58 protein-coding genes (2 of these 58 cut by a window edge) are annotated in these 54,704 nt (G+C 73.5%); 29 read left to right on the top strand and 29 right to left on the bottom strand.

Features of this window, described 5'->3' with window-relative positions:
- Together H8838_RS19375 and H8838_RS19370 are read left to right on the top strand one after the other, a co-directional pair.
- Positions 1-291: the end of a PIG-L family deacetylase gene (locus tag H8838_RS19375; RefSeq protein ID WP_185994263.1), read on the top strand. The gene continues 822 nt to the left of window position 1, outside the view; only the last 291 of its 1,113 coding nucleotides appear in the window; its start codon lies beyond the left edge, outside the window; the stop codon is at positions 289-291.
- Positions 291-2,123: a sensor histidine kinase gene (locus tag H8838_RS19370; protein WP_185994264.1), complete on the top strand. Its 1,833-nt coding sequence runs from the start codon at positions 291-293 to the stop codon at positions 2,121-2,123. The genes H8838_RS19375 and H8838_RS19370 overlap by 1 nt, the downstream gene beginning before the upstream one ends.
- Here H8838_RS19370 and H8838_RS19365 read toward each other — a convergent pair.
- From H8838_RS19365 to H8838_RS19340, 6 genes are all read right to left on the bottom strand, one after another.
- Positions 2,120-3,262, bottom strand: a complete 1,143-nt coding sequence (locus H8838_RS19365) for a hypothetical protein (protein ID WP_185994265.1) — start codon at positions 3,260-3,262, stop codon at positions 2,120-2,122. The genes H8838_RS19370 and H8838_RS19365 overlap by 4 nt on opposite strands.
- 14 nt (positions 3,263-3,276) lie before the next feature.
- Positions 3,277-4,554, bottom strand: coding sequence for a glycosyltransferase (locus H8838_RS19360; protein ID WP_185994266.1), 1,278 nt, complete (start codon positions 4,552-4,554; stop codon positions 3,277-3,279).
- A gap of 3 nt (positions 4,555-4,557) precedes the next feature.
- Positions 4,558-5,466 carry an ATP-grasp domain-containing protein gene (locus tag H8838_RS19355; RefSeq protein ID WP_181313208.1) on the bottom strand — a complete coding sequence of 303 codons (909 nt, stop codon included), beginning with the start codon at positions 5,464-5,466 and terminating at the stop codon, positions 4,558-4,560.
- A gap of 147 nt (positions 5,467-5,613) precedes the next feature.
- Positions 5,614-6,657 (bottom strand): NAD(P)-dependent alcohol dehydrogenase, encoded by a 1,044-nt coding sequence (locus H8838_RS19350; RefSeq protein WP_185994267.1) that lies wholly within the window; start codon positions 6,655-6,657, stop codon positions 5,614-5,616.
- A 177-nt stretch (positions 6,658-6,834) separates the two neighbouring features.
- Complete coding sequence (locus tag H8838_RS19345) at positions 6,835-7,359, bottom strand: GNAT family N-acetyltransferase (RefSeq protein WP_224766271.1); 525 nt, start codon at positions 7,357-7,359, stop codon at positions 6,835-6,837.
- A gap of 21 nt (positions 7,360-7,380) precedes the next feature.
- Positions 7,381-8,169: a class I SAM-dependent methyltransferase gene (locus H8838_RS19340; RefSeq protein WP_181313206.1), complete on the bottom strand. Its 789-nt coding sequence runs from the start codon at positions 8,167-8,169 to the stop codon at positions 7,381-7,383.
- A 79-nt stretch (positions 8,170-8,248) separates the two neighbouring features.
- Here H8838_RS19340 and H8838_RS19335 point away from each other — a divergent pair, with 79 nt between their 5' ends.
- The 5 genes from H8838_RS19335 to H8838_RS19315 all read left to right on the top strand — a co-directional run bounded on the left by H8838_RS19335 (position 8,249) and on the right by H8838_RS19315 (position 12,976).
- Positions 8,249-8,644 carry an MmcQ/YjbR family DNA-binding protein gene (locus tag H8838_RS19335; RefSeq protein WP_181313205.1) on the top strand — a complete coding sequence of 132 codons (396 nt, stop codon included), beginning with the start codon at positions 8,249-8,251 and terminating at the stop codon, positions 8,642-8,644.
- Positions 8,645-8,684: 40 nt separating this feature from the next.
- Positions 8,685-9,452: a GAF and ANTAR domain-containing protein gene (locus H8838_RS19330; protein ID WP_185994268.1), complete on the top strand. Its 768-nt coding sequence runs from the start codon at positions 8,685-8,687 to the stop codon at positions 9,450-9,452.
- Positions 9,453-9,672: 220 nt separating this feature from the next.
- Positions 9,673-10,968 (top strand): sensor histidine kinase, encoded by a 1,296-nt coding sequence (locus H8838_RS19325; protein WP_185994269.1) that lies wholly within the window; start codon positions 9,673-9,675, stop codon positions 10,966-10,968.
- Entirely contained in the window at positions 10,965-12,053 is a 1,089-nt protein-coding gene (locus tag H8838_RS19320; RefSeq protein ID WP_185994270.1) for a hypothetical protein, read from the top strand. The genes H8838_RS19325 and H8838_RS19320 overlap by 4 nt, the downstream gene beginning before the upstream one ends.
- On the top strand, positions 12,047-12,976 hold the full coding sequence (locus H8838_RS19315) for a methylenetetrahydrofolate reductase (protein ID WP_224766270.1): 930 nt from the start codon (positions 12,047-12,049) through the stop codon (positions 12,974-12,976). The genes H8838_RS19320 and H8838_RS19315 overlap by 7 nt, the downstream gene beginning before the upstream one ends.
- Here H8838_RS19315 and H8838_RS19310 read toward each other — a convergent pair.
- Together H8838_RS19310 and H8838_RS19305 are read right to left on the bottom strand one after the other, a co-directional pair.
- The gene (locus H8838_RS19310) at positions 12,973-14,097 is read right to left on the bottom strand and encodes an AI-2E family transporter (protein ID WP_181313201.1); all 1,125 of its coding nucleotides are present in this window, start codon (positions 14,095-14,097) and stop codon (positions 12,973-12,975) included. The genes H8838_RS19315 and H8838_RS19310 overlap by 4 nt on opposite strands.
- Before the next feature lie 159 nt (positions 14,098-14,256).
- Complete coding sequence (locus H8838_RS19305) at positions 14,257-15,291, bottom strand: LLM class flavin-dependent oxidoreductase (protein ID WP_181313200.1); 1,035 nt, start codon at positions 15,289-15,291, stop codon at positions 14,257-14,259.
- Positions 15,292-15,558: 267 nt separating this feature from the next.
- Here H8838_RS19305 and H8838_RS19300 point away from each other — a divergent pair, with 267 nt between their 5' ends.
- Both H8838_RS19300 and H8838_RS19295 read left to right on the top strand, forming a co-directional pair.
- A complete protein-coding gene (locus tag H8838_RS19300) occupies positions 15,559-15,855 on the top strand; it encodes a hypothetical protein (protein ID WP_185994271.1) in 297 nt (98 codons plus the stop codon).
- 25 nt (positions 15,856-15,880) lie between these two features.
- On the top strand, positions 15,881-16,435 hold the full coding sequence (locus tag H8838_RS19295; protein ID WP_185994272.1) for a DsbA family protein: 555 nt from the start codon (positions 15,881-15,883) through the stop codon (positions 16,433-16,435).
- 67 nt (positions 16,436-16,502) lie between these two features.
- Here H8838_RS19295 and H8838_RS19290 read toward each other — a convergent pair whose 3' ends face one another.
- The gene (locus H8838_RS19290; protein WP_185994273.1) at positions 16,503-17,129 is read right to left on the bottom strand and encodes a TetR/AcrR family transcriptional regulator; all 627 of its coding nucleotides are present in this window, start codon (positions 17,127-17,129) and stop codon (positions 16,503-16,505) included.
- 57 nt (positions 17,130-17,186) lie between these two features.
- On the opposite strand from H8838_RS19290, the gene H8838_RS19285 reads away from it, so the two are divergent.
- Positions 17,187-18,884 carry an FAD-binding protein gene (locus H8838_RS19285; RefSeq protein WP_224766269.1) on the top strand — a complete coding sequence of 566 codons (1,698 nt, stop codon included), beginning with the start codon at positions 17,187-17,189 and terminating at the stop codon, positions 18,882-18,884.
- On the opposite strand, the gene H8838_RS19280 is transcribed toward H8838_RS19285, so the two are convergent.
- Both H8838_RS19280 and H8838_RS19275 read right to left on the bottom strand, forming a co-directional pair.
- Positions 18,857-19,732 carry an NAD-dependent epimerase/dehydratase family protein gene (locus H8838_RS19280; RefSeq protein ID WP_181313197.1) on the bottom strand — a complete coding sequence of 292 codons (876 nt, stop codon included), beginning with the start codon at positions 19,730-19,732 and terminating at the stop codon, positions 18,857-18,859. The genes H8838_RS19285 and H8838_RS19280 overlap by 28 nt on opposite strands.
- Before the next feature lie 69 nt (positions 19,733-19,801).
- The gene (locus tag H8838_RS19275) at positions 19,802-21,130 is read right to left on the bottom strand and encodes an HNH endonuclease signature motif containing protein (protein WP_185994274.1); all 1,329 of its coding nucleotides are present in this window, start codon (positions 21,128-21,130) and stop codon (positions 19,802-19,804) included.
- A gap of 100 nt (positions 21,131-21,230) precedes the next feature.
- On the opposite strand from H8838_RS19275, the gene H8838_RS19270 reads away from it, so the two are divergent.
- The gene (locus H8838_RS19270; protein ID WP_185994275.1) at positions 21,231-21,806 is read left to right on the top strand and encodes a GNAT family N-acetyltransferase; all 576 of its coding nucleotides are present in this window, start codon (positions 21,231-21,233) and stop codon (positions 21,804-21,806) included.
- Between the two features lie 65 nt (positions 21,807-21,871).
- On the opposite strand, the gene H8838_RS19265 is transcribed toward H8838_RS19270, so the two are convergent.
- The gene (locus H8838_RS19265; protein WP_185994276.1) at positions 21,872-23,227 is read right to left on the bottom strand and encodes a dihydrolipoyl dehydrogenase family protein; all 1,356 of its coding nucleotides are present in this window, start codon (positions 23,225-23,227) and stop codon (positions 21,872-21,874) included.
- Between the two features lie 113 nt (positions 23,228-23,340).
- Positions 23,341-23,898, bottom strand: coding sequence for a VOC family protein (locus H8838_RS19260; protein ID WP_185994277.1), 558 nt, complete (start codon positions 23,896-23,898; stop codon positions 23,341-23,343).
- Between the two features lie 67 nt (positions 23,899-23,965).
- Between H8838_RS19260 and H8838_RS19255 the strand changes: the two genes are divergently transcribed.
- The gene (locus tag H8838_RS19255; protein WP_185994278.1) at positions 23,966-24,805 is read left to right on the top strand and encodes an AraC family transcriptional regulator; all 840 of its coding nucleotides are present in this window, start codon (positions 23,966-23,968) and stop codon (positions 24,803-24,805) included.
- Between the two features lie 53 nt (positions 24,806-24,858).
- Here H8838_RS19255 and H8838_RS19250 read toward each other — a convergent pair whose 3' ends face one another.
- Entirely contained in the window at positions 24,859-26,610 is a 1,752-nt protein-coding gene (locus H8838_RS19250; RefSeq protein ID WP_185994279.1) for an alpha/beta-hydrolase family protein, read from the bottom strand.
- Positions 26,611-26,649: 39 nt separating this feature from the next.
- On the bottom strand, positions 26,650-27,189 hold the full coding sequence (locus H8838_RS19245) for an acyl-CoA thioesterase (protein WP_181313183.1): 540 nt from the start codon (positions 27,187-27,189) through the stop codon (positions 26,650-26,652).
- Between the two features lie 121 nt (positions 27,190-27,310).
- Here H8838_RS19245 and H8838_RS19240 point away from each other — a divergent pair, with 121 nt between their 5' ends.
- From H8838_RS19240 to H8838_RS19230, 3 genes are read left to right on the top strand one after another with little or no spacing between them, the layout of a single operon-like run.
- Complete coding sequence (locus H8838_RS19240; protein WP_181313224.1) at positions 27,311-27,670, top strand: YciI family protein; 360 nt, start codon at positions 27,311-27,313, stop codon at positions 27,668-27,670.
- An 11-nt stretch (positions 27,671-27,681) separates the two neighbouring features.
- On the top strand, positions 27,682-28,944 hold the full coding sequence (locus H8838_RS19235) for an RNA polymerase sigma factor (protein ID WP_224766268.1): 1,263 nt from the start codon (positions 27,682-27,684) through the stop codon (positions 28,942-28,944).
- Positions 28,945-28,992: 48 nt separating this feature from the next.
- Positions 28,993-29,577 (top strand): GNAT family N-acetyltransferase, encoded by a 585-nt coding sequence (locus H8838_RS19230; RefSeq protein ID WP_224766267.1) that lies wholly within the window; start codon positions 28,993-28,995, stop codon positions 29,575-29,577.
- Here H8838_RS19230 and H8838_RS19225 read toward each other — a convergent pair.
- Together H8838_RS19225 and H8838_RS19220 are read right to left on the bottom strand one after the other, a co-directional pair.
- Entirely contained in the window at positions 29,574-30,071 is a 498-nt protein-coding gene (locus H8838_RS19225; protein WP_185994280.1) for a DUF1648 domain-containing protein, read from the bottom strand. The genes H8838_RS19230 and H8838_RS19225 overlap by 4 nt on opposite strands.
- Before the next feature lie 73 nt (positions 30,072-30,144).
- Positions 30,145-31,470, bottom strand: a complete 1,326-nt coding sequence (locus H8838_RS19220) for an HNH endonuclease signature motif containing protein (RefSeq protein ID WP_185994281.1) — start codon at positions 31,468-31,470, stop codon at positions 30,145-30,147.
- Between the two features lie 213 nt (positions 31,471-31,683).
- Between H8838_RS19220 and H8838_RS19215 the strand changes: the two genes are divergently transcribed.
- From H8838_RS19215 to H8838_RS19195, 5 genes are all read left to right on the top strand, one after another.
- Positions 31,684-32,304: an ABC transporter ATP-binding protein gene (locus tag H8838_RS19215; protein WP_181313237.1), complete on the top strand. Its 621-nt coding sequence runs from the start codon at positions 31,684-31,686 to the stop codon at positions 32,302-32,304.
- Positions 32,301-33,806, top strand: coding sequence for a DUF6297 family protein (locus H8838_RS19210; protein ID WP_185994282.1), 1,506 nt, complete (start codon positions 32,301-32,303; stop codon positions 33,804-33,806). Before H8838_RS19215 ends, H8838_RS19210 begins: the two co-directional genes overlap by 4 nt.
- A 19-nt stretch (positions 33,807-33,825) precedes the next feature.
- Positions 33,826-35,211, top strand: a complete 1,386-nt coding sequence (locus H8838_RS19205; protein ID WP_224766266.1) for a cytochrome P450 — start codon at positions 33,826-33,828, stop codon at positions 35,209-35,211.
- A gap of 109 nt (positions 35,212-35,320) precedes the next feature.
- Positions 35,321-36,109, top strand: a complete 789-nt coding sequence (locus H8838_RS19200) for an MBL fold metallo-hydrolase (protein WP_185994283.1) — start codon at positions 35,321-35,323, stop codon at positions 36,107-36,109.
- Positions 36,106-37,731 (top strand): RecQ family ATP-dependent DNA helicase, encoded by a 1,626-nt coding sequence (locus H8838_RS19195; RefSeq protein ID WP_185994284.1) that lies wholly within the window; start codon positions 36,106-36,108, stop codon positions 37,729-37,731. The genes H8838_RS19200 and H8838_RS19195 overlap by 4 nt, the downstream gene beginning before the upstream one ends.
- Here the strand turns inward: H8838_RS19195 and H8838_RS19190 are convergent.
- The 3 genes from H8838_RS19190 to H8838_RS19180 all read right to left on the bottom strand — a co-directional run bounded on the left by H8838_RS19190 (position 37,728) and on the right by H8838_RS19180 (position 39,641).
- The gene (locus H8838_RS19190) at positions 37,728-38,252 is read right to left on the bottom strand and encodes a hypothetical protein (RefSeq protein ID WP_185994285.1); all 525 of its coding nucleotides are present in this window, start codon (positions 38,250-38,252) and stop codon (positions 37,728-37,730) included. The two genes, H8838_RS19195 and H8838_RS19190, sit on opposite strands and share 4 nt — an antisense overlap.
- A gap of 105 nt (positions 38,253-38,357) precedes the next feature.
- Entirely contained in the window at positions 38,358-39,179 is an 822-nt protein-coding gene (locus H8838_RS20250) for a tail fiber protein (protein ID WP_185994286.1), read from the bottom strand.
- A gap of 105 nt (positions 39,180-39,284) precedes the next feature.
- On the bottom strand, positions 39,285-39,641 hold the full coding sequence (locus tag H8838_RS19180; protein ID WP_181313242.1) for a hypothetical protein: 357 nt from the start codon (positions 39,639-39,641) through the stop codon (positions 39,285-39,287).
- A 155-nt stretch (positions 39,642-39,796) separates the two neighbouring features.
- Here H8838_RS19180 and H8838_RS19175 point away from each other — a divergent pair, with 155 nt between their 5' ends.
- Genes H8838_RS19175 through H8838_RS19165 form a run of 3 tightly spaced genes read left to right on the top strand, consistent with a single transcriptional unit; the run spans position 39,797 to position 41,103 of the window.
- Positions 39,797-40,321, top strand: coding sequence for a 2'-5' RNA ligase family protein (locus tag H8838_RS19175; RefSeq protein ID WP_185994287.1), 525 nt, complete (start codon positions 39,797-39,799; stop codon positions 40,319-40,321).
- A gap of 43 nt (positions 40,322-40,364) precedes the next feature.
- Positions 40,365-40,745 (top strand): hypothetical protein, encoded by a 381-nt coding sequence (locus H8838_RS19170; protein ID WP_185994288.1) that lies wholly within the window; start codon positions 40,365-40,367, stop codon positions 40,743-40,745.
- Positions 40,746-40,785: 40 nt separating this feature from the next.
- Positions 40,786-41,103 carry a hypothetical protein gene (locus H8838_RS19165; protein ID WP_185994289.1) on the top strand — a complete coding sequence of 106 codons (318 nt, stop codon included), beginning with the start codon at positions 40,786-40,788 and terminating at the stop codon, positions 41,101-41,103.
- Between the two features lie 9 nt (positions 41,104-41,112).
- Here H8838_RS19165 and H8838_RS19160 read toward each other — a convergent pair whose 3' ends face one another.
- On the bottom strand, positions 41,113-41,469 hold the full coding sequence (locus H8838_RS19160; RefSeq protein WP_185994290.1) for a VOC family protein: 357 nt from the start codon (positions 41,467-41,469) through the stop codon (positions 41,113-41,115).
- Positions 41,470-41,655: 186 nt separating this feature from the next.
- Here H8838_RS19160 and H8838_RS19155 point away from each other — a divergent pair, with 186 nt between their 5' ends.
- Complete coding sequence (locus H8838_RS19155; protein ID WP_185994291.1) at positions 41,656-42,405, top strand: hypothetical protein; 750 nt, start codon at positions 41,656-41,658, stop codon at positions 42,403-42,405.
- A gap of 82 nt (positions 42,406-42,487) precedes the next feature.
- On the opposite strand, the gene H8838_RS19150 is transcribed toward H8838_RS19155, so the two are convergent.
- Positions 42,488-42,697, bottom strand: a complete 210-nt coding sequence (locus H8838_RS19150; protein ID WP_185994292.1) for a hypothetical protein — start codon at positions 42,695-42,697, stop codon at positions 42,488-42,490.
- Between the two features lie 21 nt (positions 42,698-42,718).
- Here H8838_RS19150 and H8838_RS19145 point away from each other — a divergent pair, with 21 nt between their 5' ends.
- A complete protein-coding gene (locus H8838_RS19145) occupies positions 42,719-43,177 on the top strand; it encodes a DUF309 domain-containing protein (RefSeq protein WP_224766265.1) in 459 nt (152 codons plus the stop codon).
- Between the two features lie 17 nt (positions 43,178-43,194).
- On the opposite strand, the gene H8838_RS19140 is transcribed toward H8838_RS19145, so the two are convergent.
- The gene (locus H8838_RS19140; protein WP_185994293.1) at positions 43,195-44,109 is read right to left on the bottom strand and encodes an NAD-dependent epimerase/dehydratase family protein; all 915 of its coding nucleotides are present in this window, start codon (positions 44,107-44,109) and stop codon (positions 43,195-43,197) included.
- A gap of 74 nt (positions 44,110-44,183) precedes the next feature.
- Positions 44,184-45,512, bottom strand: a complete 1,329-nt coding sequence (locus tag H8838_RS19135) for a glycoside hydrolase family 6 protein (protein ID WP_185994294.1) — start codon at positions 45,510-45,512, stop codon at positions 44,184-44,186.
- A gap of 393 nt (positions 45,513-45,905) precedes the next feature.
- Between H8838_RS19135 and H8838_RS19130 the strand changes: the two genes are divergently transcribed.
- Positions 45,906-46,268 (top strand): STAS domain-containing protein, encoded by a 363-nt coding sequence (locus tag H8838_RS19130; RefSeq protein ID WP_185994295.1) that lies wholly within the window; start codon positions 45,906-45,908, stop codon positions 46,266-46,268.
- On the opposite strand, the gene H8838_RS19125 is transcribed toward H8838_RS19130, so the two are convergent.
- Complete coding sequence (locus tag H8838_RS19125; RefSeq protein ID WP_224766264.1) at positions 46,265-47,050, bottom strand: class I SAM-dependent methyltransferase; 786 nt, start codon at positions 47,048-47,050, stop codon at positions 46,265-46,267. The two genes, H8838_RS19130 and H8838_RS19125, sit on opposite strands and share 4 nt — an antisense overlap.
- Entirely contained in the window at positions 47,047-48,081 is a 1,035-nt protein-coding gene (locus H8838_RS19120; RefSeq protein WP_185994296.1) for a methylenetetrahydrofolate reductase C-terminal domain-containing protein, read from the bottom strand. Before H8838_RS19120 ends, H8838_RS19125 begins: the two co-directional genes overlap by 4 nt.
- 198 nt (positions 48,082-48,279) lie before the next feature.
- On the opposite strand from H8838_RS19120, the gene H8838_RS19115 reads away from it, so the two are divergent.
- The 3 genes from H8838_RS19115 (at position 48,280) to H8838_RS19105 (ending at position 52,294) form a co-directional block, all read left to right on the top strand.
- Positions 48,280-49,605 (top strand): HNH endonuclease signature motif containing protein, encoded by a 1,326-nt coding sequence (locus H8838_RS19115; RefSeq protein ID WP_185994297.1) that lies wholly within the window; start codon positions 48,280-48,282, stop codon positions 49,603-49,605.
- Positions 49,606-49,690: 85 nt separating this feature from the next.
- Entirely contained in the window at positions 49,691-50,623 is a 933-nt protein-coding gene (locus tag H8838_RS19110; RefSeq protein ID WP_181312919.1) for a helix-turn-helix domain-containing protein, read from the top strand.
- Between the two features lie 78 nt (positions 50,624-50,701).
- A complete protein-coding gene (locus H8838_RS19105; RefSeq protein ID WP_181312920.1) occupies positions 50,702-52,294 on the top strand; it encodes a S8 family peptidase in 1,593 nt (530 codons plus the stop codon).
- A gap of 54 nt (positions 52,295-52,348) precedes the next feature.
- On the opposite strand, the gene H8838_RS19100 is transcribed toward H8838_RS19105, so the two are convergent.
- The 3 genes in view from H8838_RS19100 to H8838_RS19090 are tightly spaced (at most 35 nt apart) and all read right to left on the bottom strand, a layout consistent with a single transcriptional unit that may run on beyond the window.
- On the bottom strand, positions 52,349-53,185 hold the full coding sequence (locus tag H8838_RS19100; RefSeq protein WP_185994298.1) for an NAD(P)H-binding protein: 837 nt from the start codon (positions 53,183-53,185) through the stop codon (positions 52,349-52,351).
- A 32-nt stretch (positions 53,186-53,217) separates the two neighbouring features.
- Positions 53,218-53,592: a PaaI family thioesterase gene (locus tag H8838_RS19095; protein ID WP_181312922.1), complete on the bottom strand. Its 375-nt coding sequence runs from the start codon at positions 53,590-53,592 to the stop codon at positions 53,218-53,220.
- Between the two features lie 35 nt (positions 53,593-53,627).
- Positions 53,628-54,704, bottom strand: the 3' portion of a protein-coding gene (locus tag H8838_RS19090) for a hypothetical protein (protein ID WP_185994299.1). The gene runs 549 nt beyond the window's last position; 1,077 of the gene's 1,626 nt are visible here — the last part of the coding sequence; the start codon falls outside the window, past its right edge; its stop codon occupies positions 53,628-53,630.

The following is a 54,704-nucleotide window of genomic DNA, read 5'->3' as shown; positions in this document are numbered from 1 at the left end:
GTCGACGTCGAGGGGTTCGTCGAGACCAAGCTGAAGATGCTGGCGGCGTTCGTCTCCCAGTCGCACCGGGAGTACATGCAGCCCGACGTCGTCCGGACGACCGCGCGCTACTGGGCACGGTTCAGCCCGGCCCGGGAGGTGGAGCCGTTGGAGACCGTGCGGGCCACCGACACCCTGGTCCCCGCCCACGCGGTCACCGGGCAGCCCGCGATGGACGGGCAGGGGGCCGACACCGGTCACGGCTACGAGGAGGACGCCGGCGCCGGGGGCGGCGACACCGGGCGGGAGTGATGCTCTCCGAGGCGGTGGAGCGGATGCGGGCACGCGGCTCCCACCTGTGGGAGTACGGCTTCACCCCCCAGGGAGCGGCCGTGCGGCAGCTCCCGATCACCGTGGTCTACCTGCTGACCGTCGCCCTGGTCCCGCTGGCGGTCACCCCGCGTCACCCGGTACTGCTGGTGGTGGGCGCGGCGCTGGTCGTCGCCATGCAGGTCGCCGCCGCGCTCGTGCCGTGGGCTCGGCTCGCACGGGGTTGGCGGTACCTCCTGGTCGTGCCACCCCTGCTGGCGGCCGCGCTGATCGACCTCGGGGCGGGGCAGGAGCGCGGCAGCCTGGACTTCCTGCTCTTCCTGCCGGCGATCAACCTGGCGCTGGCCCCCGGCCTCCTGGGTGTGGGCCTGGCGCTCGTCGGGTTCTCCCTGGTCCTGTTCGTGCCGGTGCTCCTGATCCCGGACCCGGACTTCCCGTTCGTCCGGGCCCTGCTCACGCTGCTCATCCTCACCGTCGTGGTGCTGGGGCTGCACGCCACCGCGGACACGGTGCGCCGGCAGGCCCGTGAGCTCGAGGAGGCTCGCGACGAGGTGGAGGCGGCCGCCCGCGACCTGCGCCGCTCCCGCGACCTGCTGCGCAGCGTCCTCGCCGCGGCGACGGAGCAGGCGATCGTCGCCACCGACGAGGACGGGGTGGTGCTGCTGGCGAACGCCGGCGCCGAGCGGTTGCTCGGGGTCCCTCAGGAGCAGCTGGTCGGCACCCGGCTCGGGGACCTGTCCGGCACGCTCCGCCGCCAGGACGCGCCGCCCGAGGGCGGAGGCGGTGGTCCCGGGCGCCCCCTGAGCCTGCCGCAGGAGGAGGTGGCGGTGGGGGAGACCGAGGTCGGCCAGCTCGTGCGGACCATGCCCGACGGCAGCGAGCGCCACCTCGAGTACGTCGCCACCCGCCGCCCGGGCCTGGAGACGGCCGACGACCCGCTCCCGCCCGGCTACCTCTTCGTCGTCACCGACACCACCGAGCGGCACGCCGAGGAGCGGGCGCGGGAGAGGCTCTTGAGCATGGTGAGCCACGAGCTGCGGACGCCGCTGGTCTCGATCCTGGGCTACCTCGACCTCCTGCAGCTGGAGGGCGACCGGCTCGACGAGGAGCAGCGTTCCTACCTGGAGGTGATCGCGCGCAACGCCCGACGGCTCCGAGCCCTGGTCGACGACCTGCTGCTGCGGGCCCGGGCTGCCTCGGGGCTGCCGATGACGCCCGAGCTGATCGACGTGGCGGACGTCCTGCACGCCTCGGTCGCCAGCGAGACACCGATGGCCCGGGGCGCCGAGGTCGCCCTGGAGGTCACCGGGGACGCCTCCGTGCCGCTCGTCTCCGACGCGGAGCGCCTGCGGCACGTGGTGGACAACCTGATCAGCAACGCGCTCAAGTACAGCGGCCCCGGCAGTCGGATCGAGGTCAGTGCCGAGCGCGCCCAGGGGCCCCAGGGGCAGCGGGCCGCCCGGATCCGGGTGGCGGACCAGGGGGCGGGGATCGCGCCGGACGAGCTGCCGCGGCTCACCGAGCCCTTCTTCCGGAGCTCGGACAGTCGCCGTCGCCAGGTCCCCGGCCTGGGGCTCGGCCTCTCGGTGGCCAAGTCGGTGGTCGAGCAGCACGGGGGGACGCTGAGCATCACCAGCCAGCTGGGCGAGGGGACCCAGGTCGAGGCCCTGCTCCCCGACCTTCCGCTCAGGCAACCCGAGCAGCCCGAGCAGCCTGAGCAACCCCAGCAACCCCAGCAGCCCGAGCAGCCCGAGCAGCCTGAGCAACCCCAGCAACCCCAGCAGCCCGAGCAGCCCGAGCAGCAGGGTGCCTAGTCGGAGCCGGCGTCCTCGGCCTCGGGGGCCCACACGGAGGCGAGCGCCGACCACGCGGCGTCCGACATCAGTCGCAGCGGGGTCACGTTGACGCTGGTGATCCCGTGGGTCTGGGCGGCGCGGACCGAGTCGACGAGCCGTGCTGGCGTGATTGCCTCCTCGACGTTGCCCCCGGGGCCCTTGACCCAGAGCCCGACGGAGATGGTGAAGCGCGACATGTCCAACCCTGCGGCCTCCAGCCCGGCGGTCACCTCCTCGATCTCCGCTGGGTCGCGGGTCTCGTAGACGTAGGCCCAGAGCACCAGCCGGTCGACCGCCTCGAGGAGCACGGAGTAGTCGTGACCGCTGCCCAGGGAGCCGACCGCCGGGTTCTCCCAGTCGAGCCGTACGTCCATCGCCAGCTCGATCTGGGCCCCGCGCCCGCCGTCGACCTCGTCCAGCGCGGCCCGCATCCGGCCCATCAGCCCGGCCAGCACCTCGGCCCGCCAGGCGGTCAGGGTCGCGCCGTCCTCGTCGATCTGCCCGTCGCGGGTGCGTGGCCAGTCCTGCTCGCCGGTCATCTCCCGGAAGAGCGCGAAGTCTTCGTCGCCGAAGGTGTAGCGGTTGAGGAAGAGCTCGGTGACCGCGATCTGGCTCGGCTCGTAGCGGGCGCCCAGCGCCGCCACGTAGTCGACCAGCCGGTCGCCCACCTCGCCCTCGGCCAGCTGGCTGGCCGAGGCCTGGTACGGCGACCGGGCGCCGTCCACGGAGACGCCCGCGACCTCCGGCTCCTCCTCGATCCAGGACGGCACGTAGGCGTCGACGATCAGCGCGATCGGCCGGGGAGCGCCGTCCGCGGTCTGCGAGAGTGCGCTGGCGGCGCGCTTGATGTGGTCGAAGCCCGGCTGGGCCGCCGCGTCCGGGTGCTCGTCCCAGTCGAAGGCGGTGAACTCCACCCGCCCGGCGTTGAGGTCGACGGCGGTCGCGCCCACCTGGTCGAGCCGGTCGTCGATGGCCCGCCAGTTCGTCGTCGGGTCGACCAGGGTGTCGAAGTCGACGCTGAGCGAGCGGAGCTGGTCGGGGCGCTCGTCAGGACGCAACGTGGGCAGCTCCTCCCAGGGGCGGGCGATCAGCAGGGTGGCGGTCAGCGTGAGGACCATCGGCACGACGAGGATCAGGAGCCAGGGCCATCGTCGTCTCGGACTTCCGCCACTGACACGGTCCCGGTGCGTTCGAGCTTGTTCCATCGGTTCTCCGCGTTGCCGAGCTCGAGCCTGACGGCGTCGAGCATGACGAAGGTCATCAGGGTCGAGTAGAGCGGCCACAGCACGACCGTCCACAGGTAGCGCAGGTCGCCCAGGGCCCGGTCGAGCAGGCAGGCGAGCAGCAGCAGCCCCAGCGCCAGCGGGATGCCCAGCACCACCACCCAGACCCACCACCCGTCGGGCAGCCACCGGGTGCCGTCGACCGCCACCAGGGCGACCAGCGCGACCAGCCCGGCGACCTGCGCGAACGGGGCGACGAGCTGGCTGCCGGCGTTGAAGAGCAGGTAGAGGCCAAACCGGCCGTACCGCGGGTTGCCCAGCACCGTCCAGTGCATCGAGGTGACCTGGAGCAGGCCGCGGGCCCAGCGCACCCGCTGGCGCCACAGGCCGCGCAGGGTGGAGGGGGACTCGGCGTACACCAGGGCGTCGGGGGCGAACGCCACCTGGAACCCGGCCCGGTGCACCCGCCAGGTGAGCTCGAGGTCCTCGCCGAGGGTGTCGGTGCGCAGCGGCCCGGTGCGCGCCAGCACGTCGCGGCGGAAGGCGCCGCTGTTGCCCGAGACGATCGGCAGGCAGCCGAGGACGTCGAGGGCGCGTCGCATCAGCCCGGTCCCGACGTGGCTGATCAGCGCGAGCAGGCGGGTCTGCACCCGGTCGAGGTTGACCGGGCGGTCGTTGCCGCAGACCGCGCCGATGCCCGGACCGCGGAAGCCGCGCAGCATCCGCACGACCGTGTCGGGACGGAACAGCCCGTCGGCATCCACCAGGATCAGCACGTCCCCGCGGGCGGTGGCGATCCCGGTGTTGAGCGCCGCGCCCTTGCCGGCGTTCTCCTGCCGCAGCGCGGTCACCCGGCCGGGGTGTGCCTCCGCGATCCGGACCATCCGCGTGAAGGTGTCGTCGGGGGACCCGTCGTCCACGCAGACCACCTCGAGCCGGGGGTAGTCGCTGCGCAGCACCGACTGCAGGCAGTTGTCGATCACCACCCCCTCACGGAAGGCGGGCACCACCACGCTGACCAGCGGCGGCTCGGCGAAGTAGGGCCCGCAGCCCGCCGGGCCCGGCGACCGGCGGCGCTGCCGGAGCTCGAAGAGGACCGCGCACGGCACCAGCAGCAGCCGGATCACCGCCAGCAGGGCCAGCGGGAGGGCGATGACCAGGAGGAAGGCGGCCAGGAGGGAGAGCATCTCTCATCCGGGCCACTGCTCGAGGACGCAGCCGAGCAGCTCGGGAGCCTCGGCGCAGACCGCCCCGAACCGCGCGTTGACCTCGAGCACCACCGGGGAGCCGTCCGTCGTCCGGCGGACGTCGAGGTCGATCGGCCCGACCAGGTCCAGCGCGGTCACCGCCGCCGCCGCGACCTGGGCGACGTCCGGGGCGGCACCGTCCGGCAGCCGGGTCACCGACGTCGCGTTGCCCACCCGGCCCTGCTTGCGTCCGGTCTTCTCCAGCACCACCACGACGCACGCCCCGGTCGCCGGGGACCGGTAGACCTGCGGGCTGTACTCGGTGCCCGGGGCGAAGGACTGCACCACCCAGGAGCCGTCGAGCTGCTGCCAGGCCGGGTCGTCGGCCGCCTCCACGACGTGCACCCCGCGTCCGCCCCGGGCCACCCGCGGCTTGACGACGAACGGGCCACCGGCCCAGGCCAGGGCGTCCTCAGCAGAGCCGAGACGGTCCGCGGCCCCGAACTGCGGCACCGGCACCCCGGCGCGGTCCAGCGCCCACATGGTGAGCAGCTTGTCGGAGGCGATCGCGGCCGAGGCGGGCGCGGAGAGCACCAGGAGGCTGCCCAGTCCGGTGGCCGCGCCGAGCGTCGCGAGGCGAGGCAACTCCTCGGCGACGGTGGGCAGCACCAGGTCCGGCCCGATCCGGCTGAGCAGCTCGATCATCGCCTGCTCGTAGTCGTGGTCGAGCGCCCCGGTGACCGGGCCGACCTGCTCGTAGCCGGGGACCTCGGCCGGGGCCAGGTCGACCCCCAGCACCCGCAGTCCTGCGGCGTCGGGGGTCCGCGCCAGCTGCGCGCCGAGGGTGCGACCCGCAGGACCGGCGGCACCGGTCACCAGGATCGTCCGGCGCTGATCGGCGGCGGCGCTCATCCCTCGACTGTAGGCACCGGCCCGGGCCGGGACCAGGGTCTCCGGTCCCGGCCCGAGCGCGGGTGGCTGAGCAGGCGTCAGCCCTGGTGGATCAGCGTGGGTGGATCAACCCGGAGTGATCAGCGTGGGTGGATCAACCCAGGACGATCAACCCAGGGTCGAGGTGTCGATCACGACCCGGTAGCGCACGTCGCCGTCGACCACCCGGTCGTAGGCCTCGTCGACCTGGTCGGCGGAGATCGTCTCGATCGTCGCGCCGATCCCGTGCTCGGCGCAGAAGTCGAGCATCTCCTGGGTCGCCGGGATGCCGCCGATGTTGGAGCCGGCGATCGACCGGCTGCCGCCGATCAGCATGCCCGGCGGCACCTCGAAGGCGCTCGGCGGCAGACCCACGTTGACCAGGGTGCCGAGGGGCTTGAGCAGCCGCAGGTAGCTGGCGATCGGCAGGTCCGCGCTGACGGTGTTGATGATGACGTCGAAGGAGCTCCGCAAGGGCTTGAGGTTCTCGGCGTCCTCGGTCGCGGCGTACGACGTGGCGCCCAGCTCCTCGGCGTCCTTGCGCTTGGCCTCGCTCCGGCTCAGCACCGTGACCTCGGCGCCCAGCGCGGCGGCCAGCTTGACCGCCATGTGGCCCAGGCCGCCCAGACCGATCACCGCGACCTTGCTGCCGGGGCCGACGCCGTAGCGGCGCAGCGGGCTCCAGGTGGTGATGCCGGCGCAGAGCAGCGGCGCGGCCTCGTCCAGGCCGATGCCGTCGGGGATGTTGACCGCGAACCGCTCGGAGACGACGACCTGCTGGGCGTAGCCGCCCTTGGTCTCCTCACCGTCGTAGCCGCGGCCGTTGTAGGTCATCACCGCGCCCTTCTCGCAGTACTGCTCCTGGCCGTCCTTGCAGTACTCGCACTCGCCGCAGCTGTCGACCATGCAGCCGACGCCCACCCGGTCGCCGACCTGGTGGCTGGTCACGCCGGGCCCGACCGCGGCCACGGTGCCCGCGATCTCGTGGCCGGGGACCATCGGGAAGATGGCCTTGCCCCACTCCTCCCGGACCTGGTGGATGTCGCTGTGGCAGATGCCGGCGTAGGCGATGTCGATGAGGATGTCGTCGTCGCGGAGCTCGCGGTGCTGGATGGTCCGCTGCTCGAAGGGGGCGCCCGCGGAGGGCGCCACGAGGGCGCGCGTGGTGGTCATCGGGCCAGTGAAGCAGACCGCCCCCAAGCGGCCGGGGTCCAGCCTGACCGGGCCGGCCGAGCCCGTCGGCTTGCTCACATCCTGACCCGCCAGCCCGCCAGCCCGCCAGCCCGCCAGCCCGCCAGCCCGCCAGCCCGCCAGCCCGCCAGCCCGCCAGCCCGCCAGCCCGCCAGCCCGTCAGCCAGTCAGCGTCAGCTCCATCGGTAGGTGCGGGATGTCGTCCTCGAGGTAGTCCGGGCCCGTCCGGACGAAGCCGAACCGGGCGTACCAGTGCTCGAGGTAGGTCTGGGCGCCGATCCGCACCGTCCTGGGACCGGTGCCGGTCCGGGCCCGGTCAGCGATCCGGTCCAGCGCCGCGGTGAGCAGCCGGGCGGCGTACCCGTGCCCACGCTGGTCGGCCCGGGTGACGACCCGACCGATCGCGGTGGCGTCGGGGTCCTCGAGCACGCGCAGGGCGGCCAGCACCTCACCGTGCTGCTCGAGCCACACGTGGACGGTGCCGGGCTCGTCGTCGCGGCCGTCGATGTCGGGGTAGGCGCACGCCTGCTCGACCACGAAGACGTCGACGCGGAGCCGGAGCAGGGCGTAGAGCTCCGCGGTGGTCAGCTGGTCGAACCGGGCCTCGCGCAGGACGGGCTCGCTGGTCGTGGACTCGGGCTCGGGCTCGGGCTCGGACTCGGACTCGGACGGGGAGGAGGACACGCCTTCGACGATAGTCCGCGGTCAGGCCCGGCACAGCAGCTCGCCGTGCAGCACGGAGAACCAGCCGTCGGGGTCGACCGCCCACCGGCGCCAGCCGCCGGAGATCCGCTCCAGGTCCGCGCGCGTCGCACGGCCCTCGTCGACCAGCTGGTCGGCCATCGCCGAGTCGAGGATCCGGTCGGCCCACATGCCGCCCCACCACGCCCGGTCGGCCTCGTCGGCGAAGCACCAGGTGGAGGAGGTCGCGGTGATCTCCTCGAACCCGGCCGCGCGCGCCCAGGAGAGCAGTCGTCGCCCGGCGTCCGGCTCGCCCCCGTTGGCCCGCGCCGCCTCCTGGTAGAGCGCCATCCACTCGTCGAGCTCCGGCAGCACCGGGAACCAGGTGAACCCGCGGTAGTCGCTGTCGCGGACCGCGACCAGGCCGCCCGGTCGGGTGACCCGGCGTATCTCCCGCAGCGCCTGGACCGGGTCGGCGACGTGCTGGAGGACCTGGTGGGCGTGCGCGACGTCGAAGGCGTCGTCGGGCAGGTCGAGCGCGTGCACGTCCTGGACCTCGAAGCGCATGGTCACGCCGCGCTCCGCCGCGAGCGCCCGGCTGAGCGACAACGCCTCCTCGCTGATCTCGGTGGCGGTCACCGACGCCACCCGGCCGGCCAGGTCGACGCTGATCGTGCCCGGGCCCGCTCCGACGTCGAGCAGCGTCATGTCGGGCCGCAGGTGCGGGAGCAGGTGCGGAGCGGAGTTCTCCGCGGTGCGCCACCGGTGGGAGCGCAGGACGGACTCGGCATGGCCGTGGGTGTACCGGTTCATCCGGCGATCGTGGCAGAGGCGACCGGCGGCCAGGCCCGTGTCCAGCCCCGGTGTCCGTGGCGCGTGGCAGGCTCGGAGCATGGCACTCGCTGACCGGCCCCTGGTCCCGGAGGAATGGGTGACCCGGATCGACCGGGTGCTCGCCGCGTTGCCCTCGTGTCGCCAGGAGCCCGCCTGGACCGGCGTCCGGTGGCGGGTGGGGAACGCCACGGTGGCCCACGTGTTCGGCGGCGAGGACCAGCGGTTCCGAATCACCTTCCGCGGCGAGCCCGACGAGGTGGCGGCGTTCGAGCACCTCGGCGACCCCTACTTCAAGGTCGGATGGGGCGGCAACGTGATCGGGCTGCTGCTCGACGAGGCGACCGACTGGGAGGAGCTGACCGAGCTGCTCACCGACTCCTACTGCGTCCAGGCACCGGCCTCCCTCGCGGCGCAAGTGGCCCGGCCCACACCGGGCACGGGTCCGGACCGGTGAGTCTGTGCGGTCCGCGTGTGTTGGCCTCATACTCACTGACGTGCAGGAGCAGATCCCCGAGGAAGTCACCAAGGCCATGAGCGCGCTGGCCGAGATCCTCTACGGCCGAACCGACTACGACGAGATCTACGCCGAGATCTCGTCCCTGACCGTCGAGCTGGTGCCCGGCTGCGACCACGCGGCCATCGCCATCCTGCGCGGCGGCCGCGAGCTGACCGTGCACGGAGCGACCAGCGCGGTCGCCCAGCTGGCTGAGCAGATCCAGGGCGAGCTGCGCGAGGGCCCCTGCTTCGACGCGATCGTCGACGAGGCGTTCCAGATGGACTCCGACCTCACCGTCGATCCCACGTGGCCGGCGTTCAGCGCCCGGGTCCTGGCGGAGACCCCGGTACGCGGCGGGATCGGCTACCGGATCCGGGTGGGCGACCAGATGGCCGGCTCCCTCAACCTCTTCTCGGAGACGCCGGGCGCGCTGGACGAGGGCTCGGCCCGGCTCGGGGCCCTGCTGGCCGCCTTCGCCTCGGTCACCCTCGCGGGGGCTGCGGAGCACCGGCGGGCCGAGAGCCTGCGCGAGGGACTGCTCAGCAACCGGGTGATCGGCAAGGCCACCGGGATCCTCATGGTGGCCCACGGCATCTCCGACGAGGAGGCCTTCCGGGTGCTGCGCCAGGCCTCCCAGGACCTGAACATCAAGCTCGCCCAGATCGCCGCCCGGGTGGTCGAGGACCAGGTCCGGGGGGTCCAGGTCATGCCCGGATCCGAAGCCGGTGAGGGGCCCGCGCGAGATTCTCGTGCGCAGAGTGACTAATCCGGGTGAGGGCGGAGCGTTGGTGGGTACTTGTAGTCCACAGTGGCCGCCGTACTCCAGCAGAGAGGGTGCGGCGGCCACGTACACCCTCTCGGACACCCGTCCAGACCATTGAGGTCTGCGATCCCCGCTTTCCCCGAACCTAGGACGAGTACCCGCCGGTAACCGTACGGTCGTGGCGGATGCCCTGGCCCGGGGCCCGTGCGAGAGAGCCCTCACGATGACCACCCCCCTGGACGCCGAGCTGACCGAGCAGGTCCGTCTGGCCGCCGCGTCGCGGGCGATCGTCCGTGCGGTGAGCTCCGAGCTGGCGCTGAACCGCGTCGTCGAGGTCTCCCAGCGCGCGATCCTCGCGGGCTTCCGCGCCTCCGGGGTCTGGATCCAGGTCTTCAAGGGGGAGGACGAGCTCGGGCAGGACTCCACGCGCAGCTCCCGCGGCCTCGACCTGGAGCTCTCCTACGAGCTCAAGCTGATCGGCCGCACCGTCGCCCGCGCGGTCTGGGAGAGTCGCGAGGTCGCGGTCTTCGAGGGACACATGTCGCCGGCCGGGGTGCTCTCGGTGCGCGAGCAGCAGCGGATCCGCGACCTGATGCGCGAGCTCTCGATCACCCGGTTGCTCTGTGTGCCGCTGGGCGACGGCGAGGAGTGCCTGGGCGCCCTGGTGCTGAGCCGGCACGACACCGACGACGGCTGGACGCCGGGCGAGCAGCGGGCAGCCCTCGACATCGGGCGCGACCTCGGGCGGGCGCTGGCCACCGCTCGGGCCTTCGAGAAGGAGCGCCGGATCGTCGCCGAGCTGCGGGAGGTCAACGGCTACAAGGCCCGGCTGATCGCCACGCTGGCCCACGAGCTGAAGAACCCGCTGACCGCGATCCTGGGGCACGCCGAGCTGCTGGACGGCGACCCGGACCTGGCCCGCGGCGTCCTGCACTCGGTGGAGGTGATCGGACGCGGCGGGAAGCGGATGCAGCGGCTGGTGGAGGACCTGCTCGTGCTCTCCCGCACCGCCGAGGAGGCAGAGGCGTTCGAGCCCGCCCCGGTCGATGTGGCCGCGTTGGTCGAGGACGTCGCCGAGCTCATCGGGGTCGAGCTGCTGCGCAAGGACCTGACCCTGCGACGGGACCTGCCCGGCACGCCCGTGCAGGCCTGGGGCGAGCGCCCCCAGCTCGAGCTGGTCGTCACCAACCTGCTCAGCAACGCGGTCAAGTACACCCCCGCCGGCGGGACCATCTGGGTGCGCCTGGAGGACCGCGACGAGCAGCTGGTCCTCGAGGTCGCCGACACCGGGATGGGGATGTCCGAGCAGGACCAGGCGCACCTGTTCCAGGAGTTCTTCCGCTCCACCAACCCCGAGGCGCTCGCGATCCCCGGCAGTGGCCTCGGGCTCTCGATCGTCCGGCAGGCCGTGGAGCGGCACGGAGGGACGATCACGGTCAGCTCGAGGCTGGGGGAGGGGACCACGTTCGTGGTCACGCTGCCGGCCTCGCCACCGGTGGATGAGACCCTGGCGGGGTGAGGGAACCCACCGGCCGCGCGCTCCGTCCCACTGGCATGCCCGCCTTCTTCCGCACCGTCCTGCCCCGTACTGGCCTGCCTCGTACGGGCCTGTCCCGTACCGGCCTGCCCCGTCGTGGCCCGCTCTCCGCTCGTCCCACCGCCGCGGCGGCGGCCGGCCTGCTGGGCCTGGCCCTGCTGGCCGGGTGCGGCACCGACGACGGGTCCTCCGGCTCCGGCGGGACCGGGACGGAGGCCTCGGCCTCCCCGAGCGACGAGCTGGCCGAGTCGGCGGGCGAGGTCTGCCCGGCCGACCTGCCCGAGCCCGACGAGGCGGACCAGTCCCGGCTGGGCGAGCCCGCGGCCTCCGCCCCGGCGCTGTCCGACGCCCAGCAGGCGTGGGTCTGCCGCTACGAGCCGTCGGTCGGCAGCGCGGAGGAGAGCGGTGGCTCGACCTGGCAGCGGGTGGGCACGGCACAGGCCGTCGACCCCGACAGCCTGCCGCGGATCGACAAGGCGCTCGCGGGGCTGGTCCCGGCCGAGCCGGACCGGGCCTGCACGATGGAGCTCGGACCCCGGCGGGTGCTGGTGATCGCCCACGAGGGCGACCTGACCGGCGTGGTCGTTGACGACTTCGGCTGCCGCGAGGTGCGGCTGACCTCGGCGCCCGCGGACCGGGTTGCGGGTCTCGACAAGGCCGAGGGCATCGTCCCGGGCGTCCTCTCCGCGCCCGACGACCTCGTCGCCTTCCTGCGGGCGATGGACCAGCCGGTGATCGAGCCCGGGCCCGGTGCTTCCGGTGGCCAGCCGGGTGAGCAGGACCAGGCGCACCAGCAGCGCTGGGAGGCGATGACCGCGCGGCTCGACTGCGCCGGCGGCCCCCCGTCGGTCTTCATGAGCGGGCGGCCGGCCGAGCCTGCCGCCACCACGACCCTGCGGGAGGCGGCTGCGTCGTGGCTGAAGACGGGCGGCGAGCTGCGTGTCGACTCCCGCACCACCAGCCAGGCCGAGCTCTCGGTGCTGGTCGACGGCAAGGTGGTCGTCGTGCTGGCCGCGACGCGCGCGGCCAGCGGGGGCTGGTTCGTGGAGGGCGGGGCCGAGTGCTGAACGGACCAGAGCTGGTCGCCTCGCTGGCGGACCGGCGGGGCGGCGTCGTCCTCTTCGGGCTGACCCCGCCACGCAGCACCAGCACCCCGGAGAAGGTGCAGGAGGTCGCCGACCGCACCCTGGAACGGCTGGCCGGGCTCGACCTCGACGGCATCGTGCTCTACGACATCGACGACGAGAGCGACCGCAACGCTGCCGAGCGGCCCTTCCCGTTCGCCTCCACGATCGACCCGGCCGAGTTCGCCGAGCGCCTGGTGGGCTGGGAGAAGCCGGTGGTCATCTACCGCTGCGTCGGCAAGTACGAGGAGGAGCACCTCACCGGCTGGCTGCGCGCCCAGGACGCCGACCGGGTGCTGACCGTCTTCGTCGGCGCGTCCTCCCGTGGCAAGCCGGTCCGCACCAGCCTGCCCCGGGCCCAGGAGCTGCGTACCGAGCACCGCCCGGACCTGATGCTCGGGGCCGTCGCGATCCCCGAGCGGCACGTCGACCGGGGCGGCGAGGACGCCCGGCTGCTGGCCAAGCAGGCGCGCGGCTGCTCGTTCTTCATCACCCAGGTCGTCTACGACCTCAACGCCGCCAAGGACCTGCTCTCGGACTACACCTACGCGTGCCGGGAGGAGGGCGTGGCGCCGGTCCCGGTGCTCTTCACCCTCTCGGTCTGCGGGTCGGCCAAGACCCTGGACTTCCTCCAGTGGCTCGGCGTCCGTGTCCCGCGGTGGATCCAGAACGAGCTGCGGCACACCGAGGACACCCTGGCCGAGTCGTTCGACCAGTGCCTGGCCACGGCCACCGAGCTGGTCGCCTTCGCGGACCGGCTCGGGGCGCCGATCGGGTTCAACGTGGAGAGCGTCGCCGTACGCCGTGCCGAGATCGAGGCGTCCGTCGAGCTGGCCGCGCGGGTCCGGGCGCTGCTGCCCCGCTAGCCGGTCTGCTCCGCGTCCAGCTCGACCGGTGGCCCCTCACCGGTCTCGGCGTCGAGCTGCTCCCGGGCGTAGCGCACCAGCGAGACCGTGACCGCGAGCAGCGGCACCGACAGGAACATCCCGACGATGCCCGCCAGTGCGCCACCGGCCGTGACCGCGAGGATCACCAGCGCGGGGTGCATCGACAGGGTGCGCCCGACCAGGAGCGGCTGGAGCACGTTGCCCTCCAGCTGCTGGACGATCACGATCAGGATCACCACGATCAGCGCGTTCGTCGGCCCGTCGGTGACCAGCGCGACCAGCGCCGCGATCGCCCCGGTGAGGAACGCCCCGATGATCGGGATGAAGGCACCGAAGAAGATCAGCACCGAGAGCGGGAGCGCGAAGGGAACGCCGAGGACGGCCAGGCCGATGCCGATCGCGACCGCGTCGACCAGGCCGACCGCGGCCTGGGCCTTGATGAAGCCGCTGAGGGTGGTCCAGAGCCGCTGAGCGACCTCGGCGACGTGCGGCGCCGCGCGGTCACCGGCCAGGTCCCGGGCCCAGGGGATGAACTTCGGCCCGTCCTTGAGGAAGAAGAAGCAGAGCACCAGCGCGAGCACGGTGGTGATCAGGTACGACGTCGCCGTGCTGACCCCGGTCAGCACGCCGCTGGCGATGGAGCTGGCGTTGCCCTGCGCCTGCTCCATCACCTGGGTGAAGAGGTCGTTGATCTGCTCGCTGTCGACGTAGAACGGCTCGCCGGCGATCAGGTCGCGCAGCTCCTCGATCCCCTCGATCGCGGCGTCGGAGACCTCCTTCCACTGCCCCATGACCTGCGGGGCGAGTACGAAGACCAGGCCCACCAGCGCGCCGATCCCTGCCAGCAGGGAGATCAGGGCGGCGAGCGAGTCCGGCATCACCTTGCGCAGCTGCCGGGTCGGCGGCCACAGCACGGTGGCCAGCAGCAGACCCAGCACCACGGGCAGGGTGACGTCCCAGATCTTGCCGAGCACCCAGAAGAGGACCACGGTCGCGGCGCCGATCAGCAGGAAGCGCAGCGCCCAGGACGCCATCCGCCCGCCGACCCGGTCGAGCACGTCGCCCCGGGTCGGCGGCGGAGGCGGAGCCGCCGGCGGCATCGGCGGGGTGGCAGGCGCGACCGCCTGCGCAGGTGGCGTCCTTCTTCTGCCCAGCACTGGTGATCTCCGTCGTCCGCGGGCCGTTGGTCCGGCCGTCTGTGCCCAAGAGTGCCCCACTTCATCCTCGGCACGGACGCGGGTCGGCCCGACCCGCCGTGGTCAGCGCCAGCCGAGCGCCGGAGCCACGTGGGTGAGGATGCTCTCCAGCACGTGGGCGTTGTAGTCCACGCCGAGCTGGTTGGGCACGGTGAGCAGCAGGGTGTCCGCGGCGGCGATCGCGGTGTCCTCCCGCAGCTGCTCGACCAGCACGTCGGGCTCCGCGGCGTACGACTTGCCGAAACGCGCCCGGCCGCCCTCGAGCTGGCCGACCTGGTCCTGGCCGGTGCCCTCGGCGCCGAAGTACGCGCGGTCCCGGTCGTCGACGAGGGGGAAGATGCTGCGGCTGACCGAGACCCGCGGCTCGTGGGCGTGCCCTGCGGCCTTCCAGGCGTCGCGGAACCGCTGGATCTGCTCGGCCTGCAGCTCGTGGAACGGGACGCCGGTGTCCTCGGTGAGCAGCGTCGAGCTCATCAGGTGCATCCCCTTCTCGCCCGCCCACTCGGCGGTGGCCCGCGACCCGGCGCCCCACCAGATGCGCTCGCGCAGCCCGGGCGAGTGCGGCTCGATCCGCAGCAGCCCCGGCGGGTTGGGGAACATCGGCCGCGGGTGCGGCTCGGCGAACCCCTCCCCCTTGAGGATCTCCAGCAGCACCTCGGTGTGCTGGCGCGCCATCTGGGCGGGGTCGCCCGGCTGGCCGTCGGGGCCCGGCGCGGGCTGGAAGCCGAAGTAGCGCCAGCCGTCGACGACCTGCTCCGGTGATCCCCGGCTGACGCCGAGCTGGAGCCTGCCACCCGAGATCAGGTCCGCGGAGCCGGCGTCCTCGGCCATGTAGAGCGGGTTCTCGTAGCGCATGTCGATCACGCCGGTGCCGATCTCGATCCGGCTGGTGCGCGCGCCGACGGCCGCCAGCAGCGGGAACGGCGAGGCGAGCTGCCGGGCGAAGTGGTGCACCCGGAAGTACGCACCGTCGGCGCCGAGCTCTTCGGCCGCGACGGCGAGGTCGATGGACTGGAGCAGCGTGTCGGCTGCCGACCTGGTCTGCGAGTGCGGCGACGGCGTCCAGTGGCCGAACGAGAGGAATCCGATCTTCTTCATAGAAAGTTCAACCATCCTGGTGTCGTCGTTCTTCCCTGGTGTGCCGCCGTCGGCCGGCCGGTGCCGGCGCGGGACTTGCTCGGGGCTTGCGCGGGACCTGCGCGGGACCCCCGATGCCCCATTGTGGCGATGACCGAGGGTGACCGCGATGGCACGTTCGTCTGGTCTCGCCGTGGTCCTGCGGTCTCCCGGAGGGTTGTGCAGGGGTGGTCGCACGAGACGGCAGGGCGCCGTACGGGGACTGGTGGCGGGAGAGGTGAGGAACGGGTGGCTCGGGCTCAGCTGGTCGCCCTGGCGTGCGCCGGGGTGCTGATCGGTGTGCAGCCGGGAGTCCAGGACCTGGCGTCGACCGGTGGGGGCGAGCGTCCGCCGGGCGGGGTCTCGCTGCTCGACCCGTGGCTGGGTCCGTCGTGGTCCTGCTGGCAGGTCGCGGCCCGGGACGTGCGCGACCGGATCGAGCTGGTGGCCCAGGTCGGGCGCGAGATCGGGGACGGCAACGTCGTCCGTCGCCCAGGCGTGCGCTCCGTGCCGTCCCGCCCGGCCTGGCTCGCCTGCTTCGACTGACCGGGCGCGGCGTACCGTGGGCGCCGTGATCATCGACATCTGGGCCGACCTGGCCCACCTCGACAGCTACCTCGCGAAGGTGGCGCTGGAGTCGGCCCTCGCCGAGTGGGAGCACGGCGACGAGGTCGAGATCCTCTGGCACGCCTACCAGGTCGAGCGCCCGAAGACGTACGACGCGCACCGGGTGGTCGCGCTGGCCGCCGCTGCCGGCCGCGCCGACCAGCTCCGCGAGTTGATGATGAAGGCGTTCGTGACCGAGCAGGAGTCGCCCACCGACCCGGCGGTGCTGCTCCGGCTCGCCACCGAGGCCGGTGTGGACGCGGCCGACACGGAGCGGATCCTCGGCAACGACGAGTACGGGTACGACGTCCGGGTGGACGAGGCGACCGCCGCGCAGATCGGTTTCGGCGCCGCGCCGTACCTGGTGATCGACCGCAAGTACGGCGTGGGCGGCCCCCAGCCCAGCGGCGTCTACATGAACGCCCTGCAGTACGCCCACGACCACGTCGACGAGACGCCGGAGGAGCGTGGCGCCTCGGTCTGCGGCGGCGCCTGCGGGTCCTGCGGCTGTGGCGCCTGAGCCGTCGAGCTCCAGCCCTGTTGGCTAGGCCTGCGCGCTAGCCCCCCGCGCGCTAGGCCCCAACGATCTAGGCCCAGTCGCCCAGCAGCCGCCGGGCCTGGGCGACGCCGAGCCGCGCGGACTCCGCGTCCGCCGCGGTGGCGACGACGCCGTAGACCATCCGGACCGCCAGCAGCACGTCGTCGACCGCGAGGTCCTCGGTGATCGCGCCGGCCGCCTGCGAGGTCGCCAGCGCACGCTCCAGCAGGCGACGCAGGCGCTCGTCGCCGTCGTACGTCGGCAGGCTGCGTCGGGCGTCGACCACCATCTCGACGAAGGCGGCGGAGCCGACGATCAGCTCGACCAGGGTGCTCAGCAGCCGCTCGAAGACCTGGGCGTCGGTGCCCTGAGCGACCTCCTCCAGCTCGGCGAAGTTCTCCTCGAAGACCGCGAAGGCGAGGTCGTGCCGGCCCGGGAAGTGCCGGTAGAGCACGCCCTGCCCGACCCCCGCCTCGCGGGCGATCGCGTTCAGCGGCACGTGGTAGCCGCGCTCGGCGAAGAGCCTCCGAGCGGCCCGGAGGATCGCCGCGCGGTTCTCCGCAGCCGCGGCCGGACCGCGGTTGTGCTCCCGCGGCTGGGGCTGTCGGGCCGGACGTCGCGGAGGAAGCTGCGCGGACGGCTGGTCGCGCTTGTCTTCGGGGGGGCAGGGAGGCATGCTGGGCAGTCTACGAACCGGACAACGTTGTCCGGTTGGTCGAGGAGGAGAGCCGAGATGACCAGCACCGAGATGAGCAGCACCGAGATGAGCAGCACCAGCAGCTTTGACCACACCTACGACGTCGTCGTGGTCGGGACCGGCGCCGCGGGGTTCGCGACCGCGCTGGCCGCCACCGACGAGGGGCTGAGCGTCCTGATGGTGGAGAGCACCGCCAAGTGGGGCGGCAACACCGCCATGTCCGGCGGCGGGATGTGGATGCCGAACAACCCGCTGATGCGTCGCGACGGTGTCGGGGACTCCCGCCAGGAGGCGCTGGCCTACCTGGAGGCGACCGTCGGCGAGGAGGGGCGGTCCACCTCGCGTGAGCGCAAGGAGGCGTTCGTCGACGGCATCGACGACTTCGTCGAGACCGTGGAGAAGTACGGCGTGGAGCTGGTCCGCGCCCCCGACTACGCCGACTACTACCCCGAGCTGCCGGGCGGCAAGATCGGCCGCGGGCTCGAGGTCAAGCCCTTCGACCTCAAGCGGATCGGTGACTGGTGGAAGTGCTGCCAGGCCCCGGCCGGCCTCCCGGTCAAGACCGACGACGTCTGGCTGCTGGGTCGCTCCTGGGTGACCGTCTCCGGCGCCACGCGCGGCGCCCAGCTCGTCGGCCGCGCCCTGAGCGGCGTCGTGCGTGGCAAGAAGCTAGCCGGCATCGGTGCCGGGTTCGCCTCGGCGATGCTCGACGTCGTGGTCCAGCGCAACGGCGCCGAGCTGTGGCTCGAGTCGCCGCTCGAGGACCTGGTGATCGAGGACGACCGGGTCGTCGGCGTGCGGCTCACCCGCGGTGGGCGCCCGGTCACCGTGCGGGCGACCCGCGGCGTGATGCTCGCCGCCGGCGGCTTCGACCACAACAAGGAGATGCGCCGCAAGCACCACGGCATCGACGGCTCGCCGTCGGGCGCCCCCGGCAACCTCGGCGCCCCGATCGAGATCGCCGCCCGCGCCGGTGCGGCGCTCGAGCTGATGGACGACGCCTGGTGGGGCGCCTCGATCGCGCCGGTCGGCGACGGGGAGAGCCCTGCCTTCATCGTGAGCGAGCGGTCCTTCCCCTACTCGATCATCGTCGACTCGCGCGGCGACCGGTTCGCCAACGAGTCCGAGTCCTACGTCGACCTCGGGCACCACATGCTCGAGCACGACAAGGACGGGACGTACTGGATGATCAGCGACCGCCGGCACGCCCGTCGCTACCTGCGCACCTATGCCATGGACCCGCGCAAGAACAAGGAGATGGTCGAGGCCGGGATCATGGTCAAGGCCGACTCGATCGACGAGCTCGCGCGCAAGCTGAAGATCGACCCGGCCCGGCTGGGGTCCACGGTGGAGCGGTTCAACGGCTTCGCCCGCTCGGGGGTCGACGGTGATTTCGGTCGCGGCAACTCGGCGTACGACCGCTACTACGGCGACCCGACCGTGCGCCCCAACCCGTGCCTGGGCCCGCTGGAGAAGGGTCCGTTCACGGCGTTCAAGGTCGTCATCGGCGACCTCGGCACCAAGGGTGGCGTGGTCACCGACACCGAGGGCCGGGCGCTGCGCGAGGACGGCTCGGTGATCGAGGGGCTCTACTCCGCGGGCAACAACTCCGCGTCGGTGATGGGTCGGACCTACCCCGGTCCCGGCTCGACCATCGGCCCCGCCGTGGTCTTCGGGATGCGCGCCGGCCGGGACATGGCCAAGGCTCAGGTGGCGGTGCCCAGCGCCGGGTAGTCCCGGTAGCCCTCCCGGTAGCTCGGGTAGGCCGGCTCCCAGCCGGTCGCCCGGAGCCGGGCGTTGGAGAGGCGCTTGCCGTGCCGGTGGGGGACCGACGGCTTCGGCGGGCGGGGGCCGCCGATCCGCTGGGCGAGGTACGCCGCGACCTCGCCCAGCACGGCCGGCTCGTCGTCGGTGCCGACGTAGAGGGGCCCCGGCGCGACCGGCCGGGTGAGCAGGTGGACCACCGCCTCCGCGGCGTCGTCTCGGTGCAGGCGGTTGGTCCACCGGTCCGGGTCGGTGACCTTCCCCGAGAGCACCTGGTCGGCGAACCGGCTGGGTCCGCGCCCGTAGAGCCCGGAGAGCCGGAGCACGGTGCCGTGCGGCACGCGCTGGAGGAAGAGCCGCTCGGCCTCCAGGAGCATCCGCCCCGGTCCGTCGGCCGGGCGGGCGTGCGTCGACTCGTCGACCAGCTCACCCTCGGCCACCACCCCGTAGACCGCGGTGGAGGAGACCAGGACGGCCCGCCGCGGGATCGCCCCGACGGCCTCGAGCCCGTCGAGCGCGTAGCCCAGGCCCTCGACGTACGTCGACCGGTAGGCCTCCTCGCTGCGTGGGCGCGCGGTGAGCGCGACCACGAGGTGTTCGAGGTCCATCGGAGGCAGGGCGGGTGGTCCGGCGGTGAGGTCGGCCGCGATCCCCTCCAGGGGCGGGGGGACGAGGTCGGCGCGCCGCCGGAGCGCCACGACGCGCTGTCCGCGGGCGGCCAGCCGGAACCCGATGCTGGTGCCCAGGTCCCCGCAGCCCACGAGCAGGGCGTCGGCGCCGGTGGCCGGGGATCCGGTCTGGGTCGGCTCGGAGGGCATGGCGCCACGGTACGTCGGGCGGTCACACCGGCCCTCTCGGCGCCGGCCTGCTGGTCTCTGCTCATCGGCCTACCGCCGCCGGTGGAAGCGCACGTCGCCGTTGGCCAGGCGCTTCGTCAGGTAGTCGGGGTCGTGGGCGCGGTGGTGGTGCCAGGGGCAGAGGTGCGTCAGGTCGGCCTGGTCGGTCGTGCCGCCGCGGCACCAGGGATCGCGGCCGTGGTGGGCCTCGCACATGGTGGCCGGCACCGAGCAGCCGATCGTGCGGCAGGTGGGGTGTTCCAGGGCCGTCTTGAGGCGCTGTCCGCGGGTGAAGAGCCGGCTGCTCCGCCCGAGGTCGAAGACCTCGGAGTCGGTGCCCAGGACCGCCGGGATGATCGTGGCCTGGCAGGCCAGGCGGCGCGCCTCGCCCGCGGTGATCCGGGAGGTGTCGGCCGGCGCGCCGAGCGTGGTGGCCTCCCCGAGCCCGGTCCTCAGCGTCTCCAGGTCGACGGTGACGACCAGGCTGGTCGCGGAGCCGCCGTGCAGCGGCATGACCTCCGCGGGCAGACACTCCAGCAGCGCGCAGAACGCCTGTCCCTGCACCCGGTCGAAGGGGAGCTTGATCCCGGTGGCCGGGTCGACGATCCCCCGCCCTGGGGTCCATCGGGGCCCGGCAGCGGTGCGCGGCGCGGTGAAGGCGTCGAGGTAGGTCTTGAGCCGGGTGGCCAGCGCCTCGGGGATCCGGGCGTGCACGTCGGTCGAGCCGTCGCCGCGGCGGCGCATCGTGAGCCTGGTGGCCGCTCCGGCCCGGCGCTCCGCAGCCTCGAGGCGGCGGCGTTCGGTCTCGTCGGCCACCTCGGGCGCCACGGTGCTGAGGATCTTCCCCCCGAGGGTGCGGAGCTCGCCCGGGGAGTGCAGCGCGGCCAGCTCGATCAGCCGGGCCTCCGCCAGCCCCAGGACCTCGGCGGAGACCGGCTCGCCCTGACCGTCGGGCACTCCCCGGGAGTCGGTCCCGACCGAGGCCAGGTCGTCCAGGCAGCGGATGATCACCCTGGCCTGCGCGACGGCGACCTCGCCGGACTGCACCGCGGCGCCGGTCGCCTGCCAGGTGTGGGCCAGCCCGCCCGCCAGCCGCTGGGCGCCGGACGCGGTGCCGCGGTCCATCCGGGCGTGCGCGGCGAGCCAGGCGGCCGCGTCCCGTTCGCCGGTGAGGCCGGCCAGGTCGCCGGCGCTGTCGAGGACCCGGAGCCAGACCGCCTCCACCTGGGCGCGAGCCCGTGCGAGCTCGAGCAGCGCCGTCCGCTTCTGCGTGGTCGTCATGAACGCCGGGTCCACGCGGTCGACCTCCCGCACCGCGGCGAGCACCGTGTCGGCACACCTCAGCACGGGGTGCGCGGAATCGGCGGTGGTCCAGGTCATGGATCGAAACTAGCGCCGGGCGCCGACACTGTGCTGACGTTATCCACACACCTGTTCGAACGAGACGGGGTAGGCTGACGAGCACGAGAGAGGAGGACCGATGACGATCGAGGTGAAGCCTGCGACCCTGAGCAGGTTCGACGACGTGGCGACCATGCTCGGACCCAAGAGGCCCGATGCCAACGTCTGCTGGTGCCTGAGCCACCGGATCGACTCGAAGACCAACCGTGAGCTGGCCGGGACCGCGCGTCGCGACGCGATGCGCGACCTCTGCGCCCGCAAGGTCTCCCCGGGCGTGCTGGCCTACGACGGGGACGAGGTGGTCGGCTGGGCGGCCGTCGCGCCGCGTGCCGACCTGCCGGTCGCGAGGTCGACGAGGATCAAGCCCATCGACGACCTGCCGGTCTGGTCGGTGATCTGCGTCCGGGTCCGGCCCGGGCACCGCGGCCAGGGCATCTCCCACCACCTGCTCGCCGGTGCCGTGGCGTACGCCGCCGAACAGGGCGCGCCGGCCGTCGAGGGCTACCCCGTGGACAACGACGGCCAGAAGGTCGACCTGACGATGGCGTTCGTCGGCACCCGCAGGCTCTTCGAGGACGGCGGGTTCACGCTGGCGGCGCGCACCGACGCCGTCGCGGGCGGCTTCCCACGCGTGGTGATGCGCCGACCGGTCTGACCGAGCGGGGCTACTCCGGCACCGGTCGACCGCGCACGGACTTCGGGCCTCAGCGCCGCAGCCACTCAGTCCAGCAGCCCCTCCAGGGCCGGCACGAAGCCCTCGCTGTACGTCGGGAACTGCGGGACGTGGTCGAGGAGCCGGTCGATCGGGATCGCTGCCCCGATGGCGAGCGCCGCCTGATGGATCCACTCGCTCGCCTGCGGCGCGACAGCCCAGGCTCCGACGAGCAGGTCCGTGTCCGCGTCGGCGACCAGGCCCAGCCAGGCGCCGGTCGGCTCCTCCTCGTAGGTCCAGGGGCGCGCCAGCGCGGCGGTGAGATCGACCTGCGAGGTGCGGACGCGTCGACCCCCGGCCACCGCCTGCTCCTCGGTCATGCCGACGGCGGCGATCTCCGGATGGCCGAAGACGACGCGGGGAACACTGTCGTACCTCGCGGTCCGCGGGCGTCCCAGGATCGCCGCGGTGGCGATGCGCGCCTGGTACTTCGCCACGTGCGTGAACATCGCCGTCCCGGTGACGTCGCCGACGCCCCAGACGCCTGCGCCGGCATGGCAGTGCTCGTCCACGGCGAGGGCACCGTGCCCGTCGAGGGTGACCTCCAGCTCCTCCAGGCCCAGGCCCTCGGTCCGAGGACGCCGGCCGGTGGCCAGGACGAGGACATCTGCGGTCAGCACGCTGCCGTCGTCCAGCACGAGCGAGCTGTCGGCGCCGTCCTTGAAGGCGCGGACCGGTCCCGCTCCGAGGCGCAGGTCGATCCCCCGGGCGCGGAGGTGCTCGGCCGCCAGCTCGCCGACGCGCGGCTCCTCGCGCCGCAGCAGGCGGGGTCCTCGTCCCACCAGCGTGACCTGCGCGCCGTACCCGGCGAGGTACTGGGCCACCTCCACGGCGACCGCGCTCGCCCCGATGACGACGACCCGGCCGGGGACCTGCTCGAAGCCGGTCGCCTCCCGGTTGGTCCACACGGTGCACTCGTCGAGCCCCTCGATCTCCGGGACGACCGAACGGGAGCCGGTCGCCACGATGACGTGCTGCGTGACCAGGCGGCGTCCGTCGACCTCCACCACACCCGGACCGGCGATCCGGGCCTCGCCCCGCACCACCGTGGCGCCCTGGTCCTCGTAGCCGGCGACCTGCTTGGCGTCGTCGAGGTGCCGCACCATGGCGTCCCGCCACTGCCGAGCGGCCTCCCAGTCGAGGGGAGGTGTGGTGACCCCGGGGGCGGCCGCCGCCTGGAGCGCGAGCTCCACGGGACGCAGCAGGGTCTTCGACGGGATGCACGCCCAGTAGCCGCACTCGCCGCCGATCAGCTCTCGTTCCACGACGGCGACCCTCTTGCCCGCCTGCAGCAGGCGGGTGGCTGCGACCTCCCCGCCAGGACCCATGCCGATCACCACGGCGTCGTACGCGTCGTCCGTCATGCCCTGCTCCTCTCGCGTGCCTGCCCGGTCGATCTCCACTCTCAGGCCCGACGCCCCACCTCGTCGAGGGTGCTGACGACGAACACCCGGCCGCATCCCCGCGCGGGGGCGTCTCAGCCCTGCTGCGCCGCCCACTCCGCGACCCGGGCCGCGCTCTCCTCCTCCGACAGGTCCTCCACCCGGGTCATGATCGACCAGCGCACCCCGAACGGGTCGCGGATGCTGGCGAACCGGTCGCCCGAGACGAACGTGCTCACCGGCTCGCGGATCGTCGCGCCCGCCTCCTCCGCCCGAGCGACGAGCGCGTCGACGTCGGCGCAGTAGAGCCCGAGCGCGTAGCAGTCGTCCTCGCCCGCCGGCGGGGCGACCAGGTGGTAGTCGGGGCTGGGCTCACCGAGCTGGATCCGGCCGTGCCCGAGGTCGAGGTCGGCGTGCACGACTACCCCGTCCATCTCCGTGACGTCGACGACCCTCGCGCCGAAGACGTCGCGGTAGAAGTCGAGCGCGGCCCGGGCGTCCGGGACGGCGAGGAACGGCGTCACGCTGGTGTAGCCGTGCGGGACCCCGCGGTCGGTGTGCTTGCCGGAAGCGGCGCCCGGGATGCCCTGTGCTGTCTGTGTGGTCTGGGCTGTCGGTGTCGTCTGGTCGGTCTGGTCCTGTGTCGAGTTCATGGGATCCACGCTAGGAAGGCGCGGGCCGCCCTGGCTTGGAGATACACGACAGCCCTAGGGTCGATCGGTGACCACCGACGACGCCGGGGAGCCGGGCGGGAAGCGGGCGGACCGGGCCGCCGACGGCCGGGGCATCCTCTACCCCGCCGCGCTGCCCACCTTCCACCGCGAGCCGGCCGCGGAGCCCCTCGCGACCTGGGTCCGGTGGTTCTGGATCCCGGAGTGGGACCTGGCGCCCGGCCGGGTCTCCCGGCAGCACGTCATCGCGTTCCCGGCCTCCAACCTGGTGGTCGAGCAGGGTCTGGTGGCGCTCTCCGGGCCGACCACCCGGCGCTGGCACCGGGACCTCACGGGCCGCGGCTGGGTCGTGGGCGCCCACCTGCGCCCGGCCGCCGTCCCGCTCCTGGTCGACGACCCGGGGTCGGTGCGCGACGACTACCGGCCGCTCGACCTGCCCGACCTGCACGCGAGCGTCGTGGCCGCGATGACCGGGTCGGGGTCGCCCGCCGAGCGACGGTCGGCGGCGGTGACGGCGTACGGCGACTGGCTGCTCGCCGTGGCTCCCGAGCCGGACGACCACGCGTTGCTGGCCAACGCGATGGCCGACGCGATCGACTCCGACCCCGAGGTGCTCAAGGTCGAGCACATCGCGGAGCGCCTCGGCGTCTCGCCGCGCACGGTCCAGCGCCTGGCCCGGAGGTACGTCGGGCTACCGCCCGCGGCGATGATCCGTCGGCGCCGCCTGCAGGAGGCTGCGGAGCGGATCCGTACGGACCCGTCCGCCGACCTGGCGGGCGTCGCCGCCGAGCTCGGGTACGCCGACCAGGCGCACCTGGCGGCCGACTTCCGCACGGTCCTCGGCCTGAGGCCGAGCGACTACCGGGTGGGGGACCGACCGGCCGACTGACGGACCAGCGGGGATCAGCGAGGGGGGATCAGCGCAAGGATCAGCAGGGGTGATCAGCGGGGCAGGCGGGCGAGGCGCTGCCGCAGCTCCGCGACCCGGTCCTCGTCCCAGCTGGCCGGCTGCAGCATCGCGACCCAGGCGGTCAGCGGCTGGGTGCCGTACTTGTGCCCGAAGTCCTCGTCGAACGCCGTGCTCACTGCCATGTCGACGGCCAGGTTGAGGAAGGTGGAGACCGGGGCCCACTCCATCGCCGGATTGACCGCCGGGTCGAGCGGTTCGGAGAGCCAGTCGGGCTCGGTGACGGCGGTCTGCCAGTCCCACCAGACGATCGGGTCGTCGGCGTGCTGGAGGAAGACCGCGCGCGGGTGGCCGACGATGTCGGAGTCCCGGTTGGCGAACAGGACCTCCTCGCCGCCGACCACCGGCTTGACCTGGGTCGAGCCGGTCTGCCGCTCGGCCTCGGCCTCGCGCCGCAGGTGCACGGTCTCCGGGGGCCCGACCCACAGCGACGCGGTGGTCTCGGCGACGAGGTCGTCCAGGTCGTCGAAGGCGGCGCTGGCGCCGAAGGAGCCCAGGCTCTCCCCGGCGACCAGCAGGTCGGGTCGCCGGTCGGCGGGCAGCTCGGCGATCCGCGCGTCCACCGCGCCGATCAGCGCCCTCCCGGTCTCCTGCGCGGCCTCCTCCTCGGTGAGGAAGGCCAACGGGCTCGGCAGGTGGGAGTACTGGAGCGAGACGGTTGCGACGTCGCCGGCGTACAGGTGCTCCACCGGCTGCACCAGCTGCTCGTTGACCCACCCGGTCCCGGTCGGGACGACCACCAGCACGGCCTCCCGGTCGAAGGCGCCGAACCGCTCCAGCTCGTCGAGGGCGAGGTCGGCCCGCTCCTGGGGGTCGTCGGTGGTGGCCCGGCCGACGTAGACCCGGATCGGCTCCACCGCCTCGCCACCCGGTGCGAACGCGGCGATCTGCTCGACGGTCGGGCCCCGGCGCAGGAAGAGCCGTCCCTCGTCGCCGACCTCCTCCCAGGCCACCTGGGACGCCGGTCCGGTCGAGCGCAGCCGGGAGGTGGGTGGCTCGACGTCGCCGTCGATCTCCAGGTCGGAGACGGTGAACGCCTCGTTGAGCGCGTCCAGGGTGCGCTGGTAGACCCAGGTGTTGAGCGCGGTGACCGCGAGCCACAGCACCAGGACGGTGGAGAGGACCGCGGCGATCCAGCGCGGCAGCACCCGGCTGCCGGCTCGCGCGGTACGCCGCCGCAGCCAGCGCACCGGCCAGGCCAGGGCGAGCAGCGCGGCGCAGACCAGGAGGGCGACCAGCAGGGTGCCGCCGTACAGCAGCCAGGCGCTGGAGGGCTCGTGGTCCAGCCGCTCCCAGGTCCACCGGTGGTCGTGGACCGCGTCCCGGCTGGCCCAGCCGACCAGCACGGCCAGGAGGAGGCCGAGCCCCAGCCGGAGGCGAAGGTCGGCGGCCGGTGCCAGGGCGCGGGGGCGGCGTCCGAGGCGGCCGAGTGCGGCCTCGACGCACCAGGTGAGGGTGGCGCCGACGACGTACCCCAGGGTCAGGGCGAGCTCGGAGACCACACCCTGGAAGAGCCAGTCGCGGGGCAGGAGCGTCGGGCGCAGCGACTGTACGAAGAAGAGCGCCGCGAGCCCCACCCCCAGCAGCCGAGGCCGCCGGAGGAGCCGGACCACGGCGGCATCCGGGATCACGGCGACATCCGGGACCACGGCGGCATCCGGGACCACGGCGGCATCCCGGTCCGCCGGCGAGCGGTCCGGCTCCGGGTGGTCGCCGCCGTCGGGCATGTCAGGAGTCTAGGGATCCGGGCTGCCCGCGGACAGCGCTCAGGCCACCGCGTCGTGGCCGGTCTGGCGCACGCCGACCGCCCAGTCCTGCACCCACTGCGGCAGGGTCAGGTCGGGCACGAGGGGGCCGGGCTCGAGCGCCTCGATCACCTCGGCGGCGGGCACCGACCCGCCGTCCTTGCGCAGCACCCGCGCCTGCACGACCGCCTGGGCGTAGAGCTCCCCGCCCACCTTGAACGTCTGCTGGAAGTAGAGCGCCTTCTCGTCGGTGCCCAGCAGGGTGGTCCGCAGCACGAACCGCTGGCCCGGCTTGAGGGAGCGGCGGTAGCGGATCGTCTGGGCCGCGACCACCGAGTACCAGCCGCGCCCGGAGAACTGCTTGTGCATCCGCGAGCGGAGCATCAGGTCGACCCGGCCGAGGTCCATCAGCCCGAAGTACTTGGCGTTGTTCATGTGGCCGACGGTGTCCAGGTCCGAGGGCCAGACGCGGGAGGAGTACGTCGAGCCGTCCCAGACCGAGATCCGGCGGTGTCGCCAGCGGGTCAGGAGCATCCCGACCAGGCGGAAGTAGAGGTTCACCGGAGAATTCTGCGGGACGGGACGAGAAAAGATCTTCCGGGGTGTCGCATCCGCATGGTTGCGTTCGTGGAAGGGGTGACGCACGACCACGACGGTCGCGCCCGACCTGAAGGAGAACGTCATGGCCCAGTACCTGCTGTCCGTCCACGGATCCGTCGACGACGGGGAGTTCGGCCCGTACGAGAGCAAGGAGCAGATGGAGCAGGCGTTCGCCGACACCGGACGCTTCAACGAGACCCTGCAGGCCCAGGGGCACTGGGTCTTCGCCGGTGGTCTGATGCCCGCCCACACCGCCACGGTGGTCGACGGCCGCCAGGACGACGTGGTCGTCACCGACGGCCCCTACCTGGAGTCCAAGGAGCACATCGGCGGGTTCTGGGTGATCGAGGCCAAGGACCTCGACGAGGCGCTCAAGCTCGCCGCCGAGGGGTCGAAGGCCTGCGTCGGCACGGTCGAGGTCCGGCCGTTCCAAGGGGAGTGAGCCGCGTCCGCGTGAGCCAGGACGAGGTGGCGGCCCGGATCGAGCTCCTGCACCGCGAGGAGTTCGGCCGGATCGTCGCCGCGCTCGCCGCCCGGTTCGGCGACCTCGGGCTGGCCGAGGAGGTCACCCAGGACGCCTTCGCCGAGGCGGTACGCCGCTGGCCCGCCGACGGCGTACCTCCGCACCCGCCCGGATGGCTGGCCACCACCGCGCGCAACCGTGCCATCGACCGGCTGCGCCGGGAGTCGACGCGGCAGGCCAGGCACCGGGAGGCGCTGATGATCCAGGGTGACGACGGCGGTGGCGACGGCGGGGACGACGGTCTCGTGACCTCGATCCCGGACGAGCGGCTGCGGCTGCTCTTCACCTGTTGCCACCCGGCGCTGGCTCCGGCTACCCGGGTGGCGCTGACCCTGCGGCTGCTGGGTGGGCTGACCGTCCCGGAGATCGCCGCGGCGTTCCTGGTGGAGGAGCGGGCGATGGCCCAGCGGATCACCCGGGCCAAGCAGAAGATCGCCGCCGCCCGGATCCCCTACCGGGTGCCCGACGACGCGGAGCTCCCGGACCGGCTGGGCGGCGTGCTGGCCACCCTCTACCTGGTCTTCAACGAGGGGTACCTGCCGCGCCACGGCGACCAGCCGGTGCGCACCGACCTGTGCGCGGAGGCGATCCGGCTGACCCGGGTGCTGCGGGTGCTGATGCCCGACGAGCCCGAGGTGATGGGGCTGCTGGCGCTGATGCTGCTCACCGAGGCGCGCCGCCCGGCCCGCGTGGTCGACGGCCGGCTGGTGCCCCTGGCCGAGCAGGACCGCACCCGGTGGGACCACGCCCTCGTCGCCGAGGGGCACGCGCTGGTCCGCGAGTGCCTGCGCCGCAACCACGCCGGGCTCAGCCATCCCGGCCACCACCAGCTGCACGCCGCGATCAACGCCGTGCACACCGACGCGGCGACCGCCGAGGAGACGGACTGGTCGCAGCTGCGCGCCCTCTACGACCAGCTGTACGCCGTCACCCCGACCCCGGTGGTCGCGCTCAACCGGGCGCTGGTGGTCGCCGAGCTCGACGGACCCGAAGCCGGGCTGGACCGGGTAGACGAGCTGGCGGGTGCCCTCCCGTCGTACCAGCCGTGGCACGTCGCCCGCGCCGACCTGCTGCGCCGGCTGGGGCGAACCGAGGAGGCGCGAGCCGCGTACGACCGGGCGATCGCGATGACCGAGAACGAGGCCGAGCAGGCGTTCCTGCGCGGACGTCGCGACGGGGGCGAGCGCGGCTGAGGGGAAAAGCGCTGGGCGAGCCGGCCGCACCGGACTAGCGTCCGAGGCATGGACGACCTGGACCCGGAGCCTCGACCGGCTGTGCCCGCCCCCGCCGACCTGGTGGTCCGCGCCGAGGAGCCGGACGATGCCGCCGCGGTCGACGCCGTGGTCGCCGACGCGTTCCGGGGAGCCCCCTACTCCGCGCCGCCGTCCTCGCCCGGGGGTCCGCCTGGCGAGGTGGACCTGCTGCGGCTGCTCCGGCGCGACGAGGGCTGGCTGCCGGAGCTGGCCCTCGTGGCTGAGGTCGACGGGCAGATCGTCGGCCAGGTGGTCTGCACCCGGGCGCACGTGGACGAGGTGCCGGTGCTCGGGCTGGGCCCGGTCTCGGTGCTGCCCGCCCACCAGTCCCAGGGGATCGGTGCGGCGCTGATCCGCGAGGTCGTGCGGCGGGCCGAGCAGAGCGGCGAGACGCTCGTCGGGCTGGTGGGTGACCCCGCCTACTACGGCCGTTTCGGCTTCGTGCCTGCCCACGAGCTCGGCGTCGAGTCGCCGGTCACGGAGTACGGAGACCTCTTCCAGGCGCTCGCGCTCGCGGGACGCCCGCATCCCCGGGGTCGGTTCAGGTACGCCGCCGCGTTCGACGCGTTCTAGCCGACGCGCAGCATCCGGACGATCCCGACGACCGGCGCGGCGAGCACGAGCACGAGTCCCGCGCATGAGATCGCCAGCCCGGTGCTCTGGGAGGGGGACGCGGAGGCGCTCGACGTCGCGCCCAGCACGATCCCCAGGAACACGGTCGACAAGCCGACCCCGGTCCACGACATCATCCGGGAGGACTCGAGGTGCAGGACGGCTCGGTTCTGGTCGGTGACCTCCCGCGGGTAGCTGTGCCACTGCGGCCGCCGGGCGAGGAGTGTCGTTCCCGCCAGCAGCCCGACCCAGAGCGCGAGCAGGACCAGCAGTGCCCATCGAGGACCCCAGTCGTCCGGCTCGCCGCTGGCGCCGAAGTGCGTGGGCACCTCGCCCAGGTCGCCGTACCGGAGCAGCAGCACCATGGCCCCGGCCGCCAGCAGCACCCAGGCGATCACCTCGAGGGTCCGGGGAGGTGGCGGCTGCGACGGGTCGTCGGGCGCTGCGGTGGTCATGGGGCGCGAGCATGCCACGCAGCACCGGCTGGGGCAGCGAGGGTGTGTCGGTCGTCGGGCGCCGCACCCTCCCTCACCGCCGCCTGCGGAACCGGACGTCGCCGTCCGGCATCCGGGTGGTGGTGTAGCCGGGATCGTGGGCCCGGTGGTGGTGCCAGGAGCAGAGGAACTCCAGGTCGGCCAGGTCCGAGCCGCCGCCGGCGGCCCAGGGATCGCGGGCGTGGTGAGCCTCGCACCAGGTGGACGGGATCGAGCAGCCCTCGGCCCCGCAGGTGTGCTGGGTCAGGGTCTTGGCGTCCCGTTGCTGCACGGTGAAGAACCGCGTTGCTCGACCCAGGTCCAGCGGCACCGAGTCGGAGCCCAGCACGGCGGGGACGATCTGGGCCTGGCAGGCCATCCGCCTCGCCGCGGCGGTGGAGATGGTGGTCACGTCGTCCCCGTTGCTGAGGATCGAGCCGGTGCCCAGGCCGGTGCGCAGGGCCTCCAGCCCGATCGTCACCAGCACCCGGGTGGCGGAGCCGCCGTGCACCGGCATCCGCGCCGGGTCGGCGGCCTCGAGGAAGGCGCAGAAGGCCAGGCCGTGCAGCCGGTCCTGCGGGAGCCGCTCGCCCGTCGACGGGTCCCGGTGCCCGAATGCTCCCAGCCCGGTGGCGGCACCCGTCGCCTTGCCATCGTCCTGCTTCGGTGAGGTCCAGGAGTCGAGGAACGTCCGGAACCTCGCGGCCACGTGGTCCGGGATCCGGCCCTTCACCTCCGTCGAGCCGTCGCCGCGGCGCTGCAGGGTCAGCCGGGTCGCCGCGTGCGCCCGCCGCTCGGCCCGTTCGAGCAGCTTGCGCTCGTGCTCGTCGTACGTCTCCGGGGCGACGACCTGGAGGATCTTCGCGCCCAGGGCGGCCAGCTGCGCCGGACCGAAGGTGGCCGCGTCCGCGACCAGCCGCGCCTCGGCCCGGTCCAGCACCTCGGTCGGCACCTCCTCGCCAGGCAGGGGGTCGATAACCAGCGCGTCCAGGGCCCTCACGATCACCCGTGCCTGAGCCAGGTTGACCGAGCCGTCGGCCAGACCCGCCCCGACCCGCAGCCACCGCTCGGCCACGGCACCGGCCAACCGCTCCGCGGCCCTGGCAGGACCGAACCCGGAGCGGGTCCGGCTGGCCAGCCACTCGGCGGCCGACCGCGCGCCGTCGGCCTCGGTCGCGCCCGCCGGCACGCCGGCGGCCCGGATCACCCGCATCCGGAGCGACTCCATCCGGTCGCCGAGGCGGGACAGCTCGAGCATGGCCTCACGCTGGGCCCGCTCGGAGAGGTAGTCCGGGTCGGCGTCCTTCGCCAGGTCGAGCGCCCCGGAGATCAGCGCCACCGCCTGCGTGATCGGGTGCTCGCTGCCAGCCTGCTGCCACATCCCAGGACCCCCGTCCCCGACGCCGTACCGGAGCCCGATGCTCCGACACAGATGAGTCAATCGGCCGCCACCGACAGAACGGCACCACATGACCGGCCTGGTCTCGAACCGTGGACGTATGTTCGAAAAAAGTCCGATGGGTCGCGACTGCCGCCCATCCACAGCGTCGGGACCCCGTGCCCGCACGCCCGTTCCCTGCCCTAGGCTCTGCGCGTGCTGACGGTGCGGGGGCTGACCAAGGAGTTCGGCGGACGACGCGTGCTCGAGGGCGTCGACCTCGACGTCGCCGAGGGTGAGGTGGTCGCGCTCGTGGGCCCCAACGGGGCCGGCAAGACCACCCTCATGCGTTGCCTCGTCGGGATCGAGGAGCCGGAGGACGGCGAGGTGCTGCTCGACGACCGGCCGCTCGACACTCGCGAGGCCGACGTCCGCGGCGACGTGCTGGCACTGCTCGACGACAGCGCCTGGTTCCCCGACCTCACCGTGCTCGAGCACCTCGACCTGCTCGCCCGCGCCGACAGCGTGGTCGACCCCACGGAGGTCGCGCGCGCCGCGCTGGTCGACGTCGGGCTGACCGGGGTGGCCGACCAGGTGCCCGGCACGCTCAGCTCCGGACAGAAGCAGCGGCTCTCCCTGGCCGTCGCGCTGGTCCGGCCGTGGCGGCTGCTGCTGGTCGACGAGCCGGAGCAGCGGCTCGACACCGCCGGCCGCGCGTGGCTGGGTGAGTGGTTGGGCCTGCAGGCGGCCGAGGGTCGCTCGGTGCTGATGGCGTGCCACTCCGAGGACCTGGTGGCGGCCTCCGGCGCCCGGGTCGTCGTGGTCAGCGGCGGATGACCTCCCTCGACGCCACCCGGGACCGGGGCGGCGACGACGTCGCCGCCCGCGAGGCGGCGCGCGCCCTCGCGGTCGCCCGCTCCCGAGCCTCGGAGGCCGGCGAGAGGTTCGCCGACCTCTACGTCTGGATCTTCAGCACCGCGCTGATCACCGTGTGGATCCTCTCCTTCGCCCGGGAGACCTTCACCGGACGCACGTGCAGCGCCGGCGCGTGCGCGGTGCAGGACCACCCGGCGTACGCCGCCCTCGCAGTCGTCTGCCTGGGCCTCGGCGCGCTGCTGCTCGCCCTCGGGGCGGCGGGTCCGGTCTCCGCGGAGCGGGCCACCGCCCGCTGGCTGCTCACCACGACCGCGGACCGGGCGGTGCTGCTCCGGGGCCCGTTCGGCGCGGCGGTCACCGGCGGGGCGTTCGGCGGGGTGGTCGTCGGGCTGCTGGCGGCGATGGCCGCGCAGGGCGGTGGTCTCGAGCCCGCCCCGCTCGCCGCCGGGGCCGCCCTCGGCGCCGTCGTCGGTGCCCTGGTCCCGCTCGCGCTGCTGCCCGCCCAGACGGCGCGGCCGTGGGGCCGGGCGCCGGGCACCCTCCCGGCCGGTCTGCTCGGCGGGGTCGGTCTCGCCCTGCTCAGCTGGGTGCTGCTCGGCGGGGCCGGGCTGCCGGAGTCCCCGGCGCTCACGGCCGACGGAGTGGTCGCCGCCGCCTGGGTGGCCGCGGGCGTGCTCGCGCTGGTGCTGGTCGCCGGTCTCGCCCTCACCCTGCGCACTGCCGGCCGCCTCGCCGAGCTCTCTGACGCCCAGCTGGCCCGGGGCCGGGAGGTGGTCGACGCGGTCGCGGACTCCGCCCTGATGCTCGACGCCTCCCCGCTCACCGGGCTCCAGCGCCGCCGCGCCGACCAGCGCCGCGGCCGGCACCCGTCCCGTCCGTTGCGCGGCCGTGGCGGGCTCGCGTTCCTGGTCGCCGACGCCCGGCAGGTGCGCCGGCGCTGGCGCGCGGTCGCTGTCACCTTCCTGGCCGTGCCGTTCGTGCTGGTGGCGGGCGAGGGGTTCGGGTACGGCGCCGCCATCCTCGCCGCGACCGCCGTCGTCGCCTGGGCGGGTCGGCAGGCCGGGGCGGGCCTGCGCACCTGGCTCGGGTCGCGCGGGCTGCGCCGCTCGGTGCGCGCCGCCCCCTGGACGGTGACGCTGGCGCTCACCGCCGCGCCGACGCTGGCGTGCGCGCTGGTCGCCGTGCCGGCGGTGCTGCTGGTCGACGGTCCCTGGTGGGGCGGGGTGCACCTGGCGGTCGCCGGACTGGCCGCGACGATGCGCGCCGCCGACCCGCCGCCGGTCGAGCTGGGCGCGGTGATCAGCACGCCCGCGGGGGCGCTGCCCACCGGGCTGATCTTCTCGGTGCTGCACGGGCCGGACCTGGCGCTGCTGCTCGGACTGGCGCTGGTGCTCGTCGGCGAGCCGTACGTCGTGGTGACGGCGCTGGCCGCGTTGGGACGACAGGTGGTCAAGGAGCGCTGAGCGGGCCACACTGGCTGGCGTGTCGTCCACTGCCGCGAAGCCCTCGCCCGCTCGCTCCGGGCCCGTCCAGGCCGTCTCCGCCCTGACTCGCCGGATCCCCGCCGGGCTGCGCCCGACCCGGGCGATCCACTGGGGTGTCTCCGAGGGGCTGCCCCGGTTCGCGCTGCGTACCTCGGCGCGCCGCGGCGACCTGCAGGGCCGGCTGGTGGTCGCCACCAACCAGCCGGACCCGGCCCCCGCGTGGCAGGTGATCGAGGACATCCGCGCCCGAGGACCGCTGCCGCGCACGGCGTTCGGCCGGGTCACCGCCCGGCACGCGGTGGTCCGCGAGGTGCTCAGCAGCCCCGCCTTCGCCGCCGGCGTACCAGGCCCGGCGCAGCCTTGGCTGGTCCGGCTCCGCGACTGGGCGGCGCCCGACACCCTCCATCCCATGCATCCGCCGTCCTTGCTGGTCACCGAGCCGCCGGACCACGTCCGCTACCGCAAGCTGGTCACCCGGGTCTTCACCGCGCGGGCGGTCGAGCGGCTCCGGGACCGGACCGAGGAGATCGCCGCGGGCCTGCTCGACGACCTGGCCGCGCGGGCGGGCGACGGCCCGGTGGACCTGGTCGAGCACTACTGCGCCCCGCTGCCGGTGGCGGTGATCTGCGAGGTGCTCGGGGTGCCGGAGGACCAGCACAGCAAGGTGCTGGAGATGGGCACCGCCGCGGCCGCGAGCCTGGACATGGGCCTGCCCTGGTCGGAGTACCGGCAGGTCGACACGGCGCTGGCCGCCTTCGACACCTGGCTGAGCGACCACCTGCGCCTGCTGCGGAGCCGGCCCGGCGACGACCTGATGAGCCAGCTGGTGCGCGCCCAGGACGACGGCGTGGGGCTGAGCGAGCAGGAGCTGAAGGCGACCGCCGGGCTGGTGCTGGCCGCCGGCTTCGAGACCACGGTCAACCTGCTCGGCAACGCGGTGGTGTTGCTGCGGGAGAACCCCGAGCAGCTCGCGGTCCTGCGCGAGGACCCGTCGTGGTGGGGCAACGCGGTGGAGGAGGCACTGCGGGTGGATCCGCCGGTGCTGCTCACCGCGCGCACCTGCCGCGAGGAGACGACCGTGGCGGGCGTGTCGGTCAGCCCCGGGATGCTGGTCGCCACCGTGCTCGGCGGGGCCAACCGGGACCCGGAGGTCTTTGCCGACCCGACTCGGTTCGACGTGAAACGTGCCAACGCCCGCGAGCACCTCTCGTTCTCCGCCGGCCGGCACCACTGCCTGGGCGCCTCGCTGGCCCGGATGGAGGGGGAGGTCGGGCTGCGGGCGCTCTTCGACCGGTTCCCCGACCTGCAGCTCGCGCCCGGCGCCGTACGTCGTCCCACCCGGATCCTGCGCGGCTACCACCGGCTGCCCGTCGTCCTGGCCTGACGGCGACTCCCCGGGGGGAACTGCCAGTTCCTGACGGTTGCCACGGTCAGGAAGTGCGAGTTTCACCGGGGCCCCGGTGAAACCGCCACCCCCCGGGTACCTCCGAATCGTGGACAACCTCACCTTCGTCGGGACCGCGACGACCCTGCTCCGGCTGGGTTCCTTCACGGTGCTGACCGACCCGAACTTCCTGCACCGCGGGCAGCGGGCCTACCTCGGCAAGGGGCTCTGGTCGAAGCGACTGACCGAGCCGTCGATGCAGCCGGGTGACCTCCCACCGTTGGACGCGATCGTGCTCTCGCACTTGCACGGCGACCACTTCGACCGGATCGCCCGGCGCGAGCTGGTCCGGGAGCAGCCGGTGATCACCACGACGAAGGCGGCGGCCAAGCTGCGTACCTGGGACTTCGACGCCCACGGCCTGGAGACCTGGGAGTCCGAGACCCTGACCAAGACCGGCGAGGCAGGCCCGGAGACGCTGAGCGTCGAGTCGCTGCCCGGCATCCACGCCCGCGGGGTGATGGGGGCGCTGCTGCCGCCGGTGATGGGCAGCCTGCTCACCCACCGGGTCGGGGGCGCGGTGGCCCGTCGGGTCTACCTGAGCGGCGACACGCTGACCGGCGACCACCTCGACGAGATCGCGCGGCGGCACCCGGAGATCGACGTGGCCGTCGTCCACCTGGGCGGCACCCGCGTGCTCCTCCACACCGTGACCATGGACGACGTGCAGGGCGTGGACTTCCTGCGCCGCGTGCAGCCCACCAAGGCCGTCCCGGTGCACTACGACGACTACGGGGTCTTCCGCTCGCCGCTCTCAGCCTTCACCCGGCGGGCCCGGGAGGCCGGCTTCGGCGACCGGGTGCAGACGGTCCAGCGCGGGGAGACCGTGCTGCTGTGAGCGCCTCGATCGACCTGGGCGCAGCCGCTCGGGAGCACTTCGGCTACGCCTCGTTGCTGCCCGGTCAGGACGAGGCGGTGAGCGCCCTGCTGGGCGGCCGCGACGTCCTGCTGGTCTCCCCGACGGGCTCGGGCAAGTCGCTGACCTACCAGCTGACCGGCGTGCTCAGCGAGGGCCTGACGCTGGTCGTCTCGCCGCTGCTGGCGCTCCAGGCCGACCAGCTCGCCCATCTCGAGGAGGCAGGGCACGCGGCGGGGCGGATCAGCTCGGCGGAGTCCCAGGCCGAGCGCGAGCAGGTGCTCAAGCGGGCGGGGGCCGGGGAACTGAGCTTCCTCTTCCTGGCGCCCGAGCAGCTGGCCAACCCCGAGGTCCGTACGGCGATCGCTGCGCTGCGCCCGGTGCTGGTCGCGGTCGACGAGGCGCACTGCGTCTCGGCGTGGGGCCACGACTTCCGGCCCGACTACTTCCGGCTGGGCGACCTGGTCGACGAGCTCGGCGGTGCGCGGCGACCACGCGTGGTCGCGATGACCGCGACGGCGGCACACCCGGTGCGCGAGGACATCGCAGAGCGGCTGGGCATGCACGACCCGCTGACTGTGGTCACCGGCTTCGCCCGGGACAACCTCGCCCTCGAGGTGGTGCGCGCGGTCGACCCGGAGCACCAGCGCCGGCTGGTCCTCGACCTGGTGCAGGAGCGCGCAGCCGCGACCGAGGGCCACGGCTCCGGGCTGGTCTACGCCCGCACCCGCAAGGGCGCCGAGATGTACGCCGAGCAGCTGGCCGAGCTGGGTCTGCGTACGGCGGTCTACCACGCGGGGCTGCCGCAGCGGACCCGCGAGGAGGCGCACGCCGCGTTCACCGAGGACCGGGTCGACCTGGTGGTCGCGACCTCGGCGTTCGGGATGGGCATCGACAAGCCGGACATCCGGTACGTCGTGCACGCCGACGCCCCGGAGTCGCCGGACACCTACTACCAGGAGGTGGGCCGGGCCGGCCGCGACGGCGAGCCCGCGCGCGGCACGCTCGTCTACCGGCCCGAGGACCTGTCGCTGGGCAAGTTCTTCTCCGCGACGGTGCCGCGGCGCAAGGACGTGGAGAAGGTGCTCCGCGCGATCGATGCGGCCGGCAGCACCGACCCGCGTGAGGTGACCGCGGCGTGCGAGTTCGGTGCGCGGAAGACCGGCCGGATCCTCAACCTGATCACGCTGGCCCGGGAGGTCGGCGCGATCGACGACTCCGCGGGCCCCTACGCCACCGCCACCGCGGTGATCGACCGGGCCGAGGCCCAGCGCCGGCTGGAGGACTCCCGGGTCGAGATGATGCGGGGGTACGCCGAGACCGACCGCTGCCGGGCGGCGTTCCTGGTGGGCTACTTCGGTGAGCAGCAGGAGGACCCCTGCGGCCTCTGCGACAACTGCCGCGCCGGCCTGGTGGAGGAGACCGCCGAGGTCGCCGCGGACGCGCCGTACCGGGTGCAGTCGCAGGTGCGGCACGCCGAGTTCGGGGTCGGCACCGTCACCGACGTCGAGGAGGACCGGCTGACGATCCTCTTCGGGGACGTCGGCTACCGGACGCTGTCGCTGGAGGTCGTGGAGGCCGAGGGGCTGCTTCAGCGGGCTTAGGACTGGTGCCGTGGGAGCGGCCCGACGTCCGAGTGCCGCCCCTCCCGCAGCGCCGCGTGCCGCTGCCCGGGACCGGGCCCGTCCTTCGCCGCCAGGGCGTCGGCGGCCAGCCCGGTCACGAAGGCGTAGACGCTCTTGTGCAGCAGGTCGACGACGAGCTCCTGGCGCGGCCAGGTCTGCGGCGGGGCACCCACCCCGGTCGCGTTCTCCAGGATCTGGTCGTTGGTCAGCCGCACCACCGCGAACTTCGCCGAGGCCAGTGGTCCGCGCAGGCCCACCTGGGCCATCAGCGACCGCAGCACCCCGACCAGGGCTCCCTGGCCGTAGTGCATGGCGAGGTTGAGCGCCCGCGACTGCTCGCGCGGCTGCTCCGGGAGCCCGGTGAGCCGGGCCAGCACCCGAGCGGGGACGTAGGAGTCCGGCCGTCCGGTGAGCCGTTGCTCGAGCTTCTCGCCGGCCGTCATCACCACGGTCCCCACCGCGCCGGAGACCAGTCCCTGCCAGAGCACTCGTCGCATCATGGGTGTCTCGTACCCAGGTGCGGCCCGGTCATGGCCGCTCAGGCGGGATGCGCGGCGTCGTGCTCCTGCCCGGTGCGCTCACGAGGCGGCGCCGGTTCGCGACGATCAGTCGCGGGCGGGGTAGATGCCCTCCGTGCAGATCATGTAGCTCGTGCCGTTGGGCGCTGCTGCCCGCAGGTCGGGCAGTCGGAAGGTCGTCCTGCCGTCGCCGCCGTACGTGGTGCCGAGCAGGCTGAACAGCGCCGTGTTCGTGTTGATCGCCAGGTACTGCCCGGCCGCGGGGACGCCCTGTCCGACGGTCGGCGAGGCGGTGAGCATCAAGGAGCCCATCACGCACTCGCCACTCCGGCTACCACCGGCGCTGCCGGTGTTCTGTCCGAGGACCGTCGCGCCCGGGCCGGCTGGTCCGGCAGGTCCCTGGATGCCGGGAAGGCCGCGCTCGCCCTGGGGACCCGCGGGACCAGCGTCTCCCGGCTCGCCCTTCTCGCCCTGGGGGCCGGCGGGTCCAGGGTCGCCCTTCGCGCCGGGCTGACCCTCGGCTCCGGCCGGCCCGGCAGGTCCGCGATCACCCTCCGGCCCGGCGGGTCCCGGAACGCCCGGCACGCCCGGAACGCCCGGAACGCCCTGCTCGCCAGGCGCTCCGGCGCTGCCCGGCGCCCCGGGTGCCCCGGCCGGCCCGACCGCTCCGGCAGGACCCGCCGGACCTTGCTCGCCGACCACCCCGGTGGTGGAGATCGTCACCAGCTTGGTCTTCTTGGGGCACTTGCCCTTCTTGGCAGCCGACACCACCACGTCCTTGGACGTGGTGCACACCTTCACCTGAGCGGGGGAGTTGGCGGAGACGGCCGCGGCGAGGCCGAAGCCACCGCCGACCAGGACGACGGACGCGAGGACCGTGGCGGTCGCTCGACTCTTGAGGGGGGACATAGGTCTACCCAACTGATCCTCGTGGGGGGAGCGCCATAGCACGTTCGGCTCAGATCAGGCCCCCGAGGCGACTAGTCACCCTGACGGTCGGGCTCAGATCGACGGCTACTCGATCCCGGCGACCCGGTCGAGCTCCTGGAGCAGGTCGTGGGCGGCGGTCTCGACCTGCTTGTGCCGCCACTCCGAGGCTCGGTAGATGCAGGCGATCAGGCCGCTGCGGTGGACGCGACGGAAGTCGCCGTACGCGAACGCGTAGCGCGCCTTGGTCTCGTTCTTGGCGCCGACCTTGAGGCCGAGGTGCCAGCCCGAGTAGTCCGCCCACCCGTGCCGTTCGAGGTAGGCGTTAGCGGCGTCCGCGTCGGGCTGTACGTCGCCCCACTCGCTGTCCAGGACGTACTGACGCGCCGCGATCAGCTCGCGCGCCTTCGCCACTGCTGCTTCGTTGACCTCGTAACGCGCCATGGGGGGCCTCGCGTCTCGTCGTCGCATCTGTCGGGTCCGACATGGTGGCACGGAACGGGCGACGGAAACCGCCCTCAGGGGGTCGGTTCTCCAGGTCTGGACCGGGCAACCGAGGGCGAGCCGCCCGTCCTCACCTGCTGACCTATCCTCCAGTCGTGGCCGACCACGCTCTCGAGCTCAGCTTCGAGCCCAGCTCCGCGGCCGCGGTGGTGGCGCAGTGGGAGGCGCTCAAGGCCGCCGGCGTGCCGTCGCAGGCCGACCACCGGTCGATGACCAACTCGCCGCACGTCACGCTCGTCGCGACCGCCGCTGCCCTCGACGACACCGTCGTCGACGACGCCCGCGAGACGATCGGGCGGCTCCTGCCGGCACGGATCGCCCTGCGGGGGGTGGTCATGTTCGGGCAGGGTCCCCGGGTGACGCTCGCCCACCTGGTCGAGCCGGACCAGGCTCTTGCGGACGCCGCCGCTCGGGTCCGGGCGCTGGCCCCGACGCTGCGGCACCCGGTCTGGACCCCGCACGTCACCGTCGCGCGGCGCGTGCCGCGGCGGCTGCTCCCGACGGCGCTCGAGGTGCTGCACGACACCGACGCCCCGCGCGAGCTGGTCTGCGACCGCCTCCGCTGGTGGGACCCCGAGCAGGCCCTGATCGAGGACGTCGCGGTCGCCGACCTCGGGTGAGGCGGCGTACGACGATGTCCGTGGTCGCTGCGATGCTGGCGCGGTGAGCCCCCAGATCCGCCCCAGCTATCCGGTCGTCCTGCTCGTCGGACGGGAGGACTTCACCCCGCCCACCTCGTTCGGCGACGCCAACGTCGCCGCCACCCGCGACTGCCTCGCGGTCGGCCTGCGCAACACCGAGCTCGGGGGCGTCGAGGTGCAGATCGTCCCCTCGACCGAGACTGCGGTCGTGGCCCGGCTCGATCTCGAGCACCTCGGCGACTTCGAGGTCGAGTCCGAGGGCCTGCTGAGCCTGCGCGACGTCCACGGCCGGGAGTACGACGCCATGGGCGTCGAGGCCGGCACGCACCGGGTTACCGTGCTCGGCACCGACCTCTCCGAGCCGGACGACGTGGTCTTCGTGGTCGCCGTCGCCCGCGCCTAGGCTGGAGGCGTCCAGCTCCCGCCATGAACCGAGGTCTCCCGTGCCCGCCAGCCGCTCCGCCCGACTGAGGAAGGCCAGCCTCGAGGCAGGGGAGCTGGCCGTGGTCCAGATCGACGTCGCCCCCGACGACTCCTTCGCCTACAAGTTCTCGTGCACGCAGTGCGAGGTGCCGCGGCCCGGCAAGGGCACCCGCGCGTGGAGCACCCGCCGTCCCGGTGAGGACAACGGCTACCTGGCTGCCATGGACCGGTGGATCCTGCACCTCACCGCCAAGCACCCCGACGTACAGGCGCCGTGCCTCGCCTACCTGCCCGAGGCGCAGGCCCGACTCCAGGAACGCCGCGACGCCCGAGGCTGACGAGCGCCGCTACGAGAGCTGCTGCTCGCTGAGCACGCAGAACTCGTTGCCCTCCGGGTCGGCCAGCACCACCCACGCCACGTCCCCCTGGCCGATGTCGACGCGGCGGGCGCCGTGGGCCAGCAGCCGCTCGACCTCGGCCGCCTGGTCGTCGGGACGGAAGTCGAGGTGGAGGGGACTCTTGCCCTTCCTGCTCCCCGCGGCCGGGATGAAGTCGATCCCCGGCAGGCGATCGGGCTCCGGGCGGATCTCGAACTCGTCGGCGGAGGAGTAGACGACCACCCACCCCAGCGCGTCCGCCCACCACTGGCCCAAGGCCGCGGGGTCCGCGGCCTCGACGATCACCTGCTCCCATGCCAAGCCCATCGGGGGACCGTAGCCCGCGGTGGCCATGACGTCCACGCCTTTGCGGGCTTCCGCGCCAAGCGCCGTAAACGAAAAGAAAGTCGAAAACCTCCGGTTTCTCGTGCCTATTTCTGGGTAGACGGTGCTGTGCCCGGCCGATCCTTCGGCCGGCTCTACTCATCACGACTTTCCCGAGGAGTCACACACATGCGCAGGACCGCTCGTCTCGCCACCGCCGCCGTCGCGTCGCTGGCCCTGGCCTTCCCCGTCGCCGCCGTCACCGCCACCAGCGCGTCGGCCGCGCCGGCGAACGGCAGCGCCACCGCCGCCGACGCGAGCACCGACGTGCTCGCCCGCAAGGCGAAGAAGAAGATCAAGCTGAAGAAGGCCAAGCCCGGCACCCACTACGGCCTGGCCGGCAACAAGATCACCGCCCAGGTGCGCGGCAAGGGCAAGGTGACGTTCACCGTCAACGGCACCAAGGTGAAGAAGAAGATCAAGAAGGGCAAGGCCAGCTTCCGGCTCCCCGCCGAGCTCGGCCCGGGCACCTACAAGGTCAAGGCGAAGTACAAGAAGTCCAAGGGCACGATCAAGACGATCGTGTGGGACTCCGCCCTCAACGTGAACGAGGCGAACTTCACCATCTCGCTGTCCACCCCGAGCTACGACTACCCCGACATGGTCGGCACGGTGAAGTTCAAGGGCAAGACGCCCAACACCGGGTACGTCGACATCTACCGCGACGGCAAGAACAAGGGCGGCTCCGGTTCGCCGAACTACTGCTGCATGGATGGCGTCGGTGAGGGCGGGGCGTTCTCGTTCTCCGGTTCGTACTTCCTCGGCAAGGTCGCGGAGAACGGGCCGGGCACCTACCAGTACCGCGCGTTCTACACCCCCACCTCCTCCTTCGACGAGTACATCTACTCGCAGTGGATCACCGTCACGGTCGTCCCCTGACCTGAGGAGTACGCCGCACTCGGGTGTGGTCGTGAGCGTGTCGAGGCCGTCGTCCCCTCAAGGGGCGGCGGCCTCGCCGCGTCTACGGGCGCGGCTGGTCGCCGGGGGAGCCGGCGAGCTGTGCGCGAAGGCCCGCGACCATCGCGGCGAGCTCGTCGTGCTTGGCCTCGATCGCGGCCCGGTCGCGCGCGGTCACCCGCCGGACCTGCAAGGCCAGCATCGCCTCGGCCTGGATCTCGCTGACGGAGAAGCGCTGGCTCAGCGCCGCCCCACGAGGACGAGGACGCCTCACGGCGGCCCGTAGGGTGGCGGCGTGCCCCAGGAACCGCTGAGCAGGCCCGTCGCTGCGGGAGATCGCGACCGCGACGAGGAGGGCCGCGCCCGGCAGGCCCGGCCGCGTGACGCCCTGGGTCGCCCGCTGCCCTACGGGGAGCAGGGCGTCGAGCCGATCGACGAGACCCCGCTCCCGCCGGACCAGACGCTCGCCTTCGCCCGGAGCCTGCTCGCCGAGGGACGCCCGTTCTCCGCGCACGAGGCGCTCGAGGTGCGGTGGAAGAGCTGCCCGGAAGAGGAGCGCGAGCTGTGGCAGGGCCTCGCGCAGCTCTGCGTCGGGCTCACCCACGCCGAGCGCGGCAACCACGTGGGCGCCGAGCGGCTGGTCGAGCGAGCCGCGGGGCGGCTGACGACGTACGCCGAGGGTGGCGGGCCGACGTACGGGCTGGAGCTGCGCGAGCTCGTCGGCTGCGCCCGGGAGCGCGTCCGGCAAGCCTGACCTGCGAGGCAGTCCGGTCAGACCAGCCCGTCCCGCAGCTCGGCGAGGGCGGCCGGCAGGTCGACCTTCGGCTCCCAGCCCCAGCCGTGCGCGCGGTCCGCGAGGATCCGCCCGGTCCACGCCGGGCCCTCCTCCCACACCGGCTCCACGCCGAGTGCCTCGGTCACCGTGCCGAGGTAGTCCCGCCAGGTCGCCGGTCCGGCCGCCACGTTGACCGGCGTGCAGGCCCCGACCACGGGCCCGCGCTCCGGGTCCTCGGCGTCGGCGACCAGGCCGGTGGCCACGTCGGCGGCCAACGCCGTCAGGTCGTCGACGTGCACCCAGGCGAACGAGCGCTCCGGGATCGCGTGCCGCTCCGCCTCGTCGGCCTTGATGTGGGCCGGGCGCAACGTGTTCCAGACCGAGGAGTCACCGGGGCCGAGGATCGCCGGGGGCCTCAGCAGCACCCGGGTGACCCCGTCGAGCCCGGCCAGCGCCAGGTCCAGGTCGCGCTTGATCACCGCGTAGTCGCCGGCGTCGTCGGTGGCCAGGGCGGCGTGCTCGTCGACGTCGCCCACCCCGGGTCGCCGGTCGTAGACCGCGGCCGTGGACAGGTGCACCAGCCGGGCGACCCCGGCGTCGAGCGCGGCCTCGGCGACCACGAGCGTGCCGTCGTACCCGACCGTGCGCTGGGCCTCGGCGTCCCCGTCGAGCGGGTGCACGGTGGTGACCACCGAGTCGGCACCCTCGACCATCGTGGTCGCGAAGTCCGGGTCGGTGAAGTCGCCCACCCACTCCTCGACCCCGGGCAGCCGGGGTGCCGTGCCCTCGCGGCGTACGACGGCACGCACCGTCGCGCCGCGCTCGCTCAGCGCGGAACAGACGTGACTGCCCACCAGGCCGTTGGCTCCGGTGACGACGACGACAGGCAGGGGCAGGCTGGGAGGCGTCATGGACCCACCCTGGCAGGTGCGCCCAACGATCGGCAGCCGCTGAGCGCTGCTGCACCCGAACTAGCCGCGCTCGCTCACCAGGGCGTGGTGCGCGCCATCGCCAGGGCGCGGTCCAGGACGAACGGGTCGTTCTGCATGTGCAGCCACGGGCGGCCGAACCAGAGGTAGGCGTCCACGTGCTCGGCGGCCGCGGCGGCCAGCTCCGGGCTCAGCCCCCAACGCGGGTTGGCGACGTCGACGGTCGGGGGGATGCCGAGGGTCACGCAGACGCGCTCCTGCGGGGTCCGGCACACGTTGGCGTTGTCCGGGTGGGATCCCCGCCCCAGGTTGAACTCGAACCCGCGGCCGTTGGACGAGGTATTGATGACGAAGTGCTTGCCACCGACGCCGCGGCGGGCGAGCTCGGCGACGACCTTGGTGCCGAAGGCGATGTCGTCGGGCAGGGCGACGTAGTGGGTGGAGTTGAGCGCGAACCCGCGGACCCGGTCGACGCCGGCGCGCACCAGGATCTCCGCGGCCTCCGCGGGGTTGTCCTTCGGCCAGTCGGCCGCGCCGCCGTCGATGTAGACGCTGGTGTTGGGGAGGGCGGCGAACTTCGTCGCGGCGTACTTGATCAGCTCCGACGGCAACCGGGACCCGCCGGGAGCGCAGAGCGCGAACGGTCCGTCGGGCTGCAGCACGATCGCGGCGTGGGCCGGTCCGACGCCCGCGGCGAACTCGTCGATCCAGTACTTGTAGCTGGCCTGCTCGGCCGGGGTGGGCAGCCGTCCGCACGCCGCGTGCTCCCACGGCACCATCCGGAAGACGGTCATCTGCACCAGCACGTCCGGGTCGCCGCCGGTGCTGTTGGCGATGTACGCCGCCACGTTGCCGCGGATCTCCCGGTCCGGGATCCAGGCGCCGAACCACTTGGCCTTGGGCCGCAGGGCGATCTTCGCGAGCAACTCGCGATTGACACCGGTGGAGCGCTCGTACGGCGCCCAGGCCTGGTCGCCCGGACCCTGGTAGACGCCCATCCGGTGCCCGGCCAGCGGGTTGGCGGCGGCGGAGGCGGCTGCGGCCTTCGCCTGCTTCTTGGCCTTCTTGCGTGCCTTCTTCTTCGCCTTCTGGCGGGCCTCCTGCTTGGCCTGCTTGGCCGCGAGCTGACGCGCCTCGGCCTCGGCCCGCTTCTCGGCGCGCCGCTCCCGGCGTTCGGCCCGGCGCTCCGCCTTCTCCTCGGCGTCGGCCTCGGCGACGGTGCCGGAATCCTGCCCCGGGTCGGTCGCCCTGGTCTCGGAGGTGGGCAGCCAGTCCGCCGGGAGGTTCGTCAGGGCTGCGACCAGGCCGATCGCCGCCAGCAGCGAGACGAGGACGATCACGGCGCGGCGGACCAGCGTCTCGCGACGGTCGGCGGTGTGCGGCACGGGACTCCCAGCAGTGGTGACGGTGCGCCTCGCGAGGCGTGCCGCGCTCCCTCCCAGCGCAGCGGCGCCCGCCAAGGTTCGCACGCCGGAGCGCTCGGCGCACCCCCGTCGCCCAAGCCGCCGCCCTCGACCGCATGGGGGCGTTTCCACCCGCCGGCCGACGTACGAGATCCGCGCGGGTGTTGTGAGCCGGGATCCGCCGACCTACTGTCGAACGGACCGGGTCCTCACCGATCTCCGCATCCAGCGGCGGCAGGCCCGGCGAACAAGCAACGCGGGAACGAGCCCCGGCTCCCCCGAGAACCTGGTGTCTGCATCCTGACAGCTACTCCGTCGCCCTGCTCCTCCGCTTCGTACAGCACCTCCGGCTCGTCCGGCTCTGCCCTGCGGTGCGTGCCGGAGCCGTTCTCCGTCGAGGTCTCCCGACCCACTCCGCACCTCGTCGCCGTGACGCCGTCCGGTGAGGCCGACCTCGCCGCCGTGCCCGCGCTCCTGGCTGCACTGACCAACGCCGCCGACGAGGGCGCCGCGCACGTGCTCGTCGACCTCGACGCGCTGACCTTCTTCGACGCCAGCACGCTGGGGCTGCTCGTGCTCGCCGGCCACCGCGCCGCCGGGGACGGCAGCACGTTCCGGGTCCGGTGCGCCAGCCGCTCCGGCCGCCGACTCTTCGCGCTCACCGGCCTGGGTCGACTCCTGGAACCGACGACGCTGCCGGGCCCCGGGCTGCCGCCCTCCGCCTCGCGCGCCGCCTAGTTCTTCGTACGTCGGGCGCTGATCAGCACGCCCACCACCAGGCCGTCACCGATCAGTCCGCCGATCGTCTCCTGCTGGGCCTGCGCGCGCTGCCACCGCTCGTCGTCCCCGTGCCGACGGGCCACGACCTCCTCGACCCGGTCCGCGGCCGCGTCCCAGTCGTCGGGGGAGCCGGGCAGGTCCGGGAGCGGCGTCTCGTCGAGGACCTCCAGCCCGGTCGCGCTCAGCTCGGCCAGCAGCTCCTCGCGGCTCGGGAACGCGTTGCCGTCGGGCTGGTCCGGCAGCTCGTCGACGGCCCGGGTGAAGACGAGCAGCCCGACGGGGCCGCCGGGCACGACCGCACGGCGCAGCTGCGCCAGGTAGCCGCGCTTGTCCTCGATCGTGCAGAGCACGCCCAGCGACCAGGCCGCGTCGAAGGTCTCGTCCGCGAACGGCAGCGCTAGGCCGTCGGAGACCACGACCGGGTGGTCGAAGAGCCGCCGGGCCGCCTGGCAGGCGCCCTCCATCGGCTCGGCCAGCGTGGGGCGCACGCCGTAGGAGCGGGCGGCGTACTCCGCCGGGCCGCCGACCCCGGCGCCCGAGTCGAGGAGCCGGGTGCCGGAGGTCAGTCCCATCGAGCGGGCCAGCCAGTCGAGGCCCGCCGGGCTGCCGCTGCCCCGGCAGGCGGCCGGGAGGGCGTGGTCCTCGCCGAGCTCGGCCACCGCGGACGCCGTCCACCAGGCGACGGTGTCGAACTCGTCGGCCATCGACTCCGGGGTCTCCTCGGATGCTGAGTCGCTCATCGGTCCTCCCGGATTCGTCTGCCCACCTCGGCCTTGACCTGCGCGCCGACCATCGGGCCATCGCCGGAGCCGAGCCCGGAGAGGTTGACCCCCGCCACGCCCTCGATCGCCAGCATCGCCCGCGCCTCGCTCAGCGCGTGCTCGATGCCCGCCGTGCGTACGTCATCGGCGGCCAGTACCCGTTCGACCTGCTGCTCATCGAGGTGCAGGCCGGGGAAGTTCTGCAGCACCCGGGCGGAGCGCTCGTCGGTGTAGACCGCGACCCCGGCGAGCACCGGGATGGTCAGGCCGAGCCCGCGCGCGGCCGTCACGAACGCCGCCACCTCGGCCGCGCCGCCCACGTGGTTGAGCACGGCCAGGTGTGCGCCGGCGCGCTGCTTCTCCACCAGCCGTGCGGGCCGCAGGTGCCGGGGCGCCGCGGCCGGAGCCTCGGGCACGGCCACCGCGTGGCCGGACGCCGCGGCCATCGCGGCCAGCCGGGTCCCGTCGAGGTCGAAGACCTGGCTGACCCCGGGGCGCATCCCCTGGGCGCGGATGTCCCCGGTCACGCAGAGCACCCCGTCGGCGCCCGCGACCGCGAGCCCGGCGAGCTCCTGCTCCAGCACCACCCGGTTGCGGTCGCGGCAGGCGAGCGTCACCCACGGCACGCCACCGGCGTCGGCGACCAGCGCCGCCATCAGCGCGGGCGGGAAGTCGGGGCGGTTCTGGTGCTCGCCGACCAGCACCGCGTCGCACGAGCCGGCGAGCGTGCGGACCACCGCGGCCAGCCCGGCGGCGTCGTACGCCGGGATGGTCAGGTCGGTGAGCACCACCGGGCCGTCGGCCGCGGCGCTGAGCAGCGCGCTCTGCGGGACGCCTGCGGCGGCTGGCGGCTCGGCCCACCGGACGAGGTCAGCGTCAGGGCCGGCGAACGGGCACGGGCGCGCGTCGAGCTCGCAGGTGTCGTCGTCGCGTACGCCGCCGCACGGGCCGTAGGTCATCTTCTTCGGGCAGCCGGTGAGCTCGGCCAGGTCCTGCGGGGTCGCGCTCATGGCGCCTCGCGGAGGCGGGCGGCCGGGCGGGTGCAGGGCATTCCACGACTGTAGAGGAGGTCCACGCAATCATATTTTCGAACATACGTTCATCATGCGAGATGAGAGGGGCCGAAGGGCGCCGGAATGTCGGTGGGGGTGGGTTGACTCGTGGTCGACGGGGTGGGCATCCCGTCACGATGACGACGGGGGTCGGGCATGGCGGAGCACGTGGAACAGGCGCACCCGATCACTCGTGCGTGCACGTGGATCGACGAGGCGCTGAGCCTCGCCTCCACCGTGGACCCCGGTGGCCTGAGCGGTCAGGCGCACCGGGACGCCCTGCTGCACCTGACCAGCCTGGGCGACCGCTTGGAGTCGCTGCGAATGCGGGTCATCCACGCCGCCGGCCGACCGGGCGGGGTCGCGGAGGACGACGGGGCGAGGTCGCCCGCGTCCTGGTTGGCGGCGCGGACCCGGTCCGGGTTCGGCCCAGCGCGGGCGGCGGAGAAGCTCGCGGAGGCGGTGGCGAACCGGTGGCGGCTGGTGGGCGCTGGGCTTGAGGCTGGCCGGGTCAATGTGCCGCAGGCGCGGGTGATCGTGAAGGTGTTGGACGCGTTGGTGGTGGACCCGGTGCCTGGGGAGGAGGTGAGCCCGGAGGTGTTGGCGCTGGCGGAGGCGCATCTGGTGGAGCAGGCGGGGGTGTTCGATCCGGGGCAGCTGGAGCGGTTGGGCGCGAAGATCCTCGAGGTGGTGGCCCCGGAGACCGCCGACGAGCACGAGCGGCGGGTGCTGGAGCGGGCCGAGCGGAGGGCGCAGGCCGCGACCCGGTTGACGTTCCGCCGCCGTGGGGATGGTGCGACCGATGTGGTGGCTCGGGTCCCGGACCACGTGGCGGCGCGGCTCAAGACGTATCTGGAGGCGTGGACGTCACCGCGGCAGGACGCCTCCGCCGAGGCAGGTGCGGCGACCCCGTTCGGTGGGTTCGCTCAACGGGATCCGGCGACCGGGGTGCGGTTGCCGCAGGAGCGGTTGCGGGGGCAGGCGTTCTGCGCGTTCCTCGAGGCCGCGGACCCGACCCGGATGCCGGTCCACGGGGGCGGGGCGACTCGCGTGGTCGTCACCATCGGGCTCGCCGAGCTGCGCAGCGAGCTGGGGCTCGGCACGATCATCAGCAACGGCGAGTCGGTCACCTCGATCACCGCCGCCGAGGCCCGACGGCTGGCCTGCCAGGCTGGGATCATCCCCGCGGTGCTGGGCTCGGACTCGGTGCCGATGGACCTGGGCCGGTCGTCGCGGTTCTTCACCCCCGGGCAGCGGCTCGCGAAGTCCCTGACCCACCTGGTCTGCGCGGCCGAGGGCTGTTCTGTCCCCTCGACCTGGTGCGACGGGCACCACGGCCGGGACCCGTGGGGTGCCGGCGGCGGCTCGGACCTCGCCGACCTCACCTTCCTCTGTCCGTGGCACCACCAACGGGCCCACGACAACGGCTACACGACGAAGACACTCCCGAACGGCGACGTCCGGTTCACCAGGCGCACGTAGACCGGGCACTCCCAGTTGGCCGCTCACCCGAGTGAGCGGACGCGCGTTGTTGCGGGCGTACCGACCACCGGTCTCTAATGTGCGGGTGTCAGTCCCGGCAGGCAGCTTCGCCGAGGCGCTGCGCAACGCCATCGACCGGCGTGGACTGGGACTCGAGCGGATCCGCGACCACCTGCAGCAGCGGGGCGTGACGATCAGCGTCGCCACCTTGAGCTACTGGCGCTCGGGGCGCAGCCGACCGGAGCGCAAGAGCTCCCTGGAGGCCCTGCCCCACCTCGAGGAGGTGCTCGGCCTCCCGCCCGGTGCGCTGCACGCCGTCCTCGCCCGGCCCGCGCCGGGACACCCGCGCGACCTCCAGCCGAGCGTCGACACCCTGTGGCCGGAGACGCCCCAGGCGCGGGTGCTCAGCCGGCTCGACACCCGATGGGACACCGAGCTCGACCGGATCAGCGTCCACGACCGACTGGTGCTGGGCCCGGACCGGCGGCTGGTCTCCCTGACCGCCCGACAGGTCCTGCGCGCACGGGTCGACGGGCCGGACCGCCGCGTGGTGATGCACAGCTTCGACGACGCCGAGGCCCACCTGCCCGAGATCGCGGTGCTGCGCGGCTGCCGGCTCGGCGACGTCGCCGGCGAGCCCGAGAGCGGCGTGCTCGGCGCCGAGCTGGTCTTCCACCGACCGCTGCTCCGCGGGGAGACGGTGGTCGTCGAGTACGAGCTGCGCCCGGAGGTGCTGGGCTCCTACGAGACGTCGTACGGCCGGTGGCTGCGGCTGCCGATCTCCGACTACCTGCTGGAGGTCGAGTTCCACCCCGACGCCCGGCCCGTCTCCTGCCACACCCTCGGGACCAAGGGGGAGCAGGTCGACCTCACGCTCGACCCGACCCACCGGGTGCACGTGGTCGCGACCGGCTGCCAGCCCACCACGGAGATCACCTGGACCTGGGAGCAGGGCCACGAGCAGCAGGACAGCACGCAGCAGGACGTCAGCAACTGCCCTCGGGCTGTTAACAGTTAACGGTGCCGTTGACCTTGTGACCGAGCCCCGGGCGGGACGACGCTCTTCGCGTCTGTTCCATTCTCGGGAAGGATCCACATGTCCACACGCACGCTCCGCCACGGTCTCCTGGCCGCGGCCACGGGGGTCAGCCTCGGTCTGGTGCCACTCGCCGCGACCGCCGCCGTCTACCCGGGCACCACCGTTGCCGTCGCGCCCCCCGCCGACGGCCCGGCCCCCGTTCTGGGCAACGCCGCCAACGACCGCTACATCGTCGTCTTCGAGGACGGAGTGAGCGCCACCAAGGTGGACAACGTCCGTGGCAAGGTCCGTACCCAGGGAGCGAAGGTCACCCACACCTACCGCAACGTCCTCGACGGCTTCGCCGCGAAGCTCTCCGACGAGGCCCTCGAGACGTTGCGCGCCGACCCGCGCGTCGCCTACATCGAGGCCGACCGGCCGGTCACCCTCAACGAGACCCAGTCGCCCGCGACCTGGGGCATCGACCGGATCGACCAGCGGAACCTTCCGCTCAACAACTCCTACACCTACAACACCTCGGGCGCCGGGGTGACGGCGTACATCATCGACACCGGCATCCGCTCCACCCACGCCGAGTTCAGCGGCCGGGTCCGCACCGGCTACACCGCGATCAACGACGGCCGCGGCACCACCGACTGCAACGGTCACGGCACCCACGTGGCGGGCACCGTCGGCGGCGAGACGTACGGCGTCGCGCAGGACGTCGCCCTCGTCCCGGTCCGCGTGCTCGACTGCAACGGCAGCGGCAGCAACTCCGGCGTCATCGCCGGCGTCGACTGGGTGACCAGCAACCACGCGGCCGGCGCCCCCGCCGTCGCCAACATGAGCCTGGGCGGCGGTGTCTCCACCGCGCTCGACTCCGCGGTCAGCCGCTCCATCGCCGACGGCGTCACCTACACGCTGGCCGCCGGCAACGACTCGGGCGCCAACGCCTGCAACGGGTCGCCCAGCCGGGTCGCCGCCGGACTCACCGTCGGGTCCTCGACGAGCACGGACGCACGGTCGAGCTTCTCCAACATCGGCACCTGCGTCGACCTGTTCGCCCCGGGCTCCAGCATCACCTCCGCCTGGATCAGCAGCGACTCCTCGACCAACACGATCAGCGGGACGTCGATGGCGGCCCCGCACGTGGCAGGCGCCGCGGCGCTCTACCTGCAGGCCAACCCGAGCGCCTCGCCGGCCACGGTCAGCAGCGCGATCAACTCCTCGGCCACCACCGGGGTGCTGAGCAACGTCGGCACGGGCTCGCCCAACCGGCTGCTCTACATCGGCACCGGCGGCGCCAACCCCACGCCGACCCCGACGCCCACTCCGACGCCGACGCCGACGCCGTCCGCCTGCTCCAGCCTGCCGGAGACGGCGAGCGGCTCGCTGAGCGGGACGGGTGACTTCGACCGGTTCCCCGGCTCCAGCGGCAGCTTCACCGCCGTCGCCGGCACCCACATCGGCTGCCTCGACGGGCCGTCGGGTGTCGACTTCGACCTCTACCTGGAGCGCTGGAACGGCTCCTCGTGGACGGTCGTCGCCCGCGGCATCACCAGCTCCGCGGACGAGCGGGTCACCTACACCGGGACGGCGGGCACCTACTCCTGGCGAGTGGTCTCCTACCGCGGTAGCGGCTCCTACGGGTTCGGCTTCGACCGACCCTGACACGTACGACGGTCCCCGCGGTGCTGCACCGCGGGGGCCGTCGTCGCGTCCGGTTCAGGCAAGGTCGGTGGCGGCCAGGAACTCCGCCAGGCCGCGCGCCGGGCGGCCGGTCACCCGAGCCACGGTGTCGGTGACCGTCGCGAAGCTGCCGGCGTGCACCCGCTCGAACGTCACCCGGGTGAGCTCGCGCTCGAACCCGTCGGTGCCGGCCAGCTCGTCCTCCACGGTGGTCTCCCGGTGTGCGACCGGCGCCCCCAGCGCGTCAGCCAGCAGCGCCGCGGTCCGCGGCAGGGAGAGCGCCTCCGGGCCGGTGATCTCGTGGACCTGCCCGGTGTGCCCCTCCTCGAGCAGCGCCCGCTCGGCCACGGCGGCGATGTCACCGGTGTCGATCCAGGCCACGGACCGGCCACCGCTGGAGTACGGCAGCTCGCCGCTCTCCGCGAGCCGGCCGCCGTAGAAGCGCGGGTCGGTGAAGACCTGCATGAACCAGCTCGGGCGCAGGATCGTCCAGTCGCGTTCGCTCGCGCGCACGGCGCGCTCGACGCGGGGCGCCCAGCCGTCGGGGCCGGTGTGGTCGGCGTCCTGCTCCGACAGCAGCACGACCCGGGTGGCAGGGGCCGTGGCCTCGAGCAGGGAGGAGACCAGCTCGGGGGCGTCCGCGCGGTCCGGGCGCACGAGGTAGAGGGCGTCGACCCCCTCGGTGGCCGCGCGCCACCCGGCCGGCTCGTCCCAGGAGAAGGCGGTCGGCCGGACGCCGGGGACGGTCACCGTCGTCGGGTCGCTGCTGCCGCCCCACACCTCGACGTCCTCGCGGGCCGAGAGCAGCCGGGCCAGCGGATCGCCGGTCTTGCCGCGGACGCCGGTCAGCAGGACGCGCGCCGCCCGTCCCATCGCGCCGCCCCTCCCATCGCGCCGTCCGCCCCTCAGCCGTCCAGCAGCGCGAAGGTGGCCAGCGCGTGCACGATCGTCTCGCCGTCCTGCTCGATCTCCGCGTCGCAGACGGTCAGGTTCTGTCCGCGCTTGCCCACCTCGGCGGAGACCACCAGCCGGCCCGGCTTGGCGGGTCGCAGGTAGGTCACGGTGAGCTGGCTGGTCGCCGTCGAGCCGCCGTCCAGGGTGCTCATGATCGCCGCGCCCATGGTCGTGTCGACCAGGGTCGCCAGCATCCCGCCGTGCACGGCCCCGGCGTGGTTGGCGTGGCGCTCGTCGACGTCGACGACGAGCGTCGCCCTGCCGTCGGTGGCGTCGGGGGTGCGAGCGTCGATGAGCGAGAGGAATCCCTGGGGGTCGTCTGTCATGACCGACCGGTACCCGTGGCGCGGCGACCGCATCCTCACCGGCAGCGGCGACGGACCTCCGCGTCGCAGTGGTCCCGGACGCCGGTCACCCGGTCGGACCGGCCGTCGGCACGGTCGCGCCCGGGTCCTCCGACCAGCCGGTCGCCGCGCCGGGCCCACGTGGTGCCTCGCAGGTCGTCGTTGCCCGGCCCGCCGAACGCGACGGCGCGGCGCGAGGGGTCGCTGGGCTTGCTCCACGGCCACCGTCCTGACGGAGCGTGGAGGCTGACGATGTCGGCCCCGGACCCGAGACGTACGAGCAGGTCCAGTCCGTGGACGCGGACCCCGTCCTCCCCAGCACCGCCGTCGACGCGCACCTTGTCGCCCGAGCCCAGGACCGTGTCGTCTCCCGGGCCGGCGTGCACCCGGACCGAGTCACCCCACGCGCCATCGACGTCGTCGTCACCGGCCCCCGCACGCACCGTCACCCGCTCGGCGCGGGCCGCGATCCAGTCGTCGGCGTCGGTCCCCACGACCGTGACCTGTCCGCCGTCCGTCCGGCTGAGCGGCTCCACGCGCTCGATCCCGCGGAAGGGGGCGGTGGTGCCGTCGCAGCTGATCTCCCCGGCGAGGCGGATGGTCAGGTCGCGGCACCCGGTCCGGAAGCCGGCATAGTCGACGCCGGGGCCGCCGTCCATCGAGCGGAACCGCAGTCCCTCGCTGTAGCCGAACCGTCCCGAGCCCGACAGGGAGTCGTTCCCGGCACCGAACCGGAGGTCGCCGAACATCCCGCCGTAGAACGTGAGGGTCTCGTCCGCGTCGGAGCCCTGGAACGAGACCGGCAGCGGCCACCTGCGGCCCTCGGTGCCCAGCACGAAGCGCGAGACCTGGCCCTGCCAGGCCAGCACCTGCGTGCCGGCCACCGACGCGCGCCGCGCCACGTTGTCGATCAGGACCTCTCCCGCGGTCAGCGGATCGGTGGCGCCGGGCCGGGGCAGGTGCAGCGACACCTCGGAGGAGCCCCCGAAGTCGATGCTCCCCTCCGGCGCCATCGCGCCGTCGTAGTGGAGCTCGGGCGTCCCGGTCCCGAACGTGATCCGGTCGGGGTTGCTCGCGCCGGGCGGTGCAGCGGA

This window comes from Nocardioides campestrisoli, assembly GCF_013624435.2.
Classification (GTDB): Bacteria; Actinomycetota; Actinomycetes; order Propionibacteriales; family Nocardioidaceae; genus Nocardioides; species Nocardioides campestrisoli.
This window is presented reverse-complemented; position numbering and strand designations above follow the sequence as displayed.

Bases quoted from the DNA above. Each gene is read 5' to 3' on its own strand.
- H8838_RS19370 (WP_185994264.1), top strand. From the start codon at position 291: ATGCTCTCCGAGGCGGTGGAGCGGATGCGGGCACGCGGCTCCCACCTG.
- H8838_RS19365 (WP_185994265.1), bottom strand. From the start codon at position 3,262: ATGGTCCTCACGCTGACCGCCACCCTGCTGATCGCCCGCCCCTGGGAG.
- H8838_RS19360 (WP_185994266.1), bottom strand. From the start codon at position 4,554: ATGCTCTCCCTCCTGGCCGCCTTCCTCCTGGTCATCGCCCTCCCGCTG.
- H8838_RS19355 (WP_181313208.1), bottom strand. From the start codon at position 5,466: ATGAGCGCCGCCGCCGATCAGCGCCGGACGATCCTGGTGACCGGTGCC.
- H8838_RS19350 (WP_185994267.1), bottom strand. From the start codon at position 6,657: ATGACCACCACGCGCGCCCTCGTGGCGCCCTCCGCGGGCGCCCCCTTC.
- H8838_RS19340 (WP_181313206.1), bottom strand. From the start codon at position 8,169: ATGAACCGGTACACCCACGGCCATGCCGAGTCCGTCCTGCGCTCCCAC.
- H8838_RS19335 (WP_181313205.1), top strand. From the start codon at position 8,249: ATGGCACTCGCTGACCGGCCCCTGGTCCCGGAGGAATGGGTGACCCGG.
- H8838_RS19325 (WP_185994269.1), top strand. From the start codon at position 9,673: ATGACCACCCCCCTGGACGCCGAGCTGACCGAGCAGGTCCGTCTGGCC.
- H8838_RS19310 (WP_181313201.1), bottom strand. From the start codon at position 14,097: ATGCCGCCGGCGGCTCCGCCTCCGCCGCCGACCCGGGGCGACGTGCTC.
- H8838_RS19305 (WP_181313200.1), bottom strand. From the start codon at position 15,291: ATGAAGAAGATCGGATTCCTCTCGTTCGGCCACTGGACGCCGTCGCCG.
- H8838_RS19290 (WP_185994273.1), bottom strand. From the start codon at position 17,129: ATGCCTCCCTGCCCCCCCGAAGACAAGCGCGACCAGCCGTCCGCGCAG.
- H8838_RS19285 (WP_224766269.1), top strand. From the start codon at position 17,187: ATGACCAGCACCGAGATGAGCAGCACCGAGATGAGCAGCACCAGCAGC.
- H8838_RS19280 (WP_181313197.1), bottom strand. From the start codon at position 19,732: ATGCCCTCCGAGCCGACCCAGACCGGATCCCCGGCCACCGGCGCCGAC.
- H8838_RS19275 (WP_185994274.1), bottom strand. From the start codon at position 21,130: ATGACCTGGACCACCGCCGATTCCGCGCACCCCGTGCTGAGGTGTGCC.
- H8838_RS19270 (WP_185994275.1), top strand. From the start codon at position 21,231: ATGACGATCGAGGTGAAGCCTGCGACCCTGAGCAGGTTCGACGACGTG.
- H8838_RS19265 (WP_185994276.1), bottom strand. From the start codon at position 23,227: ATGACGGACGACGCGTACGACGCCGTGGTGATCGGCATGGGTCCTGGC.
- H8838_RS19260 (WP_185994277.1), bottom strand. From the start codon at position 23,898: ATGAACTCGACACAGGACCAGACCGACCAGACGACACCGACAGCCCAG.
- H8838_RS19250 (WP_185994279.1), bottom strand. From the start codon at position 26,610: ATGCCCGACGGCGGCGACCACCCGGAGCCGGACCGCTCGCCGGCGGAC.
- H8838_RS19240 (WP_181313224.1), top strand. From the start codon at position 27,311: ATGGCCCAGTACCTGCTGTCCGTCCACGGATCCGTCGACGACGGGGAG.
- H8838_RS19230 (WP_224766267.1), top strand. From the start codon at position 28,993: ATGGACGACCTGGACCCGGAGCCTCGACCGGCTGTGCCCGCCCCCGCC.
- H8838_RS19225 (WP_185994280.1), bottom strand. From the start codon at position 30,071: ATGACCACCGCAGCGCCCGACGACCCGTCGCAGCCGCCACCTCCCCGG.
- H8838_RS19220 (WP_185994281.1), bottom strand. From the start codon at position 31,470: ATGTGGCAGCAGGCTGGCAGCGAGCACCCGATCACGCAGGCGGTGGCG.
- H8838_RS19210 (WP_185994282.1), top strand. From the start codon at position 32,301: ATGACCTCCCTCGACGCCACCCGGGACCGGGGCGGCGACGACGTCGCC.
- H8838_RS19190 (WP_185994285.1), bottom strand. From the start codon at position 38,252: ATGATGCGACGAGTGCTCTGGCAGGGACTGGTCTCCGGCGCGGTGGGG.
- H8838_RS20250 (WP_185994286.1), bottom strand. From the start codon at position 39,179: ATGTCCCCCCTCAAGAGTCGAGCGACCGCCACGGTCCTCGCGTCCGTC.
- H8838_RS19180 (WP_181313242.1), bottom strand. From the start codon at position 39,641: ATGGCGCGTTACGAGGTCAACGAAGCAGCAGTGGCGAAGGCGCGCGAG.
- H8838_RS19160 (WP_185994290.1), bottom strand. From the start codon at position 41,469: ATGGGCTTGGCATGGGAGCAGGTGATCGTCGAGGCCGCGGACCCCGCG.
- H8838_RS19155 (WP_185994291.1), top strand. From the start codon at position 41,656: ATGCGCAGGACCGCTCGTCTCGCCACCGCCGCCGTCGCGTCGCTGGCC.
- H8838_RS19140 (WP_185994293.1), bottom strand. From the start codon at position 44,109: ATGACGCCTCCCAGCCTGCCCCTGCCTGTCGTCGTCGTCACCGGAGCC.
- H8838_RS19125 (WP_224766264.1), bottom strand. From the start codon at position 47,050: ATGAGCGACTCAGCATCCGAGGAGACCCCGGAGTCGATGGCCGACGAG.
- H8838_RS19120 (WP_185994296.1), bottom strand. From the start codon at position 48,081: ATGAGCGCGACCCCGCAGGACCTGGCCGAGCTCACCGGCTGCCCGAAG.
- H8838_RS19115 (WP_185994297.1), top strand. From the start codon at position 48,280: ATGGCGGAGCACGTGGAACAGGCGCACCCGATCACTCGTGCGTGCACG.
- H8838_RS19105 (WP_181312920.1), top strand. From the start codon at position 50,702: ATGTCCACACGCACGCTCCGCCACGGTCTCCTGGCCGCGGCCACGGGG.
- H8838_RS19100 (WP_185994298.1), bottom strand. From the start codon at position 53,185: ATGGGACGGGCGGCGCGCGTCCTGCTGACCGGCGTCCGCGGCAAGACC.
- H8838_RS19095 (WP_181312922.1), bottom strand. From the start codon at position 53,592: ATGACAGACGACCCCCAGGGATTCCTCTCGCTCATCGACGCTCGCACC.